Annotated in this window: 42 protein-coding genes, 1 tRNA gene and 1 pseudogene; 24 read left to right on the forward strand and 20 right to left on the reverse strand. The window is 71.0% G+C overall.

Annotation, left to right across the window (positions count from 1 at the left end):
- Positions 1-171 precede the first annotated feature (171 nt).
- Positions 172-453: a hypothetical protein gene (locus tag ACT3UL_RS17170; protein WP_444579580.1), complete on the reverse strand. Its 282-nt coding sequence runs from the start codon at positions 451-453 to the stop codon at positions 172-174.
- A 96-nt stretch (positions 454-549) separates the two neighbouring features.
- On the opposite strand from ACT3UL_RS17170, the gene ACT3UL_RS17175 reads away from it, so the two are divergent.
- Complete coding sequence (locus ACT3UL_RS17175) at positions 550-2,076, forward strand: serine/threonine protein kinase (RefSeq protein WP_444579581.1); 1,527 nt, start codon at positions 550-552, stop codon at positions 2,074-2,076.
- Positions 2,077-2,247: 171 nt separating this feature from the next.
- Here the strand turns inward: ACT3UL_RS17175 and ACT3UL_RS17180 are convergent, their stop codons facing one another.
- The 4 genes from ACT3UL_RS17180 to ACT3UL_RS17195 all read right to left on the reverse strand — a co-directional run bounded on the left by ACT3UL_RS17180 (position 2,248) and on the right by ACT3UL_RS17195 (position 9,778).
- Positions 2,248-3,894 carry a serine hydrolase domain-containing protein gene (locus ACT3UL_RS17180; RefSeq protein ID WP_444579582.1) on the reverse strand — a complete coding sequence of 549 codons (1,647 nt, stop codon included), beginning with the start codon at positions 3,892-3,894 and terminating at the stop codon, positions 2,248-2,250.
- A gap of 5 nt (positions 3,895-3,899) precedes the next feature.
- A complete protein-coding gene (locus tag ACT3UL_RS17185; RefSeq protein WP_444579583.1) occupies positions 3,900-4,739 on the reverse strand; it encodes an SWIM zinc finger family protein in 840 nt (279 codons plus the stop codon).
- 10 nt (positions 4,740-4,749) lie between these two features.
- The gene (locus ACT3UL_RS17190) at positions 4,750-7,926 is read right to left on the reverse strand and encodes an SNF2-related protein (protein WP_444579584.1); all 3,177 of its coding nucleotides are present in this window, start codon (positions 7,924-7,926) and stop codon (positions 4,750-4,752) included.
- A gap of 64 nt (positions 7,927-7,990) precedes the next feature.
- Positions 7,991-9,778 (reverse strand): MinD/ParA family ATP-binding protein, encoded by a 1,788-nt coding sequence (locus tag ACT3UL_RS17195; protein WP_444579585.1) that lies wholly within the window; start codon positions 9,776-9,778, stop codon positions 7,991-7,993.
- Between the two features lie 135 nt (positions 9,779-9,913).
- Between ACT3UL_RS17195 and ACT3UL_RS17200 the strand changes: the two genes are divergently transcribed.
- Positions 9,914-10,660, forward strand: a complete 747-nt coding sequence (locus tag ACT3UL_RS17200; RefSeq protein WP_444579586.1) for a protein phosphatase 2C domain-containing protein — start codon at positions 9,914-9,916, stop codon at positions 10,658-10,660.
- 659 nt (positions 10,661-11,319) lie between these two features.
- Here ACT3UL_RS17200 and ACT3UL_RS17205 read toward each other — a convergent pair.
- The 8 genes and pseudogenes from ACT3UL_RS17205 to upp all read right to left on the reverse strand — a co-directional run bounded on the left by ACT3UL_RS17205 (position 11,320) and on the right by upp (position 18,604).
- Entirely contained in the window at positions 11,320-12,090 is a 771-nt protein-coding gene (locus ACT3UL_RS17205) for a winged helix-turn-helix domain-containing protein (RefSeq protein ID WP_444579587.1), read from the reverse strand.
- Between the two features lie 507 nt (positions 12,091-12,597).
- Positions 12,598-13,368, reverse strand: a pseudogene (gene ureG, locus ACT3UL_RS17210) (urease accessory protein UreG).
- 110 nt (positions 13,369-13,478) lie between these two features.
- Positions 13,479-14,165, reverse strand: a complete 687-nt coding sequence (locus ACT3UL_RS17215; protein ID WP_444579588.1) for an urease accessory protein UreD — start codon at positions 14,163-14,165, stop codon at positions 13,479-13,481.
- Between the two features lie 194 nt (positions 14,166-14,359).
- Complete coding sequence (locus tag ACT3UL_RS17220; protein ID WP_444579589.1) at positions 14,360-15,106, reverse strand: urease accessory protein UreF; 747 nt, start codon at positions 15,104-15,106, stop codon at positions 14,360-14,362.
- A 2-nt stretch (positions 15,107-15,108) separates the two neighbouring features.
- A complete protein-coding gene (locus ACT3UL_RS17225) occupies positions 15,109-16,818 on the reverse strand; it encodes an urease subunit alpha (RefSeq protein ID WP_444579590.1) in 1,710 nt (569 codons plus the stop codon).
- Positions 16,811-17,383, reverse strand: coding sequence for an urease subunit beta (locus ACT3UL_RS17230; RefSeq protein ID WP_444579591.1), 573 nt, complete (start codon positions 17,381-17,383; stop codon positions 16,811-16,813). Before ACT3UL_RS17230 ends, ACT3UL_RS17225 begins: the two co-directional genes overlap by 8 nt.
- A 10-nt stretch (positions 17,384-17,393) precedes the next feature.
- On the reverse strand, positions 17,394-17,696 hold the full coding sequence (locus tag ACT3UL_RS17235) for an urease subunit gamma (protein WP_444579592.1): 303 nt from the start codon (positions 17,694-17,696) through the stop codon (positions 17,394-17,396).
- A 269-nt stretch (positions 17,697-17,965) separates the two neighbouring features.
- Complete coding sequence (gene upp, locus ACT3UL_RS17240) at positions 17,966-18,604, reverse strand: uracil phosphoribosyltransferase (RefSeq protein ID WP_193115716.1); 639 nt, start codon at positions 18,602-18,604, stop codon at positions 17,966-17,968.
- A 307-nt stretch (positions 18,605-18,911) separates the two neighbouring features.
- Here upp and ACT3UL_RS17245 point away from each other — a divergent pair, with 307 nt between their 5' ends.
- From ACT3UL_RS17245 to ACT3UL_RS17275, 7 genes are all read left to right on the forward strand, one after another.
- On the forward strand, positions 18,912-19,472 hold the full coding sequence (locus ACT3UL_RS17245; RefSeq protein ID WP_444579593.1) for a dihydrofolate reductase family protein: 561 nt from the start codon (positions 18,912-18,914) through the stop codon (positions 19,470-19,472).
- A gap of 45 nt (positions 19,473-19,517) precedes the next feature.
- Complete coding sequence (gene tadA, locus ACT3UL_RS17250) at positions 19,518-19,991, forward strand: tRNA adenosine(34) deaminase TadA (protein ID WP_444579594.1); 474 nt, start codon at positions 19,518-19,520, stop codon at positions 19,989-19,991.
- 85 nt (positions 19,992-20,076) lie between these two features.
- Positions 20,077-20,202: a PIN domain-containing protein gene (locus ACT3UL_RS17255; protein ID WP_444579614.1), complete on the forward strand. Its 126-nt coding sequence runs from the start codon at positions 20,077-20,079 to the stop codon at positions 20,200-20,202.
- Between the two features lie 98 nt (positions 20,203-20,300).
- A complete protein-coding gene (locus tag ACT3UL_RS17260; protein WP_444579595.1) occupies positions 20,301-21,089 on the forward strand; it encodes an ABC transporter ATP-binding protein in 789 nt (262 codons plus the stop codon).
- Positions 21,086-21,970: an ABC transporter permease gene (locus ACT3UL_RS17265; RefSeq protein WP_444579596.1), complete on the forward strand. Its 885-nt coding sequence runs from the start codon at positions 21,086-21,088 to the stop codon at positions 21,968-21,970. Before ACT3UL_RS17260 ends, ACT3UL_RS17265 begins: the two co-directional genes overlap by 4 nt.
- Before the next feature lie 35 nt (positions 21,971-22,005).
- Positions 22,006-23,031, forward strand: coding sequence for an ABC transporter substrate-binding protein (locus tag ACT3UL_RS17270; protein ID WP_441449096.1), 1,026 nt, complete (start codon positions 22,006-22,008; stop codon positions 23,029-23,031).
- Between the two features lie 150 nt (positions 23,032-23,181).
- Positions 23,182-23,733, forward strand: a complete 552-nt coding sequence (locus ACT3UL_RS17275) for a hypothetical protein (protein WP_343924084.1) — start codon at positions 23,182-23,184, stop codon at positions 23,731-23,733.
- A 252-nt stretch (positions 23,734-23,985) separates the two neighbouring features.
- Here ACT3UL_RS17275 and ACT3UL_RS17280 read toward each other — a convergent pair whose 3' ends face one another.
- The 3 genes from ACT3UL_RS17280 to ACT3UL_RS17290 are packed head-to-tail and all read right to left on the reverse strand — an operon-like array spanning position 23,986 to position 26,365.
- Positions 23,986-24,630 carry a response regulator transcription factor gene (locus ACT3UL_RS17280; RefSeq protein WP_444579597.1) on the reverse strand — a complete coding sequence of 215 codons (645 nt, stop codon included), beginning with the start codon at positions 24,628-24,630 and terminating at the stop codon, positions 23,986-23,988.
- On the reverse strand, positions 24,627-25,796 hold the full coding sequence (locus ACT3UL_RS17285; protein ID WP_444579598.1) for a sensor histidine kinase: 1,170 nt from the start codon (positions 25,794-25,796) through the stop codon (positions 24,627-24,629). The genes ACT3UL_RS17280 and ACT3UL_RS17285 overlap by 4 nt, the downstream gene beginning before the upstream one ends.
- Positions 25,797-25,852: 56 nt before the next feature.
- Positions 25,853-26,365, reverse strand: coding sequence for a hypothetical protein (locus ACT3UL_RS17290; RefSeq protein ID WP_444579599.1), 513 nt, complete (start codon positions 26,363-26,365; stop codon positions 25,853-25,855).
- Between the two features lie 288 nt (positions 26,366-26,653).
- On the opposite strand from ACT3UL_RS17290, the gene ACT3UL_RS17295 reads away from it, so the two are divergent.
- The 5 genes from ACT3UL_RS17295 (at position 26,654) to ACT3UL_RS17315 (ending at position 32,015) form a co-directional block, all read left to right on the forward strand.
- Positions 26,654-28,327: an ABC-F family ATP-binding cassette domain-containing protein gene (locus ACT3UL_RS17295; protein WP_444579600.1), complete on the forward strand. Its 1,674-nt coding sequence runs from the start codon at positions 26,654-26,656 to the stop codon at positions 28,325-28,327.
- Between the two features lie 136 nt (positions 28,328-28,463).
- Positions 28,464-29,480 (forward strand): methionine ABC transporter ATP-binding protein, encoded by a 1,017-nt coding sequence (locus ACT3UL_RS17300; RefSeq protein ID WP_193115703.1) that lies wholly within the window; start codon positions 28,464-28,466, stop codon positions 29,478-29,480.
- Positions 29,477-30,178 carry a methionine ABC transporter permease gene (locus tag ACT3UL_RS17305; RefSeq protein WP_193115702.1) on the forward strand — a complete coding sequence of 234 codons (702 nt, stop codon included), beginning with the start codon at positions 29,477-29,479 and terminating at the stop codon, positions 30,176-30,178. The genes ACT3UL_RS17300 and ACT3UL_RS17305 overlap by 4 nt, the downstream gene beginning before the upstream one ends.
- 55 nt (positions 30,179-30,233) lie before the next feature.
- Complete coding sequence (locus ACT3UL_RS17310; RefSeq protein WP_443351603.1) at positions 30,234-31,070, forward strand: MetQ/NlpA family ABC transporter substrate-binding protein; 837 nt, start codon at positions 30,234-30,236, stop codon at positions 31,068-31,070.
- A 42-nt stretch (positions 31,071-31,112) separates the two neighbouring features.
- Positions 31,113-32,015 carry an SDR family NAD(P)-dependent oxidoreductase gene (locus ACT3UL_RS17315; protein WP_444579601.1) on the forward strand — a complete coding sequence of 301 codons (903 nt, stop codon included), beginning with the start codon at positions 31,113-31,115 and terminating at the stop codon, positions 32,013-32,015.
- A gap of 101 nt (positions 32,016-32,116) precedes the next feature.
- Here the strand turns inward: ACT3UL_RS17315 and ACT3UL_RS17320 are convergent, their stop codons facing one another.
- The 3 genes from ACT3UL_RS17320 to ACT3UL_RS17330 form a co-directional block, all read right to left on the reverse strand.
- Positions 32,117-33,289: an endo-1,4-beta-xylanase gene (locus ACT3UL_RS17320; protein WP_443351607.1), complete on the reverse strand. Its 1,173-nt coding sequence runs from the start codon at positions 33,287-33,289 to the stop codon at positions 32,117-32,119.
- 259 nt (positions 33,290-33,548) lie between these two features.
- Positions 33,549-35,660, reverse strand: coding sequence for a S9 family peptidase (locus ACT3UL_RS17325; RefSeq protein ID WP_444579602.1), 2,112 nt, complete (start codon positions 35,658-35,660; stop codon positions 33,549-33,551).
- A 166-nt stretch (positions 35,661-35,826) separates the two neighbouring features.
- Entirely contained in the window at positions 35,827-37,947 is a 2,121-nt protein-coding gene (locus ACT3UL_RS17330) for a prolyl oligopeptidase family serine peptidase (protein WP_444579603.1), read from the reverse strand.
- A 457-nt stretch (positions 37,948-38,404) separates the two neighbouring features.
- Here ACT3UL_RS17330 and ACT3UL_RS17335 point away from each other — a divergent pair, with 457 nt between their 5' ends.
- Complete coding sequence (locus ACT3UL_RS17335; protein WP_444579604.1) at positions 38,405-39,376, forward strand: helix-turn-helix domain-containing protein; 972 nt, start codon at positions 38,405-38,407, stop codon at positions 39,374-39,376.
- Positions 39,377-39,382: 6 nt separating this feature from the next.
- On the opposite strand, the gene ACT3UL_RS17340 is transcribed toward ACT3UL_RS17335, so the two are convergent.
- Complete coding sequence (locus ACT3UL_RS17340; RefSeq protein ID WP_444579605.1) at positions 39,383-40,444, reverse strand: ROK family protein; 1,062 nt, start codon at positions 40,442-40,444, stop codon at positions 39,383-39,385.
- A 222-nt stretch (positions 40,445-40,666) separates the two neighbouring features.
- On the opposite strand from ACT3UL_RS17340, the gene ACT3UL_RS17345 reads away from it, so the two are divergent.
- The 9 genes from ACT3UL_RS17345 (at position 40,667) to ACT3UL_RS17385 (ending at position 50,869) form a co-directional block, all read left to right on the forward strand.
- Positions 40,667-42,364: an ABC transporter substrate-binding protein gene (locus ACT3UL_RS17345; RefSeq protein ID WP_444579606.1), complete on the forward strand. Its 1,698-nt coding sequence runs from the start codon at positions 40,667-40,669 to the stop codon at positions 42,362-42,364.
- Positions 42,365-42,442: 78 nt separating this feature from the next.
- Positions 42,443-43,429 (forward strand): ABC transporter permease, encoded by a 987-nt coding sequence (locus tag ACT3UL_RS17350; RefSeq protein ID WP_444579607.1) that lies wholly within the window; start codon positions 42,443-42,445, stop codon positions 43,427-43,429.
- 9 nt (positions 43,430-43,438) lie between these two features.
- Positions 43,439-44,362: an ABC transporter permease gene (locus ACT3UL_RS17355; RefSeq protein WP_444579608.1), complete on the forward strand. Its 924-nt coding sequence runs from the start codon at positions 43,439-43,441 to the stop codon at positions 44,360-44,362.
- On the forward strand, positions 44,359-45,273 hold the full coding sequence (locus tag ACT3UL_RS17360) for an ABC transporter ATP-binding protein (RefSeq protein ID WP_444579609.1): 915 nt from the start codon (positions 44,359-44,361) through the stop codon (positions 45,271-45,273). The genes ACT3UL_RS17355 and ACT3UL_RS17360 overlap by 4 nt, the downstream gene beginning before the upstream one ends.
- Positions 45,270-46,130: an ABC transporter ATP-binding protein gene (locus ACT3UL_RS17365; protein WP_444579610.1), complete on the forward strand. Its 861-nt coding sequence runs from the start codon at positions 45,270-45,272 to the stop codon at positions 46,128-46,130. The genes ACT3UL_RS17360 and ACT3UL_RS17365 overlap by 4 nt, the downstream gene beginning before the upstream one ends.
- Entirely contained in the window at positions 46,127-48,826 is a 2,700-nt protein-coding gene (locus tag ACT3UL_RS17370; RefSeq protein WP_444579611.1) for a glycosyl hydrolase 2 galactose-binding domain-containing protein, read from the forward strand. The genes ACT3UL_RS17365 and ACT3UL_RS17370 overlap by 4 nt, the downstream gene beginning before the upstream one ends.
- Positions 48,827-48,846: 20 nt before the next feature.
- The gene (locus tag ACT3UL_RS17375) at positions 48,847-49,668 is read left to right on the forward strand and encodes a LacI family DNA-binding transcriptional regulator (protein WP_444579612.1); all 822 of its coding nucleotides are present in this window, start codon (positions 48,847-48,849) and stop codon (positions 49,666-49,668) included.
- Positions 49,669-49,861: 193 nt separating this feature from the next.
- Positions 49,862-50,719 (forward strand): universal stress protein, encoded by an 858-nt coding sequence (locus tag ACT3UL_RS17380; RefSeq protein ID WP_444579613.1) that lies wholly within the window; start codon positions 49,862-49,864, stop codon positions 50,717-50,719.
- Between the two features lie 64 nt (positions 50,720-50,783).
- Positions 50,784-50,869, forward strand: a tRNA-Ser gene (locus tag ACT3UL_RS17385).
- Positions 50,870-51,186: the final 317 nt, after the last annotated feature.

Raw genomic sequence — 51,186 nt, forward strand, 5'->3', positions numbered from 1 at the left:
GAGGGTCCCGCGGGATCTCGCCCGAGGTGGGCACGAGGGCTGGATCGCGGCGGCAGCCGGCGCCGAGCAGCACGGCTCCGGAGGCGGCGACCAGTCCGGCGAGATCACGCCGGCGCAGTGCGGAGCGGGGCGGGGTCATCGCCGATCGGGGGGCCATCGGCAGCCGGCGGCTCATCGGCGGCCGGGGGCGGAGGGGTCCGCGCGCCCGGCCTCGGCCTCGAGCCCGCGGCGCACGTCGTCGGCCCGCCCGCGGTCGCGCCGGACGGCCCGGTCCACCAGCTCCCGGGTGTCGTGCTCGGGCTGCTCGGGCAGCAGCACAGCCCAGGTCAGGAAGCCGATGGTGAGCACGGCGGTGAGGGCGACGAGGAGGCCCAGCAGCGGCCAGGAGAAGGCGACGGGATCCCAGAACGAGTCGCTCCGGAAGGGTGCGGCCAGGACCACGAGAACCCCCATCCGATCGTGGTGCGCGAGCCCCGGGAACGGACCTGGACCCACAGAGATGAAGGTCAGCATAGCGGCCGGGAGTTTCGTGGTTATGCTGGGGAAGTTATGGCTGATGTGATCGTCGGGCGCTTCGCCCTCATCGACCTGATCGCCAAGGGCGGTTCCGGGTCTGTCTGGCGTGCCTGGGATTCGAAGACCGAGGAGCTGTGTGCGGCGAAGGTGCTGCGCCAGCGCGACTCCGCCGATCTGATGCGCTTCGTGCGCGAGAAGGGCGTGAGCTTCGATCACCCCCACCTCCTGACCCCCTACGGCTGGGGCGCGGAGGACGAGCACGTGGTGATCGCGATGCCGCTGGCCTCCGGCGGCACCCTCGAATCCGTGGTCAAGACGCGCGGCAAACTCGCCGAGCCCGCCGTGGTCGTGCTCCTGGACCAGCTGCTCGACGGACTCTCCCATATCCACGCCGAGGGCTGGATCCATCGGGACGTGAAGCCGGCGAACATCATGTTCGAGCCGCGCGGCCGCGCCGTGCCCGTCTCCCGGCTCGCGGACTTCGGCATCGCCGTGCACGAGACCGATGTGCGCTTCACGCACGTGGGCATGGTCAACGGCACCCCCGGGTACATGGCACCGGAGCTGTTCGCGATGGCGGAGCCCGTGCCCTCCCATGACCTCTACGCCGCGGGTGTGGTCGCGATGGTGGCCCTGAACGGCCCGATCAAGCTCCACGACGGCTCGTTCCGGCCCGACGAGCTCACCCAGCACCTGCGCGGTGTGACCCCGAAGCTGTCCGCGGTGATCCGCAAGCTGGTCGCCGCCCAGCCCGAGGACCGCTACCAGGACGCCGACACGGTGCGCCGCGATCTGCCGCGCGTGCCGCAGGGCTACCCCCTGACCCACGCCGACGGATCTCCGCTCGACCTCCGCGACACCCTGGACCCGCTGCCGGCGGACGCTCCCGGGGCGGTGCGACCCCAGCGGCCCGTTTCCCAGGTCAACCCCTCCTCGCTCGAGGCGATCCGAGCCGGCCAGGTCCAGCAGGGCTTCTCCTCCGGCTCGCCGTCCCCGCAGACGGGACCGCAGTGGGCGGGGCAGCAGGCATCGACGCAGCACGCACCCGGCCACTACGCGCCCGGCCAGAACGCGCCCACCCAGCACCCGTCCACCCAGCAGGGAACCTCCCCGTACGGGGCGCCGCAGCACGGACCGGGACCGCAGGGTCGGATGCAGCAGCAGTACACGCCGCAGCAGTACGCCACGCACTCCGGTGCCCGGTCGGGCACCCAGTCCCCGACAGGCGCTACCGCCGCCCAGGGCGGGGGCAAGGACCGCAGCACCCTGATCGCCGTGGGCCTCGGGATCGCCGCGGCGATCGTCCTCGGCGTGATCGTGGCCATCACCTTGCTGATCATCTTCCCCGAGCAGTCCGCGCTCGGCGCCGGCAGTGCCGACGGCGCCGGGGCTGGTAGTGTTGCTGGTGTCGGCACCAGCAGCATCGACGCGGCCTTCGCCGAGGTCGACCCCGGCCAGGAATGCGCTGAGCAGGACCAAGGGGTCATCGCCCTCACGCCCGAGGGTGACTACCTCTCCTGCACCCTCACCGACGACGGCGACGGGTACGCCTTCGCCTGAGCAGCCACGTGACCAGTCGCGTGAGCGGCCGCGTGACCGGCCGCGTGACCGGCCGCGTGACCGGCCGCCCCGTGTCAGCGCGTGGATCTCCCTGAGCACATGGTCCGACGCGTCGGATAGGCACAGGCATTCCGACACGTCAGACCGCATGCCGACAGGTGCGCCGCGCGCTCAGCGCGGTGCGACCGCCGTGATGTCCAGGGATTGCACGAGCGCTTCGCGCCGGGGGTCCATGAGCAGGTCGATGCGCAGGGAGGGGGCGCCGTCCCCGACGCCGGGCAGCACCCAGCGCAGCTGCGCACGGCTGATCGCCGTCGCATCCTCCACCCGCAGGGACGCCAGGGCGTCCGAGCTCGGTGCCGTCGTGCCTGAACCCGTCGTGCCCGAGCCCGTCGTGTCCGAGCCCGTCGTGTCCGAACCCGTCGCGGCGAGACCGGTCGCGGCGAGGGCGGCGTCCAGGCGCCGGCGACGCTCGGCGCGGGAGGTGTCGAGGTCCATGTTGTCCGCGAACCAGGCGTCGGCCACGGAGTCCTCACCGGTGCGCAGCCAGTCCAGGGCAGCCGCGGCCGCCTCGAGGGTGCGGGGTGCGGCCTGCACCGCGGCGGGGGCGAGCAGGGCCGGTGCCTCGCGCTGCAGGATCCGCAGGGCCTGCATCGAGAGGGGGACCGCGGGGGCGTACTTGGAGTTGGCGAGTGCCACGACGCCCACGCCGGTGGCGCGGTGCCACACCATGAACGAGCCGTACCCGGGGTATCCGCCGGAGTGGGAGATGACCTCGCCGAGGTCGGGGAACTGCTCGATGACCAGCCCGAAGCCGTAGCCCCGGATCCGGTCGAAGCCGGGCGAACGGCCGTCCTCGCCGGCAGGGAGGGCGGGCATCCGGTGGTGCCGCTTGAGCTGCTGCATCTCGCGGCGCGAGGCCGTCGTGAGGAGCGCCTGATCCCGCGCCGCGGAGTCGGGAGCGTCGGCGGCGGCGAGGAACCGCACCCAGGTCGCGACGTCGTCGACCGTGGAGAACAGGCCGGCCATTGCGCCGTACACGCCGGGGGAGTCCAGCGGCACCGGCTCGAAGCGGGTGGCGTCGGTGCGGTCGGCCAGGCGGTGACCGGTGGCCACCCGGGCGGAGTCCAGGCCGGAGGTTTCGAAGGCGGTATCCGCCATGCCCAGCGGCTCCAGGAAGCGCTCGCGGATCTGCGCGGTGTAGTCCGAGCCGGTGACCTCGTCGATCACGCGGCCCAGCAGCGCGTACCCGGTGTTGGAGTACTCGAAACCGGTGTCGGGCCGGTGCACATGGCCGAGCCCGCCGGCGAGCAGGGTCGCGAACTCCTCACGGGTCATGGCCTCCTGCCGATCGCCCCACGGGTTGTCGGTGACCAGGCCGCCGCCCATGGTGAGCAGATGGCGCAGAGTGGGCTCGGGCTCGTCGGCGGCGAGCTCGAACGCCCCGGCGGCCTCGGGCACGTAGGTGCTGACCGGATCGTCCAGGCGGAGCGTCCCCTCGTCGCGCAGGGCGAGGATCGTCGCGGCGGTGAAGGACTTCGTCATCGACGCGATGCGGGAGATCGTGGCCCCGTCCATGGGGGCGGAGCCCGCAGCGAGCTCCCCGTCGTCCAGTTCGCGGGACCCGGCGGCGCCGTGCGCGAGGACGGCCTGCCCATGGTCGTGCCCGCCGACGATCGCCCAGGCCACCCCGGAGGTCCTGTGCTGCTCGACGGCTTCCTCGAACAGGGCGGAGACCGCGGCGAGAGCGGCCGGGGGCACGATGACGCTGGGGGTGCCGGGCGTGCTGGGGATGGAGGCGATGGAGCTGGAAGGCATGGATCTCACTCTAGGACGTCGGGCGTGGTGGGATTGTCGGGCCGGGCGAGATCGTCGGGCAGGTCCGCGGGTTCCGGCGGCTCGGAAGTCTCCGGCGGCTCGGGTGCCACCGGAGCGCGGGAGCCGTAGAACTCCGCGATGATTCGGGCCGGCTCCGCTCCGATCGCCGCGGTCAGCAGGGAGGGGTCGGTGCGGGCCGGATCGTAGGGAGCCGGCGTCGGAGCCGGGCCGGGGGAGGATCCGTCGTCGTCGTCGTCCGTCCCGTCGGCGTCTGCGGCATCGGCAGGCCCGGAGAGATTGCGGGCCCCTGTGCTCTCCCGGGGCGCGATCAGGTCCTCGAGGGTGAGGCCCCGCAGGGTCACGAGGTGCACGGGGTGCTCGTCGACGGCCTCGACCAGCACGTACACCAGGGCCGCGACGTGGCGGCAGGGTCCCGGCCAGTCCAGGCAGGAGCAGTCGTGGCTCAGCTCGGAGGCGTCGCGCGGCAGCAGGGAGATCTCGTGCGGGGCCAGCGCGCCCTCGATCTCCTGCGGGTAGTCGCCGGCGGCGAGTCGGGCGGGCAGCTCGGGGCGGGCCCGGACCACCTGCAGGAACACCTCGCGGTCCGACGGGGAGTAGACGGGCAGGTCGATGCGCGCCTGGTACAGCTCGCCGTCGGCGTCGAGCACGTCGCCGCGGGCGATCCCCGCCTCGACGTCGAGCCATTGCACGCGCCCCGCGCGGGCGTCGGCCCTCCCGCTGCCGGAGCGGCCCACTCCCAGGAGGCGCTCGGCGGCGTCGCGCAGGGCGGCGGCGTGCCAGCCCTTCCCGATCGCGCCGCGGCGCGAGACCAGCTTGATGCTCATCGACCGTCCCTCACGTCTCGTCCTCGTCCAGGGTCAGCAGGTTCAGCAGACGGTCGTCGTCGAGGTCGGAGAGCCAGTCCTCCCCGGGGCTGATGGTGAGATCGGCGAGGGACTGCTTGTCCGCGAGGACCGTGTCGATCTTCTCCTCGACGGTGCCGGCGCTGACCAGCTTGTGCACGGTGACGTCGCGGCGCTGGCCGATGCGGAAGGCGCGGTCGGTGGCCTGGTTCTCGACCGCGGGGTTCCACCAGCGGTCCAGGTGCACCACGTGGTTGGCGGCGGTGAGGGTGAGGCCCGTGCCACCGGCGCGCAGGCTCAGCAGCATGAGCCCGGGGCGGTCCCGATGCTCCTGGAACTCGGCGACCATCTGATCGCGGTCGTGCTTGGAGACGCCTCCGTGGAGGAACGGCACACTGATCCCGTACTCCGCGAAGCGCTCCTCCCAGTACGGGACCAGGAGGTGCCCGAAGGTCGTGAACTGGGTGAACAGGATCGCCTTCTCCCCGTCGGCGAAGGCTGCCTCGAGCACGTCATCGATGAGCTCGAGCTTCCCGGACCGGTGCTGGTCCTCGCGCAGGATCGACGAGCCGTCGCCCAGGTAGTGGGCGGGATGGTTGCACACCTGCTTCAACCGGGTGATGGTCGAGACCACGAGCGTGCGGCGGGTCTTCTCGTCGGCCCCGTCGATCTTCACCATCAGCTCGTCGACCAGCGCCTGGTAGAGGCCTGCCTGCTCAGGGGTCAGGTTCACGACCCTCGTGAGTTCGTTCTTCTCCGGCAGGTCCTTGATGATCGAGCGGTCGGTCTTCACCCGGCGCAGGATGAACGGGGAGGTCACGAGCTTGAGACGGCTCAGTGCCGCGCCGTCCCCGTCCTCCTCGATCGGGGTGGCGATGCGGTCCCGGAAGCTGGTCGCGCTGCCCAGCAGCCCGGGGTTCGCGACCTCCATGAGGGAGTGCAGATCGGCGAGCTTGTTCTCCACCGGGGTGCCTGTCAGTGCCAGGCGATGGGGGGCGTGCAGGGTGCGGGCGGCGCGCGTGACCTGGGTGCCCGGGGTCTTCACGTGCTGCGCCTCGTCGAGCACGATGCGGTGCCAGGGAACGGCGGAGAGCACCGGGAGATCGCGGGCGAGCAGGGAATAGGTGGTGATCACGAGGTCCAGATCGCTGGCGCCCGCGACGAAGGACTCGTCCCGCAGGCGGCTGCCGCCGTGGTGCACGTGCACGGCCAGGTGCGGGGCGAAGGTCGCGGCCTCGCGCTGCCAGGCCCCCACCACGGACATCGGGCACACCAGCAGGGTGGGGCCGACGCTCCCGGGCGTCGCCGGGGGGACGACGTCGGGGACCTCGATGGAGTACCGCTCGTGCCCGAAGGCGTCGGTGCCTTCCCGTTCGCGGCACAGCAGGGCGAGGACCTGCATCGTCTTGCCGAGTCCCATGTCGTCGGCGAGGATCCCGCCCAGCCCCATCCGGTCCAGCGCCCACAGCCAGTTCAGGCCGTCGACCTGGTACGGCCGCAGGGTGGCCTGCAGGGAACGGGGCTGCGGGTGGGGGAAGGCGCCCTCGGCGCCGGGCATCAGCCGGGCCAGCCCGTGGCGGCCCCCGGAGACCAGCGCGGACATCCCGAAGTCCACGTCGGCGGCGTCGGGGGAGAGGATCAGCGAGAACATCTCCAGCCAGGGCGCCTGCCCGGAGACCTCGACCGGCGGGGGCGGGAGATCCGGCATCGCCGGGGCCGACGCGCCCGACGGGGACGACGGGGCAGATCTGGTCGACGGGGCTGATCGGGTCGACGGGGCCGACAGGTGGGGGCCGGGGCCGGCAGATGGGTCGAGGGAGGGCGCGTCCTGCACGATCCCGTCGTCCCCGGTGCGCAGGCGACGGTCGCGGGTGCGGGAGGTGAAGGCATCGAGGAACCGCTCGGCGGCGCGCAGGGTGGTGGCATCCAGGCGCACCCACTGGCCGCGCAGCTGCACGAGCTCGGACTGCGCCTCCCGGATCTGCTCCATCTCCTCCTCGGTGAGCTCGGTGTCGCCCACGGCGACCCGCCAGCGGAAGGAGGCCATCGCCCCCAGACCCACGCCGGAGGACTTCTTCTCCTGGGTGCCTTCTTCCTCGGCCTCCTGCGGGCGCAGGGTGGTGCGCTGCTTCGTCCAGTCGCGCGGCAGCAGCACCGTGACCCCGGCGTCCTCGAGCGCCGGGGTGTCCCGGGAGAGGAACTCCCCGGCCTCGGCGGTGGTCAGCAGCCAGTCCACACCGGTCTCGTCGACGGATGCGCCGCGCACCGTGGGGGCCAGGCGCATCACCGCGGCGGACGCCTCGGCGGCCCCGGCGGCGGTGAGGTCCCCGACGGCGCGCAGATCCGCGACGGGATGGACGGTCCCGTCGTGCTCCCGCAGGCAGGTCTGCAGCGGCCAGGCGGTGCCCACCGGCGGTTGGAACAGGCGCACCACCAGCTCACTGTCGGTGGAGGTGAGCTGCACGCCGGGGCGGCCGGAGTCCACGAAGGCATCGAACGCGGCGGTGATCCGGCGCTGCGCGGGCAGATCGGCGCGCAGGTCCCCGTCGTCGGCGAGCGCCCACAGCACGCCGAGGCGGTCCTCCTCCGGGGCCTGTGCCGTCCTCAGGTGCTCCGCGAAGGCGGAGCGGGCGTGCCCGTCCACCAGGGCGTGCAGCAGCGGCGGGGCGTCCCGCTCCGGGGCGCGCCACTCGAGCACGGGACGGCCGAAGCGCTCGCGGGCGCGCACCCGCATCGCGCGGTCGGCCACGACGTCCCGGGCACGCAGATCCAGCACGGTGGCCGCGATGAGGTCCGGCATCGCGACCAGCTCACCGCCGAGCCGGGCCGCGGCGCCGTCGGTGAGGAGCGCGGAGACCTGCTCGGCGAAGGCGTCGCCGAAGCGTGCTTCGAGCAGTTCGGTGACCGCTCCGACGACGGCGGTCAGGGCGGTGCCGCTCAGCGGCAGGGCGGGGACCCGGCGATCACTGGCCCGGCCCGCGATCCGTACCCGGTGGCGCAGCCGGTCCGGTGCTGCGGTGAGGGCCTCGGAGAGAGCGGCCGGGGCCTCCCGCCGTAGGTCGGAGAGATCCTCGAGGGCCTTCGAGCGGCCCGGACCGGTCTCCTCCCGCACCCACAGGGCGGGGCCCAGGTCCTCGTCGACGACGAGGCTGAGGCGGCGGGTGGGCATGATCCCAGCCTAGGCCCCGCGCCCGACATCCGGGACGGCGGGGCCTGGGTTGTGGACAGAGGGCTCAGAGCCCGTCGATGATCAGCGCCGTGGCGTCGAGCCAGGCCTCCTTGGTCTTCGCCGAGACGCGCGTCCAGTCCAGGTGGGAGCCGTCCACGAACTGCTGCTCGTAGGGCACCTCGGCCACCGCGCGGGTGTGGGCGCCGAAGTGCGCGAGCAGGCGGTCGCGCAGCACGGGATCGACCTTGCCCTTGGAGGAGTGGGACAGGATCGTCACCGCGTGGTCGACCTGCTCGGCCAGACCCGTCGCCCGCAGCTCGTCGATCATCCAGGCGGCCGCGTTGAAGGTGTCCTCGCGCACGGTGGAGACGATCACGAGCTGATCGGCGTTGCGCACGGCGGCCAGCCAGTTCGAGGCGCGCACGTTGTTGCCGGTGTCGATGACCTTGATCCGGTAGAAGCGCGAGAGGGCGTCGTTGAGGTCCGCGAAGGCCTCGCCGTCGATCGAGGCGGCCGAACCCGGGTCCTCGTCGGAGGCGAGGATGTCGAAGCGCATCTCGCCCTGGGGGCGCACATAGGGATCGAGGTCCGCGTTGCTCGCGTCCGGGGAGCGCAGCTTGTCGATGTCCTGCAGCAGGTCGACCGCGGTGCGGTGATGGTCGGTGGGGATGCCGCGCCAGCCGAGGGTGCCGCGGGTCTCGTTGTTGTCCCAGGCCAGCACGTTGCCGCCGCGGGTCACGCCGAGGGACGCCGCGATCATCAGCGAGGCGGTGGTCTTGTGGGCACCGCCCTTGAGGTTCACGACGGCGATGTTGCGCGGACCGTCCAGAGGCTGACGCACGCGCTCCAGGCGCTCGGTGTCCCGGCGCTCGACCTTGCCGGGCCGCGGGGAGATCACGCCGCCGGTGACCCGGGTGATGAAGCCCGGGAGGCCACGGGTGGCCCGGACCTTCTCCGGCTTCGAGGTCGAGCTCTGCAGATCCTGCAGGGTGGGGCGGGAGCCGGCCTCGGGGGCGCGCCCCGGCAGCGGGCGCCGCGCCGAGGGCGAGGATGACGGAGCGCGGCCGGTCGCGCCCGGGGCCGGGGAGGGCACGGGGTCGGAGGGCGCAGAGGGCGCCGGGGCCGCCGGGGTGGAGGCCGCCGCGTGGGCCGACGGGGCCGACGGGGCAGACGGAGCAGACGGCGCCGAATGCCCGGAGGGTGCGGAAGGGGCCGACGGCGCAGACGAGGCCGACGGCGCAGAGGAGGCCGACGGCGCAGAGGAGGCCGACGGTGCGGAGAGCGCGGATTCTGCCGAGGCGACCGACGGAGCGGGCGACGCGGAGCTGGAGGACGCGGTGTTCTGAACATCGGCCGGAGACATCGCCGCGGCGCGACGGCGGCGGGCGCGGGAGCGCACGGCCGGGAGCTCCCCGGTCTCGTCGGCGCCGATGGCGGCATGCTCGCCCGTGACCGGGCTCGATGCGGTCGCTGCGGAGGCCGGGATCGAACCGCCGGCCGACAGCAGCGCCGGATCGATCGAGCTGAGGTCCACAGTGTCGTCGGTGGGCAGCTCCTCCTCGACGACCGGCGGAGCGATCAGCGGGGAATCGATCGGGGGGCCGTACAGCGGCTGGTCGTCCGCCGCGCGTCCGGCGATGCGTCCGGTGGGCTCGACCCGCAGGTGGTGACGGACGTCGGGCTCGACGATCACCACGTCCACGGCCTTCTCCCCGGTGCGTGCCGTGGTGATGAAGACCTGCTTCACCCGATTGCGGATCTCCGGCAGATCCGCCCCGGTGACCTCGACGGTCTCGTCGGCGAGGTGCACGGTGGCGGTGGTGTCGGAGGTGATCCGCGCCTGCGCGATCATCGATGAGTTCCTTCCGGATCCTGAATGCCCGTCCGGCCGGATGCGGCCGGGTGGCAGGGGTCGGCCCTACTCTACGGGCGCGGGACCCCCGGATGCCCCTCGACGACCACCCCGGGCCCTGCCTACAGTGGCGACGTGCACACCTTTCTGCTGTCCGAGCCGGCTGGCTCCGGCGAGAACGAGGATGCGGCCGGTGCGCTGGGCGAGGTGGCCGTGCTGCTGGACGGGGCCGGGATCCCCCAGCGCTTCCGTGCCGGCTGCCACCACAGCGTCGCCTGGTTCTCCCATGCCGTCGCCGGACACCTGCTGACCCGTGCCCAGGATCCGTTCCTCGACCTGCGCAGTGCGCTGGCGGGGGCCATCGCCGATGTGCGCGGGCTGCACGAGCACGAGTGCGATCTCGACGCGGGCGGGCCGTCGGCCACCGTGGTCCTCGTACGACGGGTCGGCGAGCACCTCGAGCACCTCGTGCTGTCCGACTCCTCGCTGCTGCTGCACGGCACGGATGGTCAGGTCACGCGGATCACCGATCAGCGGGTCGACGAGATGGTCGCCCAGGAGCGGGAGGCCACGGCCGTCGAGGCGCGGCGCAATGCTCCGGGCGGGTTCTGGGTGGTGCGGCACGAGGCGGAGGCGGCGCAGCAGGCGCTGGTCGGACGCACACCCTGGGCGACGCTGAGATCGGTGCATCTCGTCTCCGACGGCATCACCCGGGCCGTGGACCTGCTCGACCAGGAAGGGGACACCTCGCTGACGCTCGCCCTGGAGGTCGACCCTCGTGAGGTGATCGACGGGATCAGGGCGGGGGAGCGGTCGCTCGAGGCGTCCCGCCGACCCCGCAAGCTCCATGACGATGCGACGGTCCTCACACTTCGTCCGTGACGAGGGCGGCCGACGGGCCGGATCCTGGACCTTCGCTGATCGCTGCCGGAGAGCGGCGTCGACACGGCGGGGGCGGGGTCGCCGGGCCGAACCGGGGCCTCGCCTTCGTCTTTTGTCATCCCATGACGGAATCTTGGTCTGAGCGGCACGTGAGGAGATCGCTGAACCTGCATGCCACCTGCGAAAACAGGGGCACGTGGCGCGTTTACACGACGCCGGAGAAGGCCTAGACTCCAAGAGAACGCGTCGATGGAGGCGATCAGCGATCGGGTGACGCGATCCCCCGTATGAGCTGGTAGTGTTCCCGCTGGACGAATACGTTGAAAACTTAACAGATGTGCCGCTTCTCGAGACCCCCCTCACGGGGAGCGGCCGGACGGGCACCACGCCAGGTTCCCCCACTTTGGCAGCCCGTCCAGCCTGATCGCCCGCACCCACCCCTGACGGACGACAGGCATGACGAGCGGTCCGTGAGCCCCCGACATTGTCGGTTGAGTGCTCCGGGCCGCTCGTCGCATTCCGGGACCGGCGGGCCGCCTCGCGGCGGCCCGTCGACCGGTCGCCGGGCAACTTCTCGCCGCTCCGGCTCCTCGCCATTCCGGCCCCTCGCCCCTTCGGCTCCTCGCCGCGCCCGGTCGTCAGGCCTGCGTGCTCGTGGATCAGCCGAGGATGGCGACGTCGCTGCCCGGGTCGAGGCGGTAGCCGGCGCCGCGCACGGTCGAGATCAGACGGCGGTAGCGACCCAGCTTGGTGCGAAGACGCCGCACATGGACGTCGACCGTGCGCTCGCCGGTCTCTGCCGGGGACTCGGCCCACACCGTCTCCATGAGCTCCTCGCGCGAGATCGTGCGGCGCGAGTTCTGGGCCAGCTGCCCGAGCAGCTCGAACTCCTTGTAGGTCAGGTCGACGTCCTGGCCGTCGATCCGCACTCGGCGGCCGAACAGGTCGATGACGAGGCTGTCCTCGCCGACGGCGACCGACGGGCTCGACGGGCTCACGGCCGTGGCCTGCAGCGCGCGGCGGCGAGCATTCTCGGCATCCTTGCGGGCAGGGGAGTTCGGCGAGACGACGCCGGCCCGGCGCGGTCGCAGCGGGCTCACCGCGGCCGGGGACTGGCTGCGCGGCGGCAGGGCCCGGACGGCGGAGCGGGTGCCGGTGCCGGTCGCCGCGAAGGAGTGCGGGCTGTTGACCGCGACGGTGGTGCGACCCTGACGGGTCGCCGTGAGGCGCTGGGCGTGGGTGCGCAGGTCATCGGCGATGAGGGCTGCTTCGACGTCACCGGTGCCGGCGGGGAGGGTGACGGACAGGGTGACCGTGACCCCTTCCTCCGACGCCTGCGAGGGCAGGGCTCCGGTGCCGGCGCGGTGCAGTGCGCGGGTCGAGGTGGCGTAGCGGGACGGGATGGTGGGACGTTCCAGGGCGATGGTCATGATGAGCGTTCTCCGAGGTGCGGCGCAGCGAGCGCGGCGGCTGGTGGACCCGGGATCCCTGGGATCGACGCCTGTCGGCGGATCTTTCAGGGGTGTGCTCCCGGTAGCACCTGGGGCCCGCGCCTTCCGGCCGGCTCCTGTCAGCCGACCCCGGAGGTATCTTGAGCGCTCAGAGGCTCGGCTGACGATGCATCATCGGCATCATCATCATGAACATCATTCGGCACATCGCGGAACGGACCACCCGGTGGGTGGCCTCGTAGCGCGCAGCGATCGACGTCATGCCCCAGACAATGCCCGCTCGGAGCGGATCGGGCAAGAGGGTGTTCACATGTCGATACGCGGCGGGCGGCGCAAGATACGCGGCAGGCGGCCCAGGGCAGGCGGTCCAGGGCAGGCGGCGCGAGGGCATCAGCAGACGCGACGGGGCAGGTCCCGCGACGGATGACGTCGCCGAACCTGCCCCGTGCCGGCCACCTCGGTGAGGGTGGCTCCTGGATCTCCCGCTCAATGCTCGTGCGGTGCGGAGGCCTCGTCGTGGCTGTGCACGTACCCGCCCTCTTCGCTCTCGTCGGCGTGGAAGTGCGGTGCCATCGGGCCGGGATCCTGGGGCGTGTGCCCGCCGTCGCGGAAGGTGGTGTGCATCTCCCGCACCCACTGGGCGAGGACCTCCACGGTCTCCGGCTGCTTGCGCGAGACGCCGAGCACCGCGCGACCCTCGCGGGCGGCGGAGGCGTCGGCGAGCATCTGGTCGACGTCCACGTCGACGTAGGGAGCCAGGTCGATCTTGTTGATGACCAGCAGATCGGCGCGGCCGATGCCGGGGCCGCCCTAGCGGGCCACGTCGCCGCCGCCCGCGACGTCCAGGACGAACAGCTGGGCGTCGACGAGGGAGGGGGAGAAGGTCGCGGTGAGGTTGTCGCCGCCGGACTCGACCAGCACGATGTCCAGGGGGTCGAAGTCCTGCTCGAGATCCTCGACCGCGAGCAGATTCATCGTGACGTCGTCACGGATCGCGGTGTGGGGGCAGGCGCCGGTCTCCACCGCGCGGATCCGCTCACCGGGCAGCACGCCCTCGGCGCGCAGGAAGCGGGCGTCCTCGTCGGTGTAGATGTCGTTGGTGATCACGCCGATGCGGAACTCCTCGGCCAGGGCGCGGCACAGGCTCGCGATGGTCGAGCTCTTGCCGGTGCCGACGGGCCCGGCGACACCCAGCCGCAGCGCGCGGCGGGGGTGGGTCGAGGCAGTGGTGCCGGTGGTGGTGTCGGTGGTGGTCATGCGTCCTCCTGGAGGGTCGATCTGTGGCGGGTGGTCTGGCTGGTCCGGGTCGTCTGGCAGGTCCGGAAGGTCTGAGTGGTCTGTGTGGTCCGAATGGTCTGGGGGCGCGGTCAGCGGGGGACCGCGGACCAGGGGCGGGGCCCCGGCGAGGCCCAGGGTTCGCCGAGCAGGCCCATCGCGGAGTCGAGGCGTGCGCGCAGCTCGGGCAGGTCCTGCCCGACGGCGGTGACCTGCACGCAGGCCGGGTCCTGGCGCATCACGGCGCTCCCGGCGTCCGGGGCCGCGGCGGCGGGCCCGGGGGCTCCGTCGGGATCGACCACGATCACGTTCCCGAGCGCCCGGTGCGCACCGAACACGCTGGTGGCGCTCGACCCGATCGCCGCGGGGCCGAGGTCGAGCTGCTGCACGACGGTCGGATCCCCGCTGCGGCGCACCGATAGCCGCGCGGACAGCGAGCCCGGCTCCTCGCGATGGCGGCCCAGCACGATCTCCTCGCGGTAGAGCAGACGCGCATCCGCGGCCAGCTCGGCCTCGATCACGTGGTGGTGGCGGCAGCCTGCGGCGGCGATCACCGGCTCGGGCACCCAGACGCAGGTGCCGCCCTCGTCGACGCGCAGCCGGGTGATCCACCGGGAGGCCTCGCCGTGCGGCCCGGGCAGCACGAGGGTGGCGCCGACATCGCGGATCACGAGCGTGGACCCTGCCCCGACGTGGATGTCCAGCACATAGGTGTCGCCGCCGACGGGGCCGGCGGCGCTCGCCGACATCCGGATGCGGGCGGCGTCGCCCCCGCGCACGAACGGCTCCTCGCCGCTGGCGATCGTGGGGCGAGGGGACAGGGGGGGTGTCCGCCCGCAGTCGGGAGATCCTGGTGCGGCCGTCCGTGAGCTCTGTGGCGATCACGGCATGGCACAGGAAGGAGCCGCGGTGGGTGCGGCGGCGAGTCCCGGAGAGGTCCGGGCGGGCGAACTCGGGAAGGCCCGAGCGCACCTCAGGAGGCGAAGAGACGCTGGTCATGGTTCGTATGCAGTTCTGCGGCGATGTCGGAGAGGGGAGCGGCGAGGGCCGGGAGGTCCCGGGCGTCGGAGGCGGCGAAGTCAGTGGCCCGCTCGGCCAGCTCATCGAGCTCCGGGGCGAGCTCGGCGAGGCAGCGGTGGGTGGCGAAGGGGTCGATGCTCAGCAGCTTGACCGCGGCGACCGCGGGGGTGGCCGCGGCCTCGTAGAGCACGAGCCCGGCGGCGTCGCGGGCATCGAGCCCGAGGGCGGCCGCCACGGTGCCGTAGGCGATGGGCTGCTGCAGCACGGGCCCGGCGGCGTCGAGCACGGGCTGCTGGGACGGGGCGATGGAGCGCATCGCCCGCAGCAGCATCCGCCCGAGGTCCCGAGCGATCCGTCGCAGCGAGGGCGAGGGCGTGCGGGCCACGAGCTCGCGATCCAGCGCGGCGAGCGCGGACCCCAGCGAACCGAGGTCCCCGCTCGCCATCGCCTGCGCGGTGCGATGCTGCGCGGCGGCCGCGAAGGAGGCGCTCACCAGACCGGTGGTGTGGACGCGGCCGCGCAGGAACGAGGCCAGGCTCTCCGCATCGCGCACCCAGCCGCGGGCGATGGCCTGCTCGAGACCGGCCGAATGCGCGTACCCGCCGGCCGGGAGGCGGCCGTCACCCAGGAGCAGCAGGGCCGCGGACCGCGCGGCACCTGCCGACGACGCCGCCGTGCCGGCAGTGGAGGGAGCGGGCATCGTCAGAACAGGAAGTACCGCTGTGCCATCGGCACGAACTCGGCGGGTTCGTGCTCGATCAGCTCGCCGTCGATCCGCACCGCATAGGTGTCGGGGTCGACGTCGATCCGCGGACGTGCCGTGTTCAGCGGCAGATCGTCCTTGGTGACCTTGCGGGTCGACGTGATCGGGACGATCTGGTGCTCCACGCCCATCCGTTCGACGACGTCGTTCTCCATCGCCAGCTCGGAGACGAAGGCGAGGCTCGTGGCGCCGGCCGCCTTGGTATGGGCGTTGAAGCCGAGCCGCCCGGAGACGGGCTGCGGGGTCGGGATGGAGGCATTGGGGTCGCCGATCGCGGCCACCGCGGCCATCCCGCCCTTGAACACGGCCGAGGTGCGCACGCCGAACAGCGAGGGCTGCCACAGGACGAAGTCGGCGAGCTTGCCCACCTCGATCGAGCCGACGTGCTGGTCGATGCCATGGGCGACGGCCGGGGCGATCGTGTACTTGGCGATGTAGCGACGAGCCCGGTTGTTGTCGGCCGCGCCGTCGCCCTCGAGCGCACCGCGCACGTTCTTCATCTGGTGCGCCGTCTGCCAGGTGCGCATGATCGTCTCGCCGATGCGGCCCATCGCGAGCGAGTCCGAGCTCATGATCGACAGCGCGCCCATGTCCTGCAGCACGTCCTCCGCGGCGATGGTGCCGGCCCGCACGCGGGACTGCGCGAAGGCGAGGTCGTTGGGGATCTGCGGGTTCAGGTGGTGGGCGACCATCACCATGTCCAGGTGCTCGTCCACCGTGTTCACGGTGTACGGGCGGGTGGGGTTCGTCGAGGCCGGGAGCACGTTGAGCTCGCTGGCGACCTTGATGATGTCCGGGGCATGGCCGCCGCCGGCGCCCTCGGTGTGGAAGGCGTGGAAGGTGCGCCCCTTGACCGCGGCGAGCATGTCCTCGACGAAGCCGGCCTCGTTGAGGGTGTCGGAGTGGATCGCGACCTGCACGCCGGTGGCGTCGGCGATCGACAGGGTCCGGTCGATCACGGCCGGGGTCGCGCCCCAGTCCTCGTGGATCTTGAAGCCGCCCATACCGGCGCGCACCTGCTCGAGGAGGGCCTCGTCGTTCATGGCATTGCCGCGGCCCAGGAACATGAAGTTCACCGGCCACGGGTCCAGGCCCTGGAACATCTTCTCCAGCCACCAGGCGCCGGGGGTGGCCAGCGCGGCCTTGGAGCCCTCGGCGGGGCCGGTGCCGCCGCCGATCACCGTGGTGACGCCGGCGTTCAGGCCCACCTTGAGCTGATCCGGGGTCACGAAGTGGACGTGGGTGTCGATCGCGCCCGCCGTCATGATCATGCCGTTGCCGGCCATGACCTCGGTGGACGGGCCGATCACGAGGCTCTCGTCGACGCCGTCCATGACGTCGGGATTGCCGGCCTTTCCGATCCCGCAGAAGCGGCCGTCGCGGATCCCGACGTCGGCCTTGACGATGCCCCAGTGGTCGAGGATCACGACCCCGGTGATGACCAGGTCGGGGGTGCCCTCGGCGCGCGTGCGCGCCGACTGCAGCATCGACTCGCGGATGGATTTGCCGCCGCCGAAGACGGCCTCGTCCCCGCCGGCGCAGTAGTCCTTCTCGACCTCGATCACCAGGTCGGTGTCGGCCAGGCGGATGCGGTCCCCGACGGTGGGGCCGTAGCTGGCGACGTACTCGGAACGGCTGACCTCAGTCATCGAGCGGTCCTCCGCTTTCCCCGCGGAAGCCGCGCGCGATGCGCAGGCCGCGGATGTCGATCAGTTGGACGTCCTCGTCGGCCCCGGGCTCGAAGCGCACGGAACCTCCGGAGACGATGTTCAGCCGCTTGCCCCAGGCGGCCTTGCGGTCGAAGTCGAGGGCGGGGTTCGTCTCGGCGAAGTGGTAGTGCGAACCGACCTGGATCGGGCGATCGGCGGTGTTCACGACGCGCAGGGTGATCGGGGTGGCGCCCTCGTTGATGATCACGGGGCCGTCGGCCAGGAGGATCTCCCCGGGGACGACGGGGACCCGGTGGTCCACCACGTCCATGCTGGTGCGGCGGGGTGCCTGGCGGCTGCTGGTGCCGCTCCGGCGCGGTCCGCTCGGGGCGCCGACGCCGGAATGCCCCCGGGCGTCGTCGTCCTCGTACTCGCGGCCGGGGTCGTCGGTGGGGTGCTCGGCGGGCTCGGGTGCCGCGTCCGGCGTCAGCTCCGGATTGTCGAAGGGGTTCTCCTCCATCGCCGGCGCGTCGGCCGGATCCTGGGGAGGTCGCTCGTTGCTCATCTCGCCTCCTTCACTGCAGCGGGTCGGTGACGGTGACGAGCTTGGTCCCGTCCGGGAAGGTGGCCTCGACCTGCACCTGCGCCAGCATCTCGGGCACGCCCTCCATCACATCGTCACGGCCCAGCACATAGCGCCCGCCCTCCATGAGGTCGGCGACGGACTGCCCGTCCCGCGCTCCTTCGAGGAGGTACGAGGTCAGCAGTGCGGTCGCCTCGGGGAGGTTCAGCTTGAGCCCGCGCTCCTTGCGCTCGAGGGCGAGCTTCCCGGCCACATGGACCATGAGCCGCTCCTGCTCGTGGACACTCAGGAACATCGGTCCTCCAGCTGCTCGGCGACACCAGGATGCCCGTCATGGCCCTCTCCGGGGAGGGGGTCAATTGCTCTGACCGGCGGGTTCGGAGAATGTCTGGGTTGTCTGGATGGCGCGGCGGGTCCCGGATGCACAGCGCGCCCCCACCGGGAGGCGGGGGCGCGCTGAGCGTGCAGGGTCGTGCGTGGCATCGCGGGGGCGACGAGGCCAGTCGACGAGGTCAGCCGACGAGGTCGGTCGACGAGATCAGCCGACGAGATCAGTCGACGAGATCAGTCGACGACGCCGAAGAGACGGTCGCCCGCATCGCCGAGGCCGGGCACGATGTAGCCCTTCTCGTCGAGCTTCTCGTCGATCGCGGCGGTGACGATGGTGAGGTCGATCGAAGGATCGATGTTCTCCTCCATCGCCTTGAGACCCTCGGGGGCGCACAGCAGGGTCACGCAGGTGATGTCACGGGCGCCGCGCTCGTGCATGTACTCGGTGGCAGCGATGAGGGTGTGACCGGTGGCGAGCATCGGGTCCAGCAGGAAGCACTGGCGGCCCGAGAGGTCGTCGGGGAGCCGGTTCGCGTAGGTCGTGACCTCGAGGGTCTCGTCGTTGCGGACCATGCCCAGGAAGCCCACCTCGGCGGTGGGCAGCAGGCGGGTGAGGCCGTCGAGCATGCCGAGGCCGGCGCGCAGGATGGGCACCACCATCGGCTTGGGGTTCGAGAGCTTGGTGCCGGTCATCGTGGTCACCGGGGTCTCGATCTGGACCGGCGAGACCGAGACGTTGCGGGTCGCCTCATAGGCCAGCAGGGTCACCAGCTCATCGGCGAGCTGACGGAACACGGAGGAATGGGTGGCGCGATCGCGCAGCACGGACAGCTTGTGGGCAACGAGGGGGTGGTCTATCTCCAGGACGCGCATAGGGGTGAATCTACCGGAGGGCGTGCCACGATCGGCACAGATCGCGGCGGAAGGGCCCGACCGAGGCTGTTCTCACGCAGGGTCGGGCGGTGACCCCGGTGACCCCGGTGACCCCGGTGGCCCCGGTGAGCCCGGTGAGCCCGGTGACCCCGGTGGCCCCGGTGAGCGCGGTGACCCGGGTGAGCGCGGGCTTCGGTGCCTGAGCCTGCGAGGATCGGAGCCTGCACGTATCTGCGCCTGCCGGTACCTGGGCCGGAGGTGTTCCTCGCCCGCGATGACCGGACGACGCCCGACGCTCGGAGAGCTCATGACACAGCGACCCTCGTACCTCTACTACACGGCGACCACGCTCGACGGTTTTCTCGCCGACGAGCACGACAGCCTCGACTGGCTGCTGGCCCAGCCGCTGGGATCAGGGAGCCTGCTGGACTACGACTCCTTCTCCGCGGGTGTCGGCGCCCTGGTCATGGGAAGCACCACCTACCAGTGGATCCTCGACCACCCCCAGGAGCAGTTCGGCGATGCCGACGCCTGGCCGTACGACAAGCCCGCCTTCGTCTTCACGCATCGCGACCTGGCGCCCGCGGCGGAGACCGTCACGATCCTGGCCGGCGCTCCGGCCGAGCACAGGGAGCAGATCGAGGCCGCCGCGTGCGACGGTGCCGTCTGGGTCATGGGCGGCGGGGACCTCGCCGCCCAGTTCGCGCGCGACGGCATGCTCGACGAGGTCATGGTCTCGATCGCCCCGGTCACGCTCGGCGCCGGCAGGCCCCTGCTCGGAGGCCGGTTCGACCTGCAGCTGCAGGACTTCGGCCGCAACGAGGCGTTCCTCGAGGCGCGCTACACGGTGGTGGGGGAGCGGCCCTGACGTGGCTCTGGCGCGGCCCGGCCCGGCGCACGGGACAATGGCTCCATGACCGATGACGAGCTGATGGGCCTGGCGATCGACGAGGCGCGGGCGGCGGCGGACCGCGAACCGTCGGACGTGCCGATCGGTGCGGTCGTCGTCGGCCCCGACGGGCAGGTGCTGGCCACCGCCGGGAACCGTCGCGAGGCCGACGAGGACCCCACCGCCCACGCGGAGCTCCTCGCCCTGCGCCGTGCCGCCGCGGCCACCGGACGCTGGAACCTCACCGGTTGCACTCTAGTCGTGACCCTCGAACCGTGCACGATGTGCGCGGGCGCGATCGTCCTGGCCCGCACGCAGCGCGTCGTCGTCGGTGCGATGGACCCCAAGGCGGGCGCCGCCGGGTCCCTCTACGACCTGGTGCGCGAGCCGCGTCTGAACCATCGCGTCGAGCTCACCACGGGGGTGCGAGAGAAGGAGTGCGGGGACCTGCTGCGGGAGTTCTTCCGCGCTCGTCGCAAGCGGGCGCCTCGGGAGTGAACTGACCAGAATGCTCGATCTGGTCGACCAGGTCGCTTCCGAGTTGGTCAGGTGCGGCGTACTCATGACGCCATGAGCACTGCCGATCGCCTGGGAGCATCGGGATCCTTGTGATCGGATGATCGCCGCTCAAGCGATTCGGCGAGGACTTTCCCTGGTCAGCGCGGACAAGGTCTTCGATGGATTGCCGGGGGTCGAGCGTCTCCGGTGAGCGGTTGAGCCGATCTGTCCGACCAGTGGGCTTCGAATCTCGCCATTCGAACACCAGCACTACACTGGCGCAGACATCGAGCTGGTCGAGGAGCAATCATGAATGCACGCGTGCCGTCGTCGGCCGTGGTCGCTGAAGGCGTCTCGAAGGTCTTCTTCTCCGGACAGGAACCGGTGTGGGCACTCGAGGACTTCTCGCTGACGATCGAGCCGGGATCCTTCACCTGCATCGTCGGCCCCTCCGGCTGCGGCAAGTCCACCTTCCTGCGGATCCTCGGCGGGCTCGAGGAGCGCACGGTCGGCGAGGTGACGATGAGCGGCGCCGACCACCCCGTGCCCGCGGCGTTCGTGTTCCAGGAGCACGGCGTCTTCCCCTGGATGACGGTGCTGGACAACGTCGCCTTCGGCCTGCGCATGACCGGCACGGGCGCCCGTGAGCGCCACGGGATCGCGATGGACTGGCTGCGTCGGGTGCGCTTGGAATCCTTCGCGTCGTCCTTCCCCCATCAGCTCTCCGGCGGCATGCGTCAGCGCGTCGCGATCGCCCGCGCCTTCGCCACCGGTTCCCCGGTGCTGCTCATGGACGAGCCGCTCGGCGCCCTGGACGCCCAGACCCGCATGCTCATGCAGGAGGAGCTCATCGCCCTGTGGGAGCAGGAGCGCAAGACGGTCCTCATGGTCACGCACGACATCGACGAGGCGATCATCCTCAGCGACCGCGTGATCGTCATGTCCGGCCGCCCCGGCACCGTGCGCGAGGACATCGCCGTCCCCTTCGAGCGGCCCCGCTCCTTCGACATCGAGCGCAGCCCCGAGTTCGGCGAGCTGCGCTCCCGCATCTGGAACCTGCTGCGCGACGACGTGCGCAGCGCGGAGGAGACCGCATGAGCTTCACCGAACGCCCGAGCACGGAGAGCCCCGGCGCGGAGAGCCCCGGCGCGGAGAGCACCCGCGTGGACCGGGAGCAGCGCACCCTGGTGGCGGCCCGCGAGCAGCGCTCCCGCGACCGTCGGCTGCGCACCCGCGACCTCGTGCTCTCGATCGCCGCGCCGATCGTGCTGCTGGTGCTGTGGGAGGTGTGCGCCCGTCTGCTGATCATCGACCCGCGCTTCTTCCCGGCGCCCACCACGATCCTCGGCGCGCTGGGCGAGATGCTGCGCACCGGCGAGCTGTGGGAGCACGCCGGGCCCACCCTGCTGCGACTCCTCGTCGGCGGCGGCCTCGGCGCCGCGGCCGGCATCGTGGTGGGGCTGCTGATGGGCTCCTCGCGAGCCCTGAACGCCGCGTTCGGTCCCCTGTTCAGCGCGCTCTACCCGCTGCCGAAGATCGCGATCTTCCCGATCCTGCTGATGATCTTCGGGCCCACCGAGCTGCCCAAGATCATCGCCGTGTTCATCACGACCTTCTTCGTCATGCAGATCGCGACGGTCTCCGGCGTGTGGGCGATCGATCGCAAGCTGCTCGAGGCCGGCACCGCCTATGGCGCGACCGGCTTCGCCCGCTTCCGCTTCGTGGTCCTGCCCGGGGCGATGCCTTTCGTGTTCTCCGGGCTGAAGACCGCCACCGGCACCGCTGTCGTGGTCGTCACCGCCGTCGAGTTCACCGGCGCCTCCACCACGGGGCTCGGCTATCTGATCTGGAACTCCTGGCAGCTGTTCATCCCGGAGAAGCTGTACGTGGGACTGCTGGTGATCGGCATCATCGGTGCTGTCCTGACCACGCTGCTCAGCCGATCGGAGAAGCTGCTTCTGCCCTGGCGACGCGGCTGATCCTCACCACCCTCCACCACCCCTAAGGACACACCATGCGTCGTCGCACCCTGCTCTCCCTCGCCTCCGTCGGCGCCCTCGGCGGAGCGCTCGCCGCCTGCGGCCCCGCTGTCACCGGGAAGGACTCCGGCTCCGGCGGCGGTTCCTCCTCGGGCACCGTGCGCGTGGGCCACGTGCCCTCCTCCCTCTTCGCCCCGCTCTACATCGCGGACTCGATGGGCTACTTCGAGGACGCCGGCATCACCCTCGAGCTGACCCCGCTGAAGTCCGGCCAGGACGGCATCCCGATGCTCGCCAACGACCAGCTCGACGTGATGATCGCCGGCTTCAGCGCCGGCATGTTCAACGCTCTGGACCAGGGCCTGGCCTTCAAGATCGTGGGCTCCATGGGCATCTCCCCGGGGGACCCCGAGAACTCCCCGACAGCGCTCGAGGTCAGCCAGAAGCTCCTTGACGACGGCTCCGTCACCTCGGTCGCCGATCTCAAGGGTCGCAAGATCGGCGTCGCGGGCGGCCCCGGCGCCACCGGCGGCTACCTGCTCGCCGCGATGCTCGAGGAGGAGGGCCTGACGCTCAACGACGTCGAGGTCTCCAACCTCTCCACACCCGACCAGGAGCCCGCGCTGACCAACGGCTCCGTGGACGCGGCGACCCCGTCGGCCCCGTTCTCGACCGCCATGGAGGACGCCGGCGTGGCCTCACCGCTCGCCGTGCCGAAGAAGGGCACCACCGGCACCGGGGTCCTCTACTCCGAGACGTTCGTCGGTGCGGATCTCGCCCAGGACTTCTTCTCGGCTCTGGCCAAGGGATCCCAGGAGCTCTCGGCCGACGGCGCGCAGACCGGCGAGGTCTACCAGATCCTCGCCGACACCCTCGGCCAGGAGATCGAGGTGCTGAAGTCCGCGCCGATGTACACCTACCTGCCCGACCTCGCCCCGCAGCCCGACCAGCTCGAGGCCATGCAGACCGTGTGGATCGACGCTGAACAGATCACCTACACCGAGCCGATCGACGTGACCACCGTGGTCGACGCGAGCTTCGCCGAGGGTGCCTCCGCGTGACCCGGCCTGTCGTGGCCTGGCCTGGTTGACACGGCCGGGCGGGTCGGGGCAGGGCCGTGCTGGCCGGGGTCGGATCACGGGAGGGCCCTCCGCGCATCATGGGGCGAACTCCCCATGGACGGCGGGGTGTCCGCCGCCGACCATGTAGCCATGCAGACAGAGCCGAGGGATCCGATGGGCCCGAGCGATCCGACGGACGAGAACGGTCGGGCGGACGAGAACGGTCGGGCGGACGAGAACGATCCGACGGACGAGAACGAGCCGACGAGCCGGCCCTGTTCCGTGCGCCCGGCAGGTATGGCGAACCCGGCGATCTCGTCCAGCCCAGCGGAGCCGGCCAGGACGGTCGGCCGTGCCGCGGCATCCCGGCGACGTCGCGCGATCGGTGCTCTGCTCGGGGTCCTCGCGATCGTGGTGGTCCTCTACGGACTGGGCGTGCTCCTCGCGCCGACGGAACATGCGAACGGCGCCTGCACAGGGATCGGGTTCGGGTGCACCCCGTCGCCGCGGGACGGCCTGGTCCTGCTCGGGGTGATCATCGGCCTGCCCACGCTCGTCGCCATGCTCGTCCTCGGGGGAGCGGCCGTCGCCGCCCTGCTGCGCTGGACGCGCCTGCCGGGGGTGGCCGTCGGGATCGGTGCAGGGCTCGCTGCGACGGTGGCCTGCGTGCTGGTGCTCCTGGTGGTCCTGCTGCTGATGTGAGCTGCACGGGTGCACTGCCGAGGAGCGCACCTGGGGCGGGTGGATGGGTGGGCATGCGCCCCCAGGGGATGGATGGGCACGCGCACTCAGTGGATCGGTGGGCATGCGCACCCAGACGATGGGTGGGCAAGCGCATCCAGTGGCGTGTGGCGTACAGGGAGCGCGATATATGGCGCTGCCACCTCGCCTGGCGCCAGTGGATGCGGCGCAGCCTGGCGCTAGTGGATGCGGCGCGTCCGGTTCGGGCCGGGGTCAGATCCAGCCCTGGCGGCGGGCGATGGCGACGGCCTCGTGGCGGTTCACGGCCTGCAGCTTCGCCTGGGCGCTGGAGAGGTAGTTGCGCACGGTGCCCTCGGCCAGGTGTGCGCGTCGGGCGATCTGCTCGATGGCGGCGCCGTCGGCCGCGAACTCCAGCACGTCGGCCTCCCGCGGGGTCAGCGGAGAATCCCCGGAGGAGATGGTCTCCGCGGCGAGCTCGGGATCGATCACCCGCCGCCCGGCGGCGACCGAGCGCACGGCGCTCGCCAGCTGGTCCGCGGAGGTGGTCATCGGCAGGAAGCCGAGCACACCCTGGGCAAGCGCCCGTTTGAGGTAACCGGGACGGGCGTGCGAGGTGAGGATCAGGCAGCGGGTGGCGGGGGAGACCTGCCCGATCCGGGTGGCCAGCTCGAGGCCGTCCCCGTCAGGCAGCTGGAGGTCGAGCACGGCGACGTCGGGCTGCTCGGCCCGGGCCAGGCGCGCACCGTCCGCCACGGTCGCCGCCTCCCCGCGCACGTCGAGATCGTCCTCGAGGGAGAGCATCGTGGCCAGCGCGGAGCGGATCAGGTTCTCGTCGTCGACGAGGATCACCCGCAGCGGGGCGGCGGCAGTCGCTGCGGCGGAGGGGTCGGCGTTCATCGGGTGCCTCCAGGGGCATCGAAGCGGACATCGAGGGTGAAGATGCCGCCCTCGCGGCGGATGGTCAGCATGGACCCGGCGCCGAGGCGCTCGCGCATCCCGATCAGCCCGCTGCCCTCGATCACCTCCGAGTCGCCGGGGGCACCGTCGTTGACCAGTGTGACCCCGCCCGAGGTGAGGGTGATGGTCACGGCCGAGGGATCCGCATGGCGAAGGACGTTGGTGCCTCCCTCGCGCAGCACCCAGGCAGCGGTGCCGCGATGGCGGGCGGGAACGTCCTCCGACGCGCCGTAGACGGTGACCTCCGCCTGTGCCGAGCGCAGCAGGGACGCGGTGCCGCGCAGCTCGGTGGCGAGGTCGACCTCGCGGTAGCCGCGCACGAGAGCTCGGATCTCGGTGAGCGAGGCACGCGCGATCTGGGCGACCTCGCGTCCGTGCTCCACGGCGCGCGGGTCCTCGCGCTCGGCCAGCTGCGCGACCAGCTCGGACTTCACCGCGATCACGGAGAGGTCCCGTCCGGTGACGTCGTGCAGGTCCCGGGCGAAGCGCAGCCGCTCCTCGGCGACGGCGAGCTGGGCCAGGGCCTCGCGGGCATCGTCGAGCTCGCGCACCATCGCGGCGAGCCACAGGGAGAGCCGGGCGGTGAGGACGGCTGCGATCACGAGGAGGCCGCTGGAGAGGGCTCCCGGCAGAGAGCCCAGGAGCAGCGCCGACACGGCGGCGAATGCCACGGCGAGCCCCACACCGATCTCCCAGCGCCACCGGACCGCGGCCGTGGTGACCACCAGGGACAAGGACATGATCAGCAGGCGCGGATCGGCGTCGCCGAGCAGCGACGCCCCGGCGATCACGGCCGACGGGGTCGCGGCGGCCAGGAGGGAGAGGTCCGAGGGGAGGACTCCCACCTGGCGGATGCCCCAGCGGTCCCGCTCGGAGTGGGCTTCGGCCGCGGCCCAGGCCTGCATGGCCCGCCAGGCGGACCAGGCGCCGAGCGCGATCTGCCCGCACAGCACGGCGACCGTCAGCGGGGCGTCGGCGGCGGCCACCGGGACCCGCAGATCCAGGAACAGCGCGATGGCCAGCGGGAGCACTGCCACCACACCGACGAGGGTCCATGCCGTGTAGGCGTAGAACACGCTCCACTGTCGACCGGCGCTGGTGTCCACATCAATCCTCTCGTGATCGCCGAACAGGCGGACGACCTGGTGGGGAGCCTATCGGGTCAGACGATCGCGGCGAGGAACAGGCTGCCGAAGATGCCGAAGGCGATGCCCCAGACGACGATCGAGATCCCCATCCACAGGTACACCTTGCGGCGAGCTGCTCCGAGGGCCACGAGTGCGGGGCCCGACAGCTGCGAAGCGACGACGAACGGGCCCAGCAGGGCGACGCCGGGCACCCCGTACCTGTCGAGGGCGGTGGCGACCTTCGCGCGGAACCGCGAGGGCTTGGCGTCGCGTCCGGCCGCCCCGCCCTTGCGTCGACGCCGGCCGTCGGTGACCGCGTCACGGGCCCGGCCGGACAGGGCGATGGCGAGGAAGGTCGCGATCAGGTTCCCGGCCACGGCCGCAGGGATCGCGAGCGCGGGGTGGATGCCGAGGGAGGAGCCGAGGAAGCTGCCGAGGTAGGACTCGATGAAGGGGATCGCGCCGGCGGGCACGAGGGCGAGCACCTGCTGCCACGGTTCGAGGCCGGAGACGAGGGTGTGGAGCTGGGCGAGGAGGTCCTGGAACATGAGAGGGCCTTTCGGGGATCGGGGTGGCCGGACCGATGTCGTGGTCTGGCTGATGCCTCTACTCTCCGTCGGCGGACCAGCTGCCAGTAGAGCGCCCTCTCACCTGCATCGATGGACTATTCATGAACCAGCCGTGAGGAATGTCAGGGGTGCGGGGGACACAGCTCTGCCCCGCGGTTCCTCGCGGGCTCTCGCGCCACCGCGTCGAGCCACCGGCCGGGACGGCGGGCCATGCGAGGGCAATCAATTCACCTGACGGCTCGCGGCCCATGAGATACACCTGGGGGCATGGCACACCTCGACATCGCCGGCATCGACTACACGCTGGCCGATGGCAGACCGCTGCTGAGCGACGTCTCCTTCCGGGTGGGCGAGGGCGCGCGGGTCGCGCTCATCGGGGCCAACGGCGCCGGCAAGACCACTCTGCTGCGCCTGATCACCGGTGATCTGAGCGCGGAATCAGGGGCCATCACCCAGGACGGCACGTTGGGGGTCATGCGCCAGTTCCTCGCCGGCGGCACGGTGCGCGAGCTGCTGGTGGCCGTCTCGCCCCCGGCCCTGCGTCGGGCCGCCGCCGCGGTGGACCGCGCCGAGCAGGCGATGGTCGAGACCGATTCGACCGCAGCGCAGATGGATTACGCGAGGGCGCTCACCGGATGGGGCGAGGCCGGTGGCTACGAGGCCGAGGTGCTGTGGGACGTCTGCACGATAGCGGCGCTCGGGTCGACGTACGAGGGCTGCGCGGAGCGGGACGTCCAGTCGCTCTCCGGCGGCGAGCAGAAGCGACTCGCCCTGGAGGCGCTGCTGCGCGGGCCCGACGAGATGCTGCTGCTGGACGAGCCGGACAACTTCCTCGACGTGCCCGGCAAACGCTGGCTCGAGGAACGCCTGGTGGCCTCCGAGAAATCCGTGCTGTTCGTCAGCCACGACCGGGAGCTGCTGGCCCGCACCGCGACCGCGATCGTCACCCTCGAGCTGGGGGCCGCCGGGAACACCTCCTGGACGCATCCCGGCGGGTTCGCCACCTACCAAGAGGCCCGCGAGAAGCGCTTCGAACGGCTCGACGAGCTGCGCAGGCGCTGGGACGAGGAGCAGGCCAAGCTGCGCGCCCTGGTGCAGATGTACAAGCAGAAGGCGGCCTACAACTCGGATATGGCCGCCCGCTACCGGGCGGCGCAGACCCGCCTGGCGCGGTTCGAGGGCGCCGGCCCGCCCGAGCAGCAGCCGCGCGAGCAGAAGCTCGGCATGCGACTGCGCGGCGGGCGCACCGGCAAGCGGGCAATCGTGTGCGAGAGCCTCGAGCTGACCGGCCTGATGCAGCCCTTCGACCTCGAGGTGCGCTTCGGGGACCGGATCGCGGTGCTCGGCTCCAACGGCTCGGGCAAGTCGCACTTCCTGCGTCTGCTCGCCGCCGGCGGCAGCGATCCCGCTCCCGAGCATCTGCCGGTCTCCGAGGTGCCGATCGATCCTGTCGAGCACACGGGCACGGCACGGCTCGGGGCACGGGTGCGCCCGGGCTGGTTCGCGCAGACCCACGGCCGCTCCGACCTCGCCGGACGCACGCTCCTGGAGATCCTGCATCGCGGGGACGAGCATCGAGCGGGGAAGCCGCAGGAGGAGGCGGCGCGGGTGCTGGCCCGCTACGAGCTCGCCCGCGCGGCCGAGCAGACCTTCGACTCGCTCTCCGGCGGTCAGCAGGCGCGCTTCCAGATCCTCCTGCTCGAGCTGGGCGGCGCCACGCTGCTGCTGCTCGACGAGCCCACCGACAACCTCGACCTCGAATCGGCCGACGCCCTCCAGCAGGCGCTCGCCGCCTTCGAGGGGACCGTCGTCGCAGTCACCCACGACCGCTGGTTCGTGCGCGACGTCGACCGCTTCGTGGTGTTCGGCGCCGATGGCGAGGTCTACGAGTCCGACGTGCCCGTCTGGGACGAGTCCCGCGTGGCCCGGCAGCGCGCGTAGAGGCCGGGCCACCGGACCTCCGAGCCACCGGGCCGACGTGACGCCGTGCACACGCGTCGCCGCTGGTCTGTGAGCTGTGTTTCGTCAGATGAACAAGTACTCCGGCCTCGGCGTGTCCGAATGATTCACTTCGGAGGTGATCACACTCGACAGCCTCACGAAGGTCTTTCCCGCACCCGGCGGGGGAGACCCCGTCGTCGCGCTCGGCGGGATCGACCTCCACCTCGAACCGGGGCGCGTGCACGGCATCGTCGGCCGTTCCGGTGCCGGTAAATCCACCCTCATCCGCTGCCTGACCGGGCTGGAGAAGCCCACGTCCGGGCGCGTCGAGGTGGACGGCACGGACGTGGCCGCCCTCGAGGGCAAGGCCCTGCGCGCCGCCCGACGCAACATCGGCATGGTGTTCCAGCACGCGAACCTGCTGGACTCCCGCACCGCCGCCCAGAACATCGCCCATCCGCTGGAGATCGCCGGGGTGCCCCGCGCCCAGCGCGAGCGTCGCGTCGCCGAGCTCGTGGAGCTCGTGGGCCTCTCGGGCCGGGAGCACAACTACCCCGCACAGCTCTCCGGCGGCCAGATCCAGCGCGTCGGCATCGCCCGCGGCCTCGCCGCGGAGCCCAAGGTGCTGCTGTGCGACGAGCCCACCAGTGCGCTCGACGGCACCACCACGCATCAGATCCTCGATCTCATCGCCGACCTGCGTGAACGCCTCGGCATCACGGTCGTGATCATCACCCACGAGATGGCCGTGGTGCGCGAGGTCTGCGACACCGTGACCCTGCTCGAGAACGGCGCGATCACCCAGACCGGCGACCTGGTCGACGTGGCGGCGGATCCGCACGGGCCGCTGTCAGCCGAGCTGATCCCTCTGCCCCCCGCGCCCACCGGTATCAACGCCCTCATCGTCAACTGCGACTACGGCGACTCGCCGACGATCCGCACCAGCGACGATCTGGTGCGCCTCGCCGAGACCTATGAGGCCGAGGCGACGATCGTCGCCGGCACCATCGAGACGCTCGGCGGCCGTCAGGTGGGCCGTGTCCAGCTGGCGCTCCGCAACCGCTCGGACCAGCCGATCTCCGCCGAGGGCCTGGCGGAGTTCCTGACCGAGCTCGAGGCGGCCGGCGTGGTCGCGAAGGAGGTGACGGCATGATGGACACCCTTCAGGAGTGGCTGCAGAACCCGCTGTTCCACCGCTGGGAGGACGGCCTCTGGCAGAACACCCTGATCACGCTCTATATGACGGCAGTGACCATGGCGCTGACCGTGGTGCTCGGCCTCCCGCTCGGCGTGGCACTGTTCGAGACCGACGGGTCGACGTCGCGCCCAGTGCGCACCGTCAACCAGGTCGTCGGCTTCATCGTCAACGTGCTGCGCTCTTTTCCGTTCTTCATCCTGATCATCGCGCTGATCCCGATCACCTCGGCGGTCACCGGGCGCTCGACGGGACCCAACGCGGCGATGATCGCCCTGACGATCGCCGCTGTGCCCTTCGCCGCCCGGCTCTTCGAGCTGAACCTGCGGGAGATTCCCGCCGGGAAGATCGAGGCCGTGCAGATGATGGGTGCGAGTCGGTGGCAGATCATCCGCCAGGTGCTTATCCCCGAAGCCCTGCCCGGGATTATCGGATCGATCACCACCACCACGATCGCCGTGATCGGCTACACCGCCATGGCCGGCTCGGTGAACGCGGGCGGCCTCGGCCAGCTCGCCTACAACCGTGGATACACCGGCTACCAGACCGAGGTCATCATCGCGACGGTGGTCCTGCTGGTCATCATCGTGATCCTGGTGCAGCTCCTCGGGTCCCGCCTGGCCACAGCCGTCGACCACCGCGCTCGCACCGCGTGAACCACGCGTCGATATCCCTCCCCACTCCCCGACCCCGTCCCCAGGAGGACCCCTCATGAGCACGTTCAGCCGCCGTACCCTGTTCGCTTCCGGAGCGGGTCTCGCCGCTCTGACCCTCGCCGCCTGCGGCGGGGACGACACCGCACTGGAGGAGAAGGACGGTGTCACGACGATCCGCATCGCCGCGACCCCGGTGCCGCACATGGCGATCCTGACCTTCGTCAAGGACAACCTCGCCGCGGATGCGGGCCTCGAGCTCGACCTGCAGGAGCAGACGGAGTACCCGATCCCGAACCGTCTGCTGAACGACGGCGAGGTCGACGCGAACTTCTTCCAGCACAAGCCCTATCTCGATACCGAGATCGAGGAGAACGGCTACGAGCTGACCGCCCTCGAGCCCGTCCACCTCGAGCCGCTGGGCATCTACTCCGACTCCCTCTCCAGCCTCGACGATCTCGCCGACGGCGATGAGATCGGAGTCCCCAACGACCCGTCCAACCGTGGACGTGCACTCGCGCTTCTCGCGGAGCAGGGCCTGTTCACTCTGACCGAGGGCATCGAGCCCACCGACGCGACGAAGGACGACATCGTCGACAACCCGAAGTCGCTGAAGCTCTCCGAGATCGATCCGGCCCTGCTGCCTCGCACCAAGGGCGACTTCGCGGCAGCTGTGATCAACGGCAACTACGCGCTCGAGGCGGATCTCAAGCCCGCCGAAGACGCCCTGGTCCTCGAGTCTCCGGACGGCAACCCGTACGCGAACCTGCTCGCGATCCGCACTGCCGACGTGGAGAACTCGGCGCTGAAGAAGCTCGAGGAGCTGATGCACTCCGAGGACGTGCGCACGTTCATCGAAGACACCTACGCCGGTGGCGTCATCCCCGCCTTCTGAGCCACCCCGCGCGCTCGCACCGAGGGGCCGTAACCTGGATCGATGACATCGATCGAGCCAGGTTCCGGCCCCTCCTCCGTCGGCAGCCCGTCGTCTGCTGACACCGCTGCAGCCGCCGTTGCCTCCGCCCCTGCGCCTGCTCGCCCCCTCGCGGGGCGTCGCGCCCTGATCACCGGAGCGAGCCGGGGGATCGGTGCCGACATCGCCCGCGCCTACGCCGCAGCCGGCGCCGACCTCGTGCTCACCGCGCGTGACGCCGCGACGCTCGAGGCGGCGGCCGCACGGCTCACGGCCGAGCACGGGGTGCGCATCGCGGTCCTCGCGGCGGACCTCGCCGATCCGAACGTCCCCGACCGGCTCTGGGACGACGCCTCCGCCCTGCTCGCGCAGACCGCAGGGGCCGACGGACGGGTCGACGGAGGTGTCGGCGCCGCCAGCCTCGACGTGCTGGTGAACAACGCCGGCCTCTCCCATCCGGAAACCGTCGATCAGCTGGACACCGCCCACTTCGACGAGACGCTCCGCGTGAACCTCCGCGCCCCGGCACTGCTCGCCGCTCGCGCCGGAGCTGCGATGGCGGAGGCCGGCGGCGGGGCCGTCGTCACGATCGCCTCGGCCGCCGCACTGCGCCCGTTGGCCGAGCACTATGCCTACAGCACCGCGAAGGCGGGCCTGGTGATGGCCACCCGCACCCTCGCCCTCGAGCTCGGATCCCGCGGGGTGCGGGCGAACTCGATCTGCCCCACCGTGGTGCTCACCGATATGGGGCAGACGGTGTGGGGCGAGCAGCCGGCCAAGGCCGCCCCGATGCTCGCACGGATCCCGCAGGATCGCTTCGCGCAGCCCCGCGAGGTCTCCGACGTGGCGGTGTGGCTCGCCTCGGACGCCGCCTCGATGGTCAACGGCGCGGAGATCCCGGTCGACGGCGGCTACCTGGTCAGCTGACCGGATGGCCCGCTGATCAGGCAGCCGCCGCTGGGAGAGGGGTGCGGGGACGGTCAGCGCCTCAGCGCCTCAGCGCCGCAGTGCCGCAGTGCCGCAGTGCCTCAGCGGCGCAGCGCCGGGTGACCGGCCCGCCCGCTGCCCTCGGCCAGCGCCCCCTGCACGGCGTAGTAGGCGGGCTTGCGGGTGAAGTCCTCCCACATGACCGTCGCGGCGCCCTCGCCCGGGAAGGTGCCGGGGACCCACGAGTAGGAGTCCGCGAAGCCCCACAGGGTCAGCGAGTTGCAGCCGTCCACGGCCACGACCGCCTCGGTCACGCGACGGTAGTACTCCGCCTGCTTCTCGAGCTGCTCGGTGGTGGGCCGCCCGCTCTCGGGCAGATCCATCCGCACGTCGAGCTCGGTGATCGCCGTCTCCAGCCCGAGGTCGGCGAAGCGCTGGAGGTTCTCGGCGAGGTCCGCAGGGAAGCCGTAGCGGGTGGAGAGATGCCCCTGGGTGGCGAAGCCGTCCACCGGGATGCCTTCGGCGAGGAGCTCCTGGATGAGCGCGTAGTAGGCATCGGACTTGGGGTTGATGCCGTCGACGTTGTAGTCGTTGAAGAACAGCAGGGCGCCCGGATCCGCGGCGCGTGCCCAGCGGAAGGCGTCGGCGATGATGCCGGGGCCCAGCTCGCGGAGCCAGATGTTGTTCTCGCGCAGCTCCCCCTCCTCGGTGAAGATCTCGTTGCACACGTCCCACTGCTGGATCTGCCCGCGATAGTGGCCCACGACCGTGTCGATGTGGTCCTTGAGGATCACTCGGAGCTCCTCGGCGCTGAAGCCGCCCTCCTCGAGCCACGTGGGGTTCTGGCTGTGCCAGAACAGGGTGTGGCCGCGCACGACCTGTCCGTTCTGCTGGGCGGACGACGCGATCGCGTCGCCGTCCTCGAAGGCGTAGGTGTCCCGCTCGGGGTGCAGGTACTCCCACTTCATCTGGTTCTCGGCGGAGACCGAGCTGAACTCCCGGTTCAGGACCTCCGCGTAGGCGGCGGCCTCGGTGGAGGACGGTGAGTCCGGGTCATCGGTGTGGTGCCCGCCGCCGGCGACGGCGGTGCCGATCTTCATCGACGACCCGGCGGCCCAGGCCAGGTTGTCCTTCTTGGCGAGCCCCGGAGGGGTCTTCTGCCCGTTCCCGGGCTTCTTCCCGGTCCTGGCCGGGGCTGCGGAGGCGGCACTTCCGGCAGAGAGGGTGGCGGCGGCGGTGACCGCTCCGGCGGTGAGGATCTGGCGGCGCTTCATGACGTCTCCTATGACTCAGAATGCGAAACATTTCGTACCGTTTCGGGTTCTGTGAGCGTATGGCAGGCGTCACAGGGTCGTCAAGAGCGGAAATACCCTCGGGACTGAACGGCTCGTGGCGAAAACTTTCGGGAGTGTACGGAGCGGGTCTGTCGTCTCGACAGACCCGCTCCATAGGTCAGCCCCGGGGACACGCTCCGAAGGCCGCTCCGGAGGCCGCCCTGAAGGCCGCTCCGGAGGCCGCCTCGGCGGTGCGCCCTCAGAGCAGCGCGGTCGCCCCGAGCTGGTCGAGCAGCCAGGCGAGCTCGTCGGCCCGCTGCTCCCACTTGCGGTAGCGGCCGGAGCGGCCTCCGTGCCCGGCGACCATCTCACAGCGGAACAGGATCGGCCGCTCGGCCTGGTCGCTGGTGACCGTCTCGCGCAGCCGCGCCACCCACTTCGCGGGCTCCACGAAGAACACGCGGGTGTCGTTGAGCGAGGTCGACGCGAAGATCGCGGGGTAGTCCGCCGCCTGCACGTTCTCGTAGGGCGTGTACTCCTTCATGTACGCGTACACCGCCGGATCATGCAGCGGGTCGCCCCACTCCTCCCATTCGCCCACGGTCAGCGGCAATGAGGGATCCAGGATGGTGGTCAGCGCGTCGACGAAGGGCACGCCGGCGATCACCGCGCGGAAGCGCTCGGGGGCGAGGTTCGTGATGCCGCCCATGAGCAGCCCGCCCGCGCTGCGACCCTCGGCGGAGAGTCGGCCCTCGGCGACCAGCCCGGAGTCCGTGAGGTGCTTCGCGGCCGCCACGAAGTCGCTGAAGGAGTTCTTCTTCTCCAGCATCTTGCCGTGGTCGTACCAGTCGCGGCCCATCTCGCCGCCGCCGCGCACGTGCGCGATCGCGATGACCACGCCGCGGTCCAGCAGCGGGAGCCGGGTGGGGACGAACGACGGATCGATGGAGACCTCGTAGGAGCCGTAGCCGTACAGATAGCCCGGCGCCGTGCCGTCGGCCGCGACCTCCTTGCGGGCCACCACGCTCAGCGGGACCGCGGTGCCGTCCTCCGCGGTGGCCCATTCGCGCCGTTCCACATACAGCTCGGGGTCGTACTTCGGCACCGGGGTCACCCGCAGCACCGTGGTCTCCCCGGTGGAGACGTCCCGCTCGGCGACGGTCGTCGGGGTGAGCATGCTCGTGAGCTGGTAGCGCACGGTGGTCGTGTCCCAGCCGGGGTTCGTGTCGAGCTCGACGGTGTCCAGCTCGCCGCCATGGGTGAGGTCGGTGGCCTGCTCGACCAGCAGCGATCCATCCTCCGCGCGCGGGATCAGCCGCACGCCCGCGAGGCCGGCGCTGCGCAGCTCGAGGGCGACGAAGGAGGCGAAGGCCTCGACCGCGAGCAGCCGCTCGCCCTCGCCCGCGACCAGCAGGTCCTCCCAGGTCGAGGGGGCCTGGAGGGAGGCCTGGGCGAGCGCGAAGCCCTGGGCGCCTTCGTTGTGGATCACGAGCAGGCGATCCCCGGCGTGCTCGACGCCGTAGTCCACGCCCTCGCGGCGGCCGCCCGCGGGAACGGGAGCCGACGTCGGCCGGGTGAGGTCCAGCAGCCACGCCTCGGTGGTGGAGGTCGAGCCGGCCTGGATGACCAGGGTGGAGCCGTCCCGCGAGCGGTCGAAGCCGATCATGAACCGCTCGTCGGGCTCCTCGAGCACGAGCTCGTCGTCGGTCGTGGGGGAGCCGATGCGGTGGCGCCAGATCTGGTGCTGGCGCCAGGCGTCATCCACCCGCGCATAGAACAGCCACTGCTGGTCGGCGGAGAACGCGAGGCCGTACCCGGTGTCCGTGACCGCTTCGTCGAGGATCTCCCCGGAGGCGATGTCCTTGACCCGGATCGTGAAGCGCTCGTCGCCTGCGGAATCCACCGCGTAGGCGAGCAGGGTGTGGTCGGGGGAGGGGGCCAGCCCACCCAGCGAATAGAACTCGGCGCCGGCGGCCTCTGCCTGCGCGTCCAGCAGCAGCTGCTCGCCCTCGAGCATCACCCCCGGCTCGACCTGCGGCAGCGACCCGGTGTCGGGCACGCGGGTGAAGGCGGGATAGTCGTCGCCCGCGGTGGTGCGGGTGATGTACCACCAGTCGTCCCGGCGCACGGGCACGCTGAGATCTGTCTCCTGGGTGTGGCCCACGAACTCGTCGACCAGGGTGCTGCGCAGGTCCGCGAGGTGCGCGGTGCGGGCGTCGGCGTAGGCGTTCTCCGCCTCGAGGTGGGTGATCACCTCGGGGTCTGTCTTGTCGCGCATCCACTCATAGGGGTCCACGACGGTGTCGCCATGGTGGGTGCGCTCGGTGGGACGGTGGGGCGGCGTCGGGGCCGACGGGATGTCACGGGTCATGGTTCGAGCGTAGCGGCGCCGGAGAGCACCGAGCACAGCGCCGAGCCGTCACGACGGCACAGCGCAGGCGCAGGCCCGGACACAGCCCCGAACGCAGCGACGGGAGTGCCGCACGGGAGGCGAGGACGTCGTCGGCGCCGCCTCCCGGCGGTGGATCGGAGGATGGTCAGCGGGCGGCCTCGGGAACCTCGAGCTGATCGAGGAGCCACGCCATCGACTCGGCCTGCAGGGCGGAGGCGTCGGCGGCCGTGGGGACGCAGCGCAGCAGCACGGGCCGCTCCTGCGGATCCGAGGTGACCCGGGCACGCAGCGCGGCGACCCAGATGGCGGCCTCGGCGGCCAGCACCTCCTGGTCCTCGAGCGACGTCCAGGCGAACACGGCCGGATACTCGGTCGCACGGATGTTCTCCGCCGGGCTGTAGCTGCGCAGGCGGCGATAGATCTGCTCGTCGCCGGCAGGGTCGCCCCATTCGGCCCACTCCTCGAGGGTGAGCATCACCTCCGGATCCAGGAGGGTCTCCAGAGGATCCACCAGGGGAGCCCCGGCGACGATCGCCCGGAACCTGCCGGGAGCACGGTTCGCGCTCGCGGCCACGAGCAGGCCGCCCGAGCCCTGGCCGAGCGCCCCGAGGCGGTCCGGTGCGACCCAGCCCTGGGAGACGAGGTGATCTGCACAGGCCACGAAGTCGTCGAAGGAGTTGGCCTTGTGCAGCAGCCTGCCGCGACGATGCCAGTCGCGTCCCATCTCGCCCCCGCCGCGGACGTGAGCGACGGCGACGACGAGTCCGAGATCGGCCAGGGCCAGCGCGCCGGGCAGCAGCCGCGGGTCGTTCGAGATGCCGAAGGCCCCGTCGCCGTAGAGGATGCCCGGCGCGGTGCCATCGGTCGTCGCGTCGTGCCGGGCGAGGAGGGAGATGGGGACCTGGGTGCCGTCCGCCGATGTCGCCCAGAGGCGCCGCTCGAGGTACTGGCCCGGATCGATCCCGGGCGCCGCGGCTCGGCGCAGCACCTCGATCTCGCCCGTGCCCACGTCGAGCTGGGCGATGGTGGCCGGCGTGCGGAGGCTGTCGAGGCGATAGCGGAGCGTGTGCTGGGTCCAGGACGGGTTCGCGTCCAGGTGCAGGGCGTCGAGCTCGCCGCCGTGGTCGACGGTGCGCAGGGCCGCGACGTCGAAGGACCCGTCGGACCGGCGCGGCAGGATCCACACCCCGGGAAGGCCTCCGGAGCGCACCTGGAGCGCGGCGAACCCGGCGAAGGCCTCGACCGCGTCGAACTGCTCGCCCTCCGCGGCGGTCAGGAGGATGGTGGAATCGGCCAGGCCGTCGGAGTCGGCGAGCGGGGCGACCGAGAGCACGCTGCCCCCGACCTCGCCCTGCCGGATGGCCAGGAGGCGGTCGCCGGCGTGCTCGATGACCTGGTGGACCCCGTGGTGGCGGCCGGTCACGGACACGGCGGCTCCGGTGGGGTCGTCCAGGTCCAGCATCCAGGTCTCGGAGGTGGTGGTCGAGACCGAGCTGATCAGCAGCGTCGACAGATCGCGGGAGCGGGCCATGCTCAGCTCTGCCCAGTGATCGGGCTCGGTCAGGACGGTCTCGTCCGCGGCCGCCGGCGTGCCGAGCCGGTGACGGCGCACCTGATGGCGGCGGCCGATGTCATCGAGCTGCGTGTAGAAGATCCAGCGGGAGTCCTGGGAGAACGCGAGATCCGGTCCGGCCTGCTGCACGGCGTGGTCCACGACCTCGCCGGTGGAGAGGTCGACGACGGTGATGTCGCAGCCACCGGCGGAGACCTCCGCGCGAGCGAGCAGGTCGTGATCGGAGGACAGCGCGATGCCCACGACCAGCTGGCGATCCTGGATCAGCACCTCCTCTCCCTCGAGCGGCACCCCGTCGAGGATGTCGGGCACGGTGCCCGGTCCCGGAGCGGCGGCGCGCACTCGTGACAGGGAGGCGTCGGCGCTGGAGCCCGCTCCGGTGCTCGGGCGGTCGATGTACCACCAGCCCCCGGAGCGGACGGGGGCGGAGAGGTCGAGGTCCCGGTCGGTATCGGTCAGCTCCTGCAGGAGCGTCGAGCGTCGGCCCTCGAGGTGGGCGGTGCGTTGATCCGTGTAGGCGTTCTCCGCGGCGAGGTGGGTGACGGTCTCAGGAGCGCGCTGGTCACGCAGCCATCCGTACGAGGTGACGGCGGTGTCACCATGCACGGTCCGGGATTCGGATCGGCGAATCGGGAGGGGCGTCGCGACGGTCCTGTCGAGCGCGGGGGCCGCAGCTGCGGCGGTGGCGATCATGTCCTGAGTCATCTGTTCCGGCTTTCCAGTGGATGTCCTGCACGACGACGGACGCGCGCGGTCCGGGAGGGAGCGGCGAGGCCGTCGTGGATGTTCTGAGGAGAGGGGAGGGTCGTGCTGGGGAAGTCCGATACCGCCCGAGATGTCCGACCTTCGGCGTACAGTCCGGATAACGGCTGCTGCAGGACGGGGCGTGCTGTCCTCGCGGTGAGAGGGATCGTCTCCATGGAGTCGGTCCACTCCTTTCGATATGTCGAGCCGTTGACCGGGATGGCCCTCCGGAAAGTCGCCGGATCGCAACCGGATCGGGAGGGTGATGCAGTGCACAGGACGTTACGCTCGGTGTTTTACAGGTATGTCTGAATTATTGAAGGGTGAGGAGCCCGGACGTGTGATCCACCTCCGAGGCACCCGCTGACCAGCGGTGACATCTCCGCTGGTTCGTGAGGAGGGGTCAGTGGAGGACGATGAACGGTACGCCCGAGCCTTGCGCAGCGCGATCGAGCGGAGCGGACTCTCCCTGACCGGCATCTCCCAGCGCCTCCGGGCGAGCAATCGTCCGGTCAGCGTCGCCACGCTCAGCAACTGGCGCTCGGGGCGGAGTCTTCCCGGCGGCGAGCAGTCCCTGGGGGTGATCGCGGCCCTGGAGGAGCTCCTCGGGATGGCGCCGGACTCCCTGGCGGATCTCGTCGGCGGCCCTCGGCTCGTCGGCCGGGCCGTGCAGCGCACCAAGTTCGTCGGGCAGGGGGACCGTGGGAAGGGCGCCTTCCGGGAGGCGCTGCTGGAGCTGGGCTTCGAATCGCCGCAGCAGTATGCGCATGAGCGGGTCTTCCATCAGCTCGCGATCATCGATTCCTCGTCGCGGCGTCAGGAGATCGTCTCCCGGGTCACGGTGCGCGCGCTGGAATCGGGGGTCTGCCGGCTCCCTGCGGTGCACATCCTGGACCCTTCCGAGGCCAACGTCGCGCCGGAGTACGAACCGCTCGACGGATGCACCATCGGCCGCCGGGTGGTCTGGCCGGGTCGTCGCACCTACGGCGTCGAGCTCGTGGTCGACGGGCGTCTCGACGCGGGCCAGGTCGCGTCGTTCGGGTATCGCGTGGTGACCCATTCCGAGGCGACCGCCATGGAGGGCACCTTCTACAGCCTCGCCCGGCGGGCGCACGATGTCCTGTTCGAGGCCGAGTTCCGCGGACCCCTCAAGCCGCTCCACTGCGAGCGCTACCGGCGCACCGACACTGCGGAGTCCGTCACCCCGGTGCGGCTGGACCATCGCAACCGCATCCAGCTGGCGGAGTCCCGTTTCGGCCCGGGCTCCGTCGGCCTGCGCTGGACCTGGGGCGCCGACGACCGCTCGGACGACGATCTCGACATGGATCTCGACGAGGATGCCGACGGCGCCGCGGCCGTCGCGATCGACCGGGCCTGACCCGGGTCAGCGCTCGCCGGAGGTCAGGAACGCCTGCAGGGCGAGCACCGCGGCCCCGACGGCGCCGGGGTGGGGCTGCACCTGGGAGACGACCACGCGCGTCGTGGCGTCATCCCCGACGTGCTGCCGGGCGGCGTCGAGGTAGATCCCGGGGGCGGCCTGGACGGGTGCGCCGGCCAGGACCATGGTGTCCAGGCCGAGGGCGATCGCCAGATTCGCGGCGACGCGGGTGAGCGGCAGCGCGGCGGCCATCACGGCGTCCTGAGCGGCCTCGTCGCCCTGGGACGCGGCGAGCGCGGTGCGCGTCAGGTCCGCGATCCCGGAAGGGGCGGCCTCGAGATGGAGGCAGCCACGGCGACCGCAGGAGCAGAGCCGCCCCCCGGGGGAGATGTGCAGATGGTCCAGGGGCTGGCCGCTGTCCGGGCGGAACGGGACACCGTCCAGCAGCAGCGCCAGCGACATCGTCGACCCCAGGTGGAGGGTGCCGGAGAAGCCCGACCCGCTCTGCTCCCCGCTCCAGAAGCTGCCCAGCGCGGCGCAGGTCGATTCCCTGCCGCGCACGGAGCGGACGTCGAGATCGACGGTGAGCTCCTCGAGCGCCCAGGCGACGCCGTCTGCCAGGCGGTCCGGCATCGCGAACCCGATGCCGGTCACCGCCCCCAGCTCGTCGCCGGGGGCGAGGGTCGCGAGGCCTTCTCGCAGGCGGTCCGTGACCTCGGCCGGATCGTCCGCATCCTGCAGCGGGAGCACCACGCGGGCCTGGAGCGCGCCGGTCGTGTCGACGGCGACCAAGGAGAGACGGTCCTCGTCGATCGTGCAGCCCAGGGCGCGGCGTGCGGAGTCGTCGACCCTCAGCAGGGTGGCCCGCTTTCCGCCCGTCGACCGGGCGTGGCCGCTCTCCCAGAGCAGTCCGGCGGCCAGCAGGCGCTTCACGGAGTTGGTGACCGTGGCGGCGGTGACGCCCAGCTCGCGAGCGATCTCGACCCGGGTGGTCTCGGTGCGTCGGCGGACGAATTCGAGGACTGCGGTGTCCATCGTGGGACGTCGTCCGCCGCCGGTGCCGCTCATCTCCCACCTTCTGTTCGCTGGATTCCTCGGAGTTTCCCGGATTTTCCCGGACATCCCTGGATCGTGACCTATCTGGGACCTTGCTGGACCGCCCGGCCCTCTTGACGGAGAGTCGTCTGATTTGCACACTGAGGCTACTTCATTAACTGAATGAAGAAAGAGGGGGCCGGTCGACCGACCAGGGCTCCCAGCACACGCGACGCCGCGTGGACAAGGAGAGCAATGATGCACCTGAAGCGCCGTGACCTGTACAAACTCACCGCGATCGGAACCGTCCCGATCGCCCTGGCGGCCTGCGGCCAGACCTCGAACCTCGAGACGGGTACCGGCTCCGATGGTGAGAAGAAGACCATCCTCACGACGAACGCGACCGAGGCGACGCTGACGCGGAACCTCAACCCGCACTCGCCCTCGGTGATCCCCATGGTCCAGGGCCTCATCTACGAGACGCTGTTCTACTTCAACCCCCTCAAGCCGATCGACCAGGAGCCGGTGCCGCAGCTGGGGGAGAGCTACGAGTGGAACGAGGACGGCACGGCCCTCACGGTGACGGTGCGCAAGGGTGTGACCTGGACCGACGGCGAGGCCTTCACCGCCGGCGACGTGGCCTTCACCTTCAACAGGATCAGCGAGACCGACGCGCTGAACGACGGCGGCACCGCCCCCACGGCCGAGGCCACCGATGACACGACCGTGGTCATCACCTACGCCGAGTCCTCCTACCTCGAGGGCCCCAATGCCCTGGCGCGCACCTGGATCATCCCCGAGCACCTCTTCACCGACGTCGAGGACCTCGCCACCTACGCCAACGAGGACCCGATCGGCACCGGAGCCTTCCAGCTCGACGACTTCACCCCGGAGTCCTACCTGCTGCTCGCGAACCCGAACTACTGGGAGGAGGGGCGGCCCGGGATCGACGGCGTCCGCGCGATCACCACGTCGGGCAACCAGTCCGCGACCGACCAGTGGCTGGCCGGGGACATCGACTACATGTCCTCCGCGATCCCCAACCTCGAGGGGCACGTCGAGAAGAACCCCGACCTCGCCTACACCAACACCGGCATCTCGCAGGCGGCGCTGTTCGCCGCCTCGAACACGGAGCTGGGATGCGAGGGCCCGCAGACGGACGTGGCGGTGCGCAAGGCGCTCTACTACGGGATGGACCGCGAGCAGCTGTCCAAGCTCGCCTTCTTCGACCTCGGCACCGACATCTCCCCGTCCTTCGCCCTGCCCGAGCGCGATGCCGACTTCATCGACCCGTCGATCGACCTGGCCCCGTGGAACGCCCAGCCCGAGGAGGCGAAGAAGGTGCTCGAGGGCGCCGGCTACGCGCTGGGCTCCGACGGCATCTACGCCAAGGGCGAGGTGCGGGTCTCCATGACCGTCTCCTGCCCCACCGGCTGGTCCGACTTCGTCACTGCGCTGGACACCCTCGCCCAGCAGTACAAGGAGATCGGCATCGAGCTGATCCCGCAGCAGGTCAGCGTCAACGAATGGAACGACGCGAAGGCCAAGGGCACCTTCCAGCTGGTCATCGACTCCGTCGGCCAGGGGCCTGCACCGGACCCGTACTACCCGTACCGCAACCAGTTCTCGACCGAGAGCACGGTGCCTGTGGGCGAGAACGGGAACCCGTACCAGAACATCACCCGGTTCTCCGATCCGGACGTGGACGCCGCGCTCGATGCTGCCGCGGCGACCGATGACCCGGAGGCGAAGAAGGAGCACTACTTCCTCATCCAGAAGCGTCTGGTCGAGGTGATGCCGGCGATCCCCCTGCTCATCGGCTCGAGCCTCACCGAGTACAACACCTCCCGGGCCACCGGCTGGCCCACGGAGGACGACCTGTACGCCTACCCGATGTCCTGGTCCGCACCGGACAACTCCATCGTCCTGAAGACCGTCACCCCCGTCGAGTGATCCCGCGGGGCCGCGCCGCTGCTCCGGCGGCGCGGCCCCGCCCTGTCCCTCCCGGAGACGACGAAAGGACCGACGACGGTGCACATCCTGCGCAAGCTCGGGTTCTACCTGGTGGCCCTCTGGGCCGCGGTGACCCTCAACTTCTTCATCCCTCGGATGCTCCCGGGGAGCCCGGTCGACGCCGTGCTGGCCAAGCTCGCCCTGCGCGGCCCGGTGGATCCGGGGACCCGGCGCTCCATCGAGATCATGCTCGGGGCCGACGACGACAGATCGCTGATCCAGGAGTACTTCTCGTACCTGGGCAGCCTGTTCTCCGGCGACCTCGGCATCTCGGTCACGTACTTCCCGATGCCCGTCACCCAGATCATCGGGCAGTCGCTGCCGTGGACCCTGGTGCTGGTGGGCCTGGCCACGACGATCACCTTCGCGATCGGCATGGTGCTGGGCACCATCGCCGGCTGGAAGCGTGGCAGCTGGCTGGACTCGCTGATCCCGGCCACCACGATCCTGCAGGCCGTGCCCTACTTCTGGCTCGCGCTGCTGTTCATCTACGTGCTCTCGGTGAACATGGACCTGTTCCCGATCTCCGGCGGCTACGACCCGTCGATGGTCCGGCCGGCGTTCGACTACCCGTTCCTGTCCAACGCCGTCTACTACGGCTTCCTGCCGGCGCTGACGATCGTGCTGTCCTCCCTGGGCGGCTGGCTGCTGGGGATGCGCAACATGATGGTCTCCACCCTCAGCGAGGACTACATCCTCACCGCCGAGGCGAAGGGGCTCAACCCCCGCCGGATCATGGTCATGTACGCCGCCCGCAACGCGATGCTGCCCAGCGTCTCCGGCTTCGCGATCTCGCTGGGCTTCGTGGTCTCCGGCTCCATCGTCGTCGAGACCGTGTTCTCGTACCCCGGCATCGGCTACACGATGCTCCAGGCGGTCAACAACAACGACTACTCGCTCATGCAGGGCCTGTTCCTGGTCATCACCGTCTCGGTGCTGGCGGCGAACCTCGTGGTGGACCTGCTGTACGGCATCATCGACCCCCGCACCCGGGCACGGGGCTGAGGAGCAGACATGGCACAGACATCCTCCGGCCGCCTGGCCGGCCTCCGACGCGTCCTGACCCCCTCCTTCGTGATCGGTGCGGGCCTGGTCGTCGTGATCACCCTGTTCGGGCTGATCGCCCCCTTCTTCGTCGCGGATCCGCTCGCGGTCGACAACGCCGGCATGCACGGGCCGACGGCGCAGAACATCCTGGGCACCACCCAGACCGGCCAGGACGTGCTCGCGCAGCTCGCCTGGGCGACTCGCGGTTCGCTCATGGTGGGCGTGATCGTCGCGGTCCTGGCGCTGTTCCTCTCCGCGTTCTTCGGGATCCTCGGCGGCTACCTGGGCGGCTGGCTCGACGAGGTGTTCTCGCTGTTCACCAATGTCGTGCTGATCCTGCCGGGGCTCCCGCTGATGATCGTCATCGGGTCCTATGTGCAGCAGCGCGGGCTGCTGCTGATCTCGATCATCCTCGCGATCACCTCGTGGGCGGCCGCCGCGCGTGTGCTGCGCTCGCAGACCCTGTCCATCCGAACCCGCGACTACGTGCAGGCCGCACGGATCGCCGGCGAGAAGGCGCATCGCATCATCGCCGTGGAGATCCTGCCGAACCTGCTGCCGGTGATGTCCAGCGGCTTCGTGTTCGCGCTGATCACGGCGATCCTCGGGGAGGCCGGCCTGAGCTTCATCGGCATCGGCGTGGTCGGCACCCAGACCTGGGGCTCGATGCTCTTCTACGCGCAGAACGGGCAGGCCCTCACCCTCGGCGCCTGGTGGTGGTTCGTGCCGCCGGGCCTGATGATCGCGCTGCTGGGCTGCGGCCTGTCGCTGATCAACTTCTCGATCGACGGCATCATCAACCCCCGCCTGCGCACCGCCCCCAAGCAGGTCAAGCAGGTCAAGAAGGCTGAGCAGGCCGACAAGGCAGAGCAGGAAGAGGCCATGGCATGAGCGACCCCGTACTGAGCACCACGCTCGAGGAGGACCGCAAGGGCGGCGGTGACCCGGATCTCGGCGAGCCCGTCCTCACCGTCGAGGGCCTCAACGTGGTCTATGAGGTGGAGACCCCCGTCCACGCCGTCCAGGACGCCACCTTCTCCCTGCGGCGCGGGGAGATCCTCGGCCTGGCCGGGGAGTCCGGCTGCGGGAAGACCACCCTCGCCTACGGCCTGAACCAGCTGCATCGCCCGCCGGCCCGGATCACGTCTGGATCGGTCACCTTCCATGACCGGGACGGCGGCGATGTCGACGTGCTGGCCCTGGAGGGGGAGTCGCTGCGCGCCTTCCGCTGGTCGAAGGTCGCCATGGTGTTCCAGGGGGCGATGAACTCCCTGAACCCGGTGCTGAGCATCCGCACCCAGCTGGGCGACGTGTTCACCACGCACCGGCCCCACATGGATGCCGCCGAGCGGCTGAGCAGGTCCAAGGAGCTCCTGGACCTGGTGGGCGTGGATCCCTCCCGCATCAATGCCTACGCCCATGAGCTCTCCGGCGGCATGCGCCAGCGGGTCATGATCGCGATGGCGCTCGCCCTGGACCCGCAGCTGATGATCATGGACGAGCCGACGACGGCGCTGGACGTGGTGGTCCAGCGGGAGATCCTGCAGGAGATCCTGCGCCTGCGGCAGGAGCTCGGCTTCGCGGTCATCTTCATCACCCATGACCTGCCGATGCTGCTGGAGATCTCCGACCGCATCGCCGTGATGCGGGCAGGGAAGATCGTCGAGATCGACACCGCGGAGAACCTCTACTTCGAGCCCCGCGACCCCTATACCCGCAAGCTGCTGGGCTCCTTCCCCACCCTCACGGGGGAGGCCGGAGACTTCGTGCGGGCCGGATTCGATGCGGAGGAGGGCCGATGAGCACCCTGGTCGTCAAGGACCTGACCAAGACGTACCTGCTGCGGGACGGGCTGCGCTTCAGCCGGCTCGAGGCGGTCAAGAGCGTGGACTTCGAGCTGACCCCGGGGCGCACGGTCGCCCTGGTGGGCCAGTCGGGCTCCGGGAAGTCGACGATCGCGAAGCTGATCGCCCAGCTCGAGACGCCGACGTCCGGCACGATCACGCTGAACGGGAAGCCGGTGGGACGACGGGGCAGGGCGCTCGCGGCGTACCGCGACGAGGTCCAGATGGTCTTCCAGGACCCCTTCGCCTCGCTGAACCCCTTCCACAGCATCGGCCACCACCTCGAGCGGCCTCTGCTGCTGCACGGCAAGGCCACCAAGGCGGATGTGCGCGAGAAGGCGCTGGCGCTGCTGGAACGGGTGAACCTCTCCCCGGCGGAGTCGTTCATCGACCGCAAGCCGCATGAGCTCTCCGGCGGCCAGCGGCAGCGGGTCGCGATCGCCCGTGCCCTCGCGCCGGAGCCCAGCGTGCTGGTGGCCGACGAGCCCGTGTCGATGCTGGACGTGTCGGTGCGCCTGGGAGTGCTCAACCTGCTGGCGACCCTGCAGCGCGAGGAGAACCTGGCGCTGCTGTACATCACCCATGATCTGGCGACCGCGCGCCACTTCTCCGATGAGATCCTGGTGATGTACCGCGGGGACGTGGTGGAGCGGGGGCCCTCCGACGACGTGATCCTGACCCCGCAGGCGGAGTTCACCAAGCAGCTGCTGGTGGCCGCCCCCGAACCCGGCACGAACCCGCGCTTCCTCTCCGAGGCGACGCGTCGCGGAGTGCCCATGCCCGATCATCTCGCCGCTCTGGAGGAGACCACGTGACCGCCTCGCCCCACCCGATCACCCGTCGTGACCTGCATGAAGGGTGGTCGCTGTCCGTGACCGACGGGCCGGCTCCCTTCGCGGTCGCCGACGTGCCGGCGACCGTTCCCGGCACCTTCCTCACGGATCTGCTCGAGGCCGGACTGATCCCGGATCCCTACCTGGATCGGAACGAGCACGAGCTGGCCTGGTCCGGCGAGGTCGACCTCTCCTATCGGACGTCGTTCCTGTGGTCCCCGAGCGGCGCCGACCGGGTGGACCTCGTGGCCGCCGAGCTCGACACCGCCGCGACCGTGGTGCTGAACGACGAGGTCGTCGCCACGGTGCAGAACCAGCACCGCTCCTGGCGCTTCGACGTCACCGCCGCCCTGCGGGACGGCCAGAACTCGCTCGAGATCCGCTTCGCCTCACCGCTGCGCACGGCGCGGGAGAACATCGAGGTGCTCGGCGAGCTCCCCGTGGTGGGCAACGACCTGCCCTACAACGCGATCCGCAAGATGGCCTGCAACTTCGGCTGGGACTGGGGGCCGGTGCTGGTCACCAGCGGCATCTCGGGCCCGATCGGGCTGGAGGAATGGTCCGGAGCCAGGCTGGGGGAGACCCGGCCGCAGGTCACCGTCGAGGGGACGACCGGACGGGTGTCCGTGCAGGCCCTGCTGGAGGCGGCCGGAAGCGCTGGGGCGGGCGAGATCGCAACGGGCTCGTCGGCCCATCCGACAGATGTCCCCGAGGGATGCACCGTGCGCCTGCAGGTGACCGCGCCGGACGGCAGCACCGCTGCGGAGATCTCCGCGCCGGTCGAGGACGGCGCCACCCTCGTGGAGGTCGCGGTGCCGCAGGCGCAGCTGTGGTGGCCGCGCGGCTACGGCGAGCAGCCCCTCTATGACGTGCTCCTGGAGCTGCACGACGCGAGCGGCACCCTGCGGGACTCCCGCGTGCATCGGATCGGCTTCCGCACGGCCGGTGTGGTGGAGCAGGCCGACGAGATCGGCACGTCGTTCACCTTCACCGTCAACGGCGCTCCGATCCTCGCCAAGGGCGCCAACTGGATCCCCGACGACTGCTTCCCGTCGCGTCTGACCGCCGAGGACTACCGGGCGGCCGTGGCGGACGCGGTCGACGCCGGCATGAACATCCTGCGGATCTGGGGCGGCGGCCTGTACGCCTCCGAGGAGCTGTACGCGCTGTGCGACGAGCTCGGGATCATGGTGTGGCAGGACTTCGCGATGGCCTGCGCCGCCTACTCCGAGCTGGAGCCGCTGCGCTCCGAGGTGATCGCCGAGGCCCGCGAGCACATCGTGCGCCTGGCCTGGCATCCCGCGCTCGTGCACTGGAACGGCAGCAACGAGAACGTCGAGGGCTACTACCACTGGGGCTGGAAGGAGACGCTGCCGGAGGGCCAGGGCTGGGGCAACGCCTACTACACGGAGATCTTCCCGGCGCTGCTCGCGGAGCTGGATCCCTCGCGCAGCTTCACGCCGTCGAGCCCGTACTCCCGGCCCCTGCCGGATCAGCCGCGCCATCCCGACCACGGCAGCATCCACAACTGGGTGGCCTGGGCGTCGGAGGAGGACAACGACTTCGTGCGCTACCTCGACACGATCCCGCGCTTCTCCGCAGAGTTCGGGTACCAGGGCCCCGCGAACTGGGCGACCATGGCCCGGGCCGTCACCGAACGCCCGCTCCAGGCGGACTCCGAGACGATGCTGTCCCACCAGAAGGCGGTGGGCGGGCAGGACAAGCTGCGCCGCGGCATGGCCCCGCATCTGCCTCCGGTGGAGGGGTACGACGACTTCCATTTCGCGACCCAGCTGAACCAGGCTCGCGCCCTGATCTGCGGGATCGGGCACTACCTGTCGTACTGGCCGCGATGCGGCGGAACGATCGTGTGGCAGCTCAACGACTGCTGGCCGGTCACCTCCTGGGCCGCGGTCGACGGGGACCGGCGTCGCAAGCTGCTCTGGTACGCGCTGCGGGACCTCTACGCGCCCCTGCTGATCACGGTGCAGCCCCGCGAGGACGGCCCGGTGGTCAGCGTCGTCAACGACGGCCCGAGGCCGCTGATCGGGGAGCTCCGGGTGCGCCGGCAGGATCTGGCCGGGACTGTTCTGGCCGACGAGGTCCTCCCGCTGCAGGTGGATGCACGGTCCGCCGCGACCGTCCCGCTGCCGGACTCCCTGCTCGCGCCCGATGGGTGCCGAGACCAGGTGCTCGTCGTGGAGGCGGTGGACGACGCGCAGGGCGGACTGGGCCGGCACGTGCACTTCGTCGCCGAGGATCTGGAATCGGATCTGGCCGGCGACGCCTGCACGGCCACGGCCACGCGCATCGAGGGCGGGGTCGAGATAACCGTTCGAGCGCTCAGCACCGTGCGTGATCTCTGCGTGCTCGCCGACAAGGTCGATCCCGACGCGGTCGCGGAGTCACAGCTGCTGACGCTGCTGCCCGGGGAGACCGCGAGGATTCAGGTGCGCACCACGAGGCCAGGGGCCCCGGAGGACTATCTCGCGGACACCGTGCTCATGAGCGCGAACGATCTGGTGGCGCGAGCGCGGGAGCTTGAACCGGCACCAGAGCAGGCTCCGGCACCGGCACCGGCACCGGCACCGGCACCGGCACCGGCACCGGCACCGGCTCCGGCTCCGGCACGTGACCTGGCTCAGTCGTCGGATCGACCAGCTGAGCCGGTGACCTGATGCCGATGGGCCGGATCGGGATGCCCGCGCCGAGGTCGATGTGGTCCGCCGGCTTCGAGCAGTTCCACACGCTCGTGCTGCGCGGCGTCGAGGAGGCCGCCGTGCTCGCGGGCTGCTCCGTGCTCAGCCGGACGGTGGACACCCTCGATGCCGAGCTCGAGGTGATCCGCACCTGGGCACGGCAGCGGGTGGTGGACGTGGTGATCCTCAAGGATCTCCGCCAGGACGACCCGCGGCCGCCCTTGCTCCGGGCTGTCGGCCTGCCCTTTGTGCTGGCCGGGGATCTCCGGCAGTCCTGCGCCACGGCCGCCGTGCTCACGGACAACGCGGGGGCGATGCAGAGCGTGCTGACGGACCTGCGGGCGCGCGGTCATGAGCGGATCGGTCATATCGGTGGGCCGGCGCGACTGCTGCACTCGCAGTGGCGCCGGGAGGCGTACGAAGCCTTCGTGACGCAGCACGGTCTGTCCTCGCTGTGGTGCGAAGGGGACTACAGCGCCGCCAGCGGCGCTCAGGCGACGCGTTCTCTGCTCTCCCGGGAGCAGCCACCTTCCGTCCTCGTGTTCGACAACGATGCGATGGCCATCGGGGGAGCGGACCTCGTGACGGAGCTCGGGCTGGAGATCCCCCGGGACGTGTCCCTGGTGTCCTGGGACGATTCCCTCGCATGCCAGACCTACGACCCGCCACTCGCGGTGCTCGGCCACCGCGCCCATCAGCTGGGGATCAGTCTGGGCGAGGTGGCGATCGCCCTGCTCGCCGGCGAGCACGACGGGCTGCGGCGCGTCGAGGACACCCCCTCCGTGACCGCTCGCGGGTCGCTCGCCGGCCTGCCGCTCTGAAGGGGCCCACCTCCTCACAGGGGGCCGGCTCTCTCACTGGGGGACCCACCTCCTCACCGGGGGATCGGCCTTCTCACTGGAGGACCCACTTCCTCACCGGGAAGCCGTCCTCCTCGCCGGGGGTGGAGGGGCGGCGTAGTCTGGAGACGCCGAGCAGGTCGCGCCGAGCAGAATGCACGGGGAGGTGTGTTCCATGGACTTCACGAGGAACATCGTCGTGGGATATGACGACACCACGGCCTCCGCCGCGGCCCTCCGGTGGGCCGCGCAGCTCGCCCGCAGCTCGGGAACAGGCCTGCGGATCGTGCACGCCTGGAGCTGGCCTCTGCTGGGCAGCGGCATGACCGGCCTGCCGGTGACGGACTCCGCGGGACCACGCAACCAGGCGACCCGCCTGCTGGAGGACGCGGCCGCAACAGTCTCCCTCCTGGTCCCCGAGATCACCGTGCGGGCCGACCTCATCCCCGGTACGGCGCGGGACGTCCTGGACGACGTCTCCCAGTCTGCGGAGCTCGTCGTCGTCGGGACCCGGGGCCTCGGAGCGGTGATGGGCGCTCTGCTCGGCTCGGTCAGCCGCGGGATCCTGCATGATGCGGGCTGTCCCGTGGCGGTGATCCGGTCGGAGCACCACGTCGGCGGTCCTGTCCTGGTGGCGTACGACGGCTCCGAGGCTGCCGGCGAGGCCGTCGACGTGGCCGCTGATCTGGCAGACACCTGGGGCTCGAGGCTGCGCATCGTGCATGTTCGCGCCGACGGGCATGCGCCCTACCACCAGGTCGCCGAGGCCTGGAACGGGGGCGCCCCCTCCAGGGGGCTGCTCGACCAGGCCGCCGAGCGCGCACGGACCGCGCACGACGGGCTCACCGTCGAGACGCGGATGCTCGAGGGCCGGTCCGCAGCGGACGGTCTGCTCACCGCGGCAGCTGGGGCCCGGATCCTGGTCATGGGGCATCGCGGCCTCAGCCGAGGCCAGTTCGGATCCACCGCGCATGCGACGGTCCTGCACGCCACAGGGAACGTCGTCGTGGCCCGACGACCCTCTGCCGAGTGACCTGACTCGCCTCTGCCCCGCTCAGGTTTGAACCATGGGCCGACAGCCCGCTAAGCTGTTCGGCGGTAGCGTGTCCGAGCGGCCGAAGGTGCATCACTCGAAATGATGTGTGGTTAATAGCCACCGCGGGTTCAAATCCCGCCGCTACCGCCCTTGACCTGGAGATCGCCCAGGTTCACGAAGGCCCCCACCGGTTCCGGTGGGGGCCTTCGTCATCTCGCGGGGCGAGCGGACGGCGACTCATACCGGCCGGGCTGGTCCCTGCACCGAGTCAGCTGGGCAGTGTTTCCGCACCGACGCGCGGCATCCGCACAAGCAGAGCCTGTTCGAGCTCACTCCCGCCACGGGCGCACTGCACCTCAGAGGTAGGCACTCTCCTGTGCTCCTGTGCTCCTGTGCTCGTGTGCTCCTGTGCTCGTGTGCTCGTGTGCTCGTGTGCTCGTGTGCTCGTGTGCTCGTGTGCTCGT

The organism is Brachybacterium sp. 107, assembly GCF_052379725.1.
Lineage (GTDB): Bacteria > Actinomycetota > Actinomycetes > Actinomycetales > Dermabacteraceae > Brachybacterium.

Bases quoted from the DNA above. Each gene is read 5' to 3' on its own strand.
- upp (WP_193115716.1), bottom strand. From the start codon at position 18,604: ATGCGCGTCCTGGAGATAGACCACCCCCTCGTTGCCCACAAGCTGTCC.
- ACT3UL_RS17190 (WP_444579584.1), bottom strand. From the start codon at position 7,926: ATGCCCACCCGCCGCCTCAGCCTCGTCGTCGACGAGGACCTGGGCCCC.
- ACT3UL_RS17310 (WP_443351603.1), top strand. From the start codon at position 30,234: ATGAGCACGTTCAGCCGCCGTACCCTGTTCGCTTCCGGAGCGGGTCTC.
- ACT3UL_RS17220 (WP_444579589.1), bottom strand. From the start codon at position 15,106: ATGCCCGCTCCCTCCACTGCCGGCACGGCGGCGTCGTCGGCAGGTGCC.
- ACT3UL_RS17180 (WP_444579582.1), bottom strand. From the start codon at position 3,894: ATGCCTTCCAGCTCCATCGCCTCCATCCCCAGCACGCCCGGCACCCCC.
- ACT3UL_RS17295 (WP_444579600.1), top strand. From the start codon at position 26,654: ATGGCACACCTCGACATCGCCGGCATCGACTACACGCTGGCCGATGGC.
- ACT3UL_RS17365 (WP_444579610.1), top strand. From the start codon at position 45,270: ATGAGCACCCTGGTCGTCAAGGACCTGACCAAGACGTACCTGCTGCGG.
- tadA (WP_444579594.1), top strand. From the start codon at position 19,518: ATGACCGATGACGAGCTGATGGGCCTGGCGATCGACGAGGCGCGGGCG.
- ACT3UL_RS17225 (WP_444579590.1), bottom strand. From the start codon at position 16,818: ATGACTGAGGTCAGCCGTTCCGAGTACGTCGCCAGCTACGGCCCCACC.
- ACT3UL_RS17245 (WP_444579593.1), top strand. From the start codon at position 18,912: ATGACACAGCGACCCTCGTACCTCTACTACACGGCGACCACGCTCGAC.
- ACT3UL_RS17195 (WP_444579585.1), bottom strand. From the start codon at position 9,778: ATGATCGCGCAGGCGCGGATCACCTCCGACACCACCGCCACCGTGCAC.
- ACT3UL_RS17280 (WP_444579597.1), bottom strand. From the start codon at position 24,630: ATGAACGCCGACCCCTCCGCCGCAGCGACTGCCGCCGCCCCGCTGCGG.
- ACT3UL_RS17260 (WP_444579595.1), top strand. From the start codon at position 20,301: ATGAATGCACGCGTGCCGTCGTCGGCCGTGGTCGCTGAAGGCGTCTCG.
- ACT3UL_RS17235 (WP_444579592.1), bottom strand. From the start codon at position 17,696: ATGTTCCTGAGTGTCCACGAGCAGGAGCGGCTCATGGTCCATGTGGCC.
- ACT3UL_RS17340 (WP_444579605.1), bottom strand. From the start codon at position 40,444: ATGAGCGGCACCGGCGGCGGACGACGTCCCACGATGGACACCGCAGTC.
- ACT3UL_RS17170 (WP_444579580.1), bottom strand. From the start codon at position 453: ATGGGGGTTCTCGTGGTCCTGGCCGCACCCTTCCGGAGCGACTCGTTC.
- ACT3UL_RS17175 (WP_444579581.1), top strand. From the start codon at position 550: ATGGCTGATGTGATCGTCGGGCGCTTCGCCCTCATCGACCTGATCGCC.
- ACT3UL_RS17270 (WP_441449096.1), top strand. From the start codon at position 22,006: ATGCGTCGTCGCACCCTGCTCTCCCTCGCCTCCGTCGGCGCCCTCGGC.
- ACT3UL_RS17230 (WP_444579591.1), bottom strand. From the start codon at position 17,383: ATGAGCAACGAGCGACCTCCCCAGGATCCGGCCGACGCGCCGGCGATG.
- ACT3UL_RS17185 (WP_444579583.1), bottom strand. From the start codon at position 4,739: ATGAGCATCAAGCTGGTCTCGCGCCGCGGCGCGATCGGGAAGGGCTGG.
- ACT3UL_RS17315 (WP_444579601.1), top strand. From the start codon at position 31,113: ATGACATCGATCGAGCCAGGTTCCGGCCCCTCCTCCGTCGGCAGCCCG.
- ACT3UL_RS17305 (WP_193115702.1), top strand. From the start codon at position 29,477: ATGATGGACACCCTTCAGGAGTGGCTGCAGAACCCGCTGTTCCACCGC.
- ACT3UL_RS17325 (WP_444579602.1), bottom strand. From the start codon at position 35,660: ATGACCCGTGACATCCCGTCGGCCCCGACGCCGCCCCACCGTCCCACC.
- ACT3UL_RS17205 (WP_444579587.1), bottom strand. From the start codon at position 12,090: ATGACCATCGCCCTGGAACGTCCCACCATCCCGTCCCGCTACGCCACC.
- ACT3UL_RS17345 (WP_444579606.1), top strand. From the start codon at position 40,667: ATGATGCACCTGAAGCGCCGTGACCTGTACAAACTCACCGCGATCGGA.
- ACT3UL_RS17375 (WP_444579612.1), top strand. From the start codon at position 48,847: ATGCCCGCGCCGAGGTCGATGTGGTCCGCCGGCTTCGAGCAGTTCCAC.
- ACT3UL_RS17265 (WP_444579596.1), top strand. From the start codon at position 21,086: ATGAGCTTCACCGAACGCCCGAGCACGGAGAGCCCCGGCGCGGAGAGC.
- ACT3UL_RS17360 (WP_444579609.1), top strand. From the start codon at position 44,359: ATGAGCGACCCCGTACTGAGCACCACGCTCGAGGAGGACCGCAAGGGC.
- ACT3UL_RS17275 (WP_343924084.1), top strand. From the start codon at position 23,182: ATGCAGACAGAGCCGAGGGATCCGATGGGCCCGAGCGATCCGACGGAC.
- ACT3UL_RS17380 (WP_444579613.1), top strand. From the start codon at position 49,862: ATGGACTTCACGAGGAACATCGTCGTGGGATATGACGACACCACGGCC.
- ACT3UL_RS17320 (WP_443351607.1), bottom strand. From the start codon at position 33,289: ATGAAGCGCCGCCAGATCCTCACCGCCGGAGCGGTCACCGCCGCCGCC.
- ACT3UL_RS17330 (WP_444579603.1), bottom strand. From the start codon at position 37,947: ATGATCGCCACCGCCGCAGCTGCGGCCCCCGCGCTCGACAGGACCGTC.
- ACT3UL_RS17290 (WP_444579599.1), bottom strand. From the start codon at position 26,365: ATGTTCCAGGACCTCCTCGCCCAGCTCCACACCCTCGTCTCCGGCCTC.
- ACT3UL_RS17355 (WP_444579608.1), top strand. From the start codon at position 43,439: ATGGCACAGACATCCTCCGGCCGCCTGGCCGGCCTCCGACGCGTCCTG.